We start from the raw sequence: 56113 nt of genomic DNA, 5'->3' as shown, positions 1-56113 counted from the left end.
CTTTCGTTCAGCAGATGTCAATGATCTTCATTTGGCAATGAGTATCATTATGTTACAAGTTAGCTCCCTACCCATTGCCCCGCCGGTGCTGAATGCTTGTTCCATTTCTGATCATGCTGCGCGAAGGGATTGAAGCCGCGCTTATCGTTGGCATCATCGCCAGTTACCTGAAGCAGACCGGCCGTGGCCAGTGGATGCCCGCGGTGTGGATCGGAGTGTTTCTCGCCGCGGCCCTGGCCCTGCTGGTGGGCGGCGGCCTGGAGCTGATGAGCGCCGAATTCCCGCAAAAGCAGCAGGAACTCTTCGAGGGCATCGTCGGCCTGGTGGCCGTAGGCATTCTCAGTTCCATGGTGTTCTGGATGCGCAAGGTGGCGCGCTCGATCAAGCACTCCCTGCACGCCTCCCTGGACCAGGCCCTGGCCGGCTCCCGGCATCAGGTCGCCGCACTGATTGCCATGGTGTTCTTCGCCGTCGCCCGGGAAGGCCTGGAAACCGTGTTCTTCCTGCTGGCGGTGTTCCAGCAGAGCGAAGGCCCGGGCGCGCCGCTCGGCGCCCTGCTGGGGCTGATCGTGGCGATCATCGTCGGTTTCCTGATCTATACCGGCAGCATGCGCTTGAACCTCGGCGCATTTTTCCGCTGGACCGGGCTGTTCATCCTGGTGGTGGCCGCCGGCATCCTCGCCAACTCGGTGCAGGCCCTGCATGAAGCCGGGGTCTGGAACCACCTGCAGAGCGTGCTCTTCGATGTCAGCGCCAGCCTGCCCATGGATGGCCCTTTGGGCTCGGTGCTGGCCGGCATGTTCGGCTACCAGGACGCCCCCACCCTCAGCACCTTAGGCGCCTATGTGCTGTACCTGGGCGTGACCCTGGTGCTGTTCTTCCTGCCCGGTGGCGCCCCGGCCAAGGCGCCCGGCTCAGCATCTTCCGTTTCCAGTCAGTAAGGCTCCCTCAATGACCCAGCAAGCCTCTCCCCAGGCCTCGCCGCCCCGCGCCTTGCGCTGGGCGGTTGCCGGCTCGGTGATCGTCATGATCGCCGCCGGCGGGCTGTTCTATTACGCCTCGCAACGGGCCGCCAGCAAGCGCCAGGCCCACCAGGGCGAAATCACCGTGACCCTCCATCCCCACAGCTGTGAGCCCAACGCGCTGACGGTGCCGGCAGGCCACGCCAGCTTTCGCATCGTCAACCGCTCGGACCGCGCCGTGGAATGGGAAATCCTCGATGGCGTGCTGGTGGTCGAGGAGCGGGAGAACATCGCTCCGGGCCTGAGCCAGGTGATCAACGCCACCCTGCAACCGGGTGATTACGCCATCACGTGCGGGTTGCTGAGCAATCCGCGCGGCACCCTGCACGTGACCCCGACCGCGCAGTCCGAGGCCCAGGCCAAGGCCCGGCCTTCGATGGTGGCCTTTATCGGCCCACTGGCGGAATTCCGGGTTTACCTGAGCACCCAGGGCAATGCCCTGATCAAGGCGGTGAACGCTCTGCAACAGGCCATCGATGCCGGTGACCTGAAGCAGGCACAAGCCCTGTACCTGCCGGCCCGCGCCGCCTACCAGCAACTGGCCCCGGCCGCCCAGCGCCTGGCCGAGCTGGACAACGCGATCAACGCCCGCGCCGACTATTTCGAACAGCGGGAACAGGACCCGGGCTTCAGTGGCTTCCACCGCCTGGAATACGGCCTGTTCCAGAAACGCGACCTGGCCGGCCTGGCTCCGGTCGCGAAGCAGCTGTCCAGCGACGTCTCGCGCCTCAAGGAGCAACTGCTGGCCCAAACCCTGGCGCCGGAACAACTGGTGAGCATCGTCGCACGCAACCTGCGCAGCCTTGCCGACCTGCGGGCCAGCAGCGGCGAGGAAGAACGCTACAGCCACAGCGACCTCAACGGCTTTGCCGCCAACCTGGCAACCACCCGCAAGGTCATCGACCTGCTGCGCCCCTTGCTGGCCAAGTCCGCTGCCCGGTTGTTGCCCCAGGTCGACAACGCCGCCAATGCACTGGACACCCGGCTCGCCAGCCTGCGCGACGACGCCGGCTACCTGGACTACGACAAGGTCAGCGCCGCACAACGCAAAGAGATCGCCGACAAGGCCAAGGCCCTGGCCGACGCTCTCGACGCCATCGATCCCGCACTCGGCCTCTCCGGCCTGTAACCAGACGAGTTTTCAATGAACGATTCCGATCCATCCAACCCGTGCTTTTCCGCCCAGCGCCGGCGCGTGCTGCTGGGCATGGGCGCCGCCGGAGTGGCCCTGGCCGGCAGCAGCCTGAGTGGCCCGGCCATGGCCGCCGGCGCCGCAGCCCAGGTCACCCAGGCCCCCAGCAGCGACAGGACCCAGGACCGCCACGACTACCACGGCCAGCACCAGAGCGGCATCGTCACCCCGCGCCCGACCTCGGGCATGCTGGTGTCCTTCGATGTGCTGGCCAGCGACCGCGACGACCTGGAGCGACTGTTCCGTACCCTCGACGAACGCATCGCCTTTCTCATGAGCGGCGGGCCGGTGGCCCAAGTCGACCCGAAACTGCCGCCCCTGGATTCCGACATCCTCGGCCCGGTAGTGACCCCGGACAACCTGACCATCACCGTGTCGGTGGGCGAATCGTTGTTCGACGAACGTTTTGGCCTGGCCGCCGCCAAACCCAAGCGCCTGATCCGCATGGTGGGTTTTCCCAACGATGCCCTGGAGCCGGCCTGCTGCCATGGCGACCTGAGCCTGCAGTTCTGCTCCAACACCGCCGACACCAATATCCACGCCCTGCGCGACATCGTGAAAAACCTCCCCGACCTCTTGCTGGTGCGCTGGAAGCAGGAAGGCAGCGTGCCGCCCCAGGCGCCGGCCAAGCCCGGGGAGCCAGCGCAGAGCGCGCGCAACTTCCTGGGCTTTCGCGACGGCTCGGCCAACCCCGACTCCAATGACCAGCAAGCCATGCAGCAGATCGTCTGGGTCCAACCCGGCAGCGACGAACCGGCCTGGGCAACCCACGGCAGCTACCAGGCGGTACGGATCATCCGCAATTTTGTCGAGCGCTGGGACCGCACCCCGCTGCAGGAGCAGGAAAGCATCATCGGCCGGATCAAGACCACGGGCGCGCCCATGGATGGCCAGAAAGAAAGCCAGGTCCCCGACTACGCCCGGGACCCCCACGGCAAGCTGACCAAGCTCGATGCCCACATCCGCCTGGCCAACCCGCGCACCCCACAGACCCGGCAAAACCTGATCCTGCGCCGGCCGTTCAACTACTCCAATGGGGTCAACAAGAACGGCCAGCTGGATATGGGCCTGCTGTTCATCTGCTACCAGGCGGACCTGGAAAAAGGCTTTATCGCGGTCCAGACCCGCCTCAACGGCGAGCCTCTGGAGGAGTACCTCAAGCCTACCGGTGGCGGCTACTTCTTCAGCTTGCCGGGGGTCACTGGCGCCGGCGATTTCATCGGTCGCTCGTTGCTCGAAGCCACCCGACCGAACACCAGCGCCTGACCCCCATGACACTTCAACCCCCACGGAAAAGTCCCATGAAAAAGTCGCCCCTCGCTGTGTTGCTGACCCTTGGCTTGCTCCACGCTCCGCTGTCGGCGTTCGCCGCCGCTGCGCCCCTGGAGCTGGTGGGGCCGATCTCCGACTACAAGATCTACGTCACCGAGCAGCTCGATGAACTGGCCAGCCACACCCAGCAATTCACCGATGCGGTGAAACAGGGCGACCTGGCCAGCGCCAGGAAGCTCTACGCACCGACCCGGGTCTACTACGAGTCGATCGAACCCATCGCCGAACTCTTCAGCGACCTGGACGCCGCCATCGACTCCCGGGTCGACGACCACGAGCAAGGCGTCAAGGCCGAAGACTTCACCGGCTTCCACCGCCTGGAATATTCGCTGTTCTCGGAAAACAGCACCGAAGGCCTGGGCGAGCTCGCCGACGGCCTGAACAAGGACGTCAAGGACCTGCAGACCCGCGTCGCCGGCCTGACCTTCCCACCGGAAAAGGTCGTGGGGGGTGCCGCCGCCCTGCTGGAGGAAGTGGCCGCGACCAAGATCTCCGGAGAAGAAGACCGCTACAGCCACACCGACCTCTACGACTTCCAGGGCAACATCGACGGCGCAAAGAAAATCGTCGACCTGTTCCGTGGGCAGATCGCGAAACAGGACCCGGCCTTTGTCGCCAAGGTGGACAAGAACTTCGCCACGGTGAACAAGATCCTCGCCAAGTACAAAACCCCGGACGGCGGCTTCATGACCTACGACAAGGTCAAGGAAAACGACCGCAAGGCCCTGATCGGTCCGGTCAACACCCTGGCCGAAGACCTCTCCACCCTGCGCGGCAAACTGGGCCTGAACTGAGCCCGCCCTCACCAGAGCCAGCTCATGCAGGAGTTGGCTGGTGCAGGAGTTGGCTGGCCAGCCAAAGCGACGCCCAGAACAACACAGGCCGCAATTGCCTCTTCGTCCTGGTCGCCCGCTTCGCCGACAAGCCGGCGCCTGAAGGGTGCTGCCATCACCGACGCAGATAAGGCTGGGCGGTTGCCCGTTATCCCGATAACGTTCACGGCCCAACGGCTTTCATGGAAGACCCACTATGTCTCGCTCCACAGCAGCGGCCACGCCGCTGGCTGCCAAACCCTTCTCGCTGCTGCCGCTGATGGCCGCCTACATGGCCTGCACCATGTCGATGATGGCCTTCGTCTCGCTGATCGGTCCGATCTCCCGGGCCCTGCATCTGGAAACCTGGCATGCGGGCGCCGCCGTGACCGTTTCCGGGGTGATCTGGATGCTCCTGGCGCGCCCCTGGGGCCAGGCCAGTGACCGCTTCGGCCGGCGTCGGGTACTGCTGCTGGGCACGGCCGGCTTCACCCTCGCCTACTGGGCCCTGTGCCTGTTCATCGACCTGTCGCTGCAGTCGCTGCCCAGCGTCGCCATGGCCTTTCTCGGCCTGATGCTTGGCCGCGGGCTGATCGGTGCCTTTTATGCGGCGATCCCGGTGGGCGGCTTCGCCCTGATCGCCGATAACGTCGAACCCCAGCACCGCGCCCGCGCCATGGCCACCCTGGGCGCCGCCAACGCCGTGGGCTTGGTGGTGGGGCCTGCGGTGGCCGCCTTGCTGGCCCGCTACAGCCTCAGCCTGCCGTTCTACGCCATGGCGGTGCTGCCGCTGCTGGCATTTGTGGTGCTGCGCTACCAGTTGCCGCGCCAGGAACTGCACCTGGCCCATGCCCCGACGCGGGTGCGCCTGGGCGACCCACGGCTGCGCCGGCCCATGGTGGTGGCCTTTGTCGCCATGCTCTGTGTGTCGATTGCCCAGATCACCGTCAGCTTCTATGCCCTGGACCGGCTGCGCATGAGCCCCGCCGATGCCGCCCAGACGGCCGGGGTGGCCCTGGCCATGGTCGGCGTGGCACTGATCTGCGCGCAATTGGTGGTGCGCAAGCTGGAATGGCCGCCGCTGCGGATGATCCGCTACGGCGCCCTGCTGTCGGCGCTGGGCTATGCCGGCAGCATGCTGGTGGACAGTGCCTGGGGCCTGTGGCTGGCGTTCTTTGTCTCGGCGGCGGGCATGGGTGGGGTGTTTCCATCGTTCTCGGCCCTGGCGGCCAACGCCGTAGAGGCCTCGGAACAGGGCGCGACGGCTGGCAGCATCGGCGCGGCCCAGGGCCTGGGCGTGGTCATCGGCCCCATGGCCGGCAGCCTGATCTACGCCATCGAACCGCGCCTGCCCTACCTGCTCGCGGCGGTGTTGCTGGTACTGATCGCCATCTGGCCAACCCCCCGATCCCTGTAGCCGCTGCCGCAGGCTGCGAACGGCTCTGCAGGAGGCGTCGTTCTTCGGAACGCTGAAGGTCCTGCGGACCTTTGCGCAGCCTCGCAGGCTCGGCAGCGGCTACAGGTGTTATCGCAGAGCTTTTGTAGCCGCTGCCGCAGGCTGCGAACGGCTCTGCAGGAGGCGTCGTTCCTCGGGGCGCTGAAGGTCCTGCGGACCTTTGCGCAGCCTCGCAGGCTCGGCAGCGGCTACAGGCTACAGCATGCGGTAGAGCAGGCGTTCGATGCGCACCCGGCTGACCCGACGCAGGAACTTGCCCACCGCCTCGGGGTAGTCCACCAGGCTGTCCAGGTACTGGAAGTGCTCGATGCGCCGGGTATGGCGGTAGATCTCGGCCTGTTCGGCACGACGCGCCTCCAGCAACTCGCCCTTGGGATCGTCCAGCAACAGGGCGTTCTCCAGGTCCAGGCGGAAGGCCCGGGGATTGAGGTTGTTGCCGGTAAGCAAGGTGTAGCGCTCATCCACCCACAGGCCCTTGAGGTGGTAGGTGTTGTCGCCGTCACGCCACAGGTGCAGGTTGAGCAGGCCGCTGTCGATGACTTTCTGGTGGCGCTTGGCAAAGCGTCGCAGGCTGATCTCGTACAGGTAAGGCAGGGCCGCGATGACCTTGAACGGCTCGCTGGGCGGGATATAGAAGTCGTTGGCGGTCTTGTCGCCGACAATGATGTCGATCTTCACCCCGCGCTCCAGGGCCCGATTGATTTCCCGGGTCACCACCAAGGGCAGGTTGAAATACGGGGTGCAGATGGTCAGTTGCTGGCGGGCCCCGGCGATCAGTTCGCAGATGATCCGGTTCAGCGGGTTGCCCTTGCCGACGCCTAGCAACGGACTGACCGACAGCCCGCTCTTGTCCAGGCCACCAGCGGTGGTGTCGTAGGTGGCGTGCTTGAGGCGACTGCGCAGGTCACCGATGTCGTTACGCAGACTGCGGGTGGTCGGCAGGTTCGGCAGGTCCAGGCGATGTACCGCCCGCGACGCCACCAGGCCGTGCTGCACCAGATGGTGCATGGAGTCGGCCAGGGCGCGGTTGTGCAGCAGGTGGTAACGGTCGAAGCGGTACTTGTCGAACTTGTGCAGGTACACGTTGTTCAGGCTGGCGCCGCTGTAAAGCACGCAATCGTCGATCACGAAGCCCTTGAGGTGCAGGACCCCGAACAGCTCCCGGGTCTGCACCGGCACGCCGTAGATCGGCACTTCGGTGGCGTGGGTACGGGTCATTTCCTGATACCAGGCCGAGTTGCCCGGCTGCTTGCCGGCGCCGATCAGGCCGCGCTGGGCCCGCAGCCAGTCCACCACCACAAGCACCTCGAGTTCCGGGCGCGCGGCCTTGGCGGCATGCAAGGCATCGAGGATTTCCTGACCGGCCTCATCCTGCTGCAGGTACAGCGCGACGATATAGATGCGCCGCCGGGCCTGGGCAATTTGCTCCAGCAGAGTGCGACGAAATTGCGCAGCGCCAGTCAGAGTGGTGAAGGCTTCGGCAGCCAGGGGGAAGCTACGCAGTTTGGGCAGCAAGGAACGTTTGAAAAGCGACGGCATAGGGCTCGCAGTGGCTCAAATCCAAAGAGCGCAAGAGCTTACACCATGGAACAGGCTGAGTCCCCTGTCAGCCCGTTCTGAAGTAACCGGCTTGCTGGCGCAAAGCATCTTGAGTCTTGCACTGCCCTGGAAATTACCTTGGCCGGCAAGCCAGCACTTGTGAGAAAGACCGCTGAATATAAAAGTTTGAATAACAGGATTGACCAAGGAGAACGATCGTTCTACTCTTTGCGCCATGAACGAAATCACTCCCTCTGAAACACGCGACATCATCCTCGACGTCACCGAGAAGCTGATCTACAAGAGCGGCATTGCCGCCACTGGCATGGATCTGTTGGTGAAGACCGCCGGGGTCTCGAGAAAGAGCGTCTATCGCTATTTCAGCAACAAGGATGAACTGGTGGTGGCCGCCCTGGAACGTCGCGACCAGCGCTGGATGCACTGGTACAGGACTGAAGTGGGCAAGGCCGAAGGCTCTGCACAGCGGCTGCTGGCGCTGTTCAGCGTACTCAGGGACTGGTTCGGGTCCGAAGGTTTCCGCGGCTGCGCCTTTATCAACACCAGCGGCGAGACCGGCGATCCCCAGGACCCGGTGCGCCAGGTGGCCAAACAACATAAACAGAAACTGCTCGATTACGTGACCGAGCTTTGCCAGGAACATGGCGTGCAACATCCAAAGGAACTGGCAGCGCAACTGCTGATCCTGATCGATGGCGCCATTACCGTTGCCCTTGTCATGGGCGATCACAGTGCTGCTGATAATGCGCAATGCATGGCGCGAAAGTTATTGGACCTCTGATTGTTTTAAACAAGAGCAACTGCTTTGTTTGAACAGCAACTTTTATTGGAGACAAGTCATGTCGTCTAACGCTCAAGTGCGCCCGCCCCTTCCACCTTTCACTCGCGAGTCGGCGATTGAAAAGATCCGTCTGGCCGAAGATGGCTGGAACTCCCGGGACCCGGAACGGGTATCCCTGGCGTACACCCTGGACACCCAATGGCGCAACCGCGCCGAGTTTGCCCACAACCGCGAAGAGGCCAAGGCCTTCCTCGCCCGCAAATGGGCCAAGGAACTGGATTACCGCCTGATCAAGGAACTCTGGGCCTTTACCGACAACCGCATCGCCGTGCGCTACGCCTATGAATGGCATGACGACTCGGGCAACTGGTTCCGCTCCTACGGCAACGAGAACTGGGAGTTCGACGAACAAGGGCTGATGGCCCGGCGTTTTGCCTGCGTCAACGACATGCCGATCAAGGCAACCGAGCGCAAATTCCACTGGCCCCTGGGCCGGCGCCCGGATGACCATCCAGGCCTCAGCGACCTAGGCCTGTAACCCACCCGCCCCTGTAGTAGCTGGCTTACCAGCGAAAGCGTCCTCAAGCCTTGCACAAGACCTAGGGGCCCTTTCGCCGGCAAGCCGGCTCCTACAAGCAACCTCGCACAACACCTTCCCGTAGGAGCTGGCTTGCCAGTGAAGGCGTCTTCGAGGGCGATGCAAGGCTTGCGGGCCTCTTCGCCGGCAAGCAACACGCCATTCAAGCTGCGGCTTCTTGCTCCTTGAGCAGGGCCTGGGCTTCCAGTTCGCGCACCAACGGCAGTACGCGCTGGCCGAAATACTCAACCTCCTCCTGAAAATGCAGGAAGCCCGCCAGGACCAGATCCACCCCCACCGCCTTCAAGGCGACAATCCGTTGGGCAATCTGCTGCGGGGTGCCAATCAGGTTGGTCTTGAAGCCGTCGTTGTATTGCACCAGATCCTCGAAACTGGACTTGGCCCAGTTGCCCTCACCGTCCGGTGAGGCCTTGCCGGCCTGCTTGGCCGCATCGCCAAAGGCATTCACCGCCTCCGGATCGGCCTTGTCGATGATTTCCGCCAGCACCGCCCGGGCTTCTTCCTCGGTGTCCCGGGCGATCACAAAGGCATTCACCCCGACTTTCACCGAATGCTGGTTGGCGGCGGCCTTGGCACGAATATCGTCAACCTGGGCCTTGATGCCCTCCACGCTGTTGCCATTGGTGAAGTACCAGTCCGACACCCTCGCGGCCATGTCCCGAGCCGCCCGCGAACTGCCGCCCTGGAAGATTTCCGGTTGCCCCAGGGGCTTGGGTTTGAGGCTGTAATTGTCGAAGCGATAGAAGTCCCCCTTGAAGGTGAAGTGGTCCTGGCTCCAGATCCCGCGCAGGGAACGGATGAACTCCTCGGAACGGCGATAACGCTCATCGTGTTCGAGCCAATGCTCGCCGATGGCCTGGAACTCGCCCTTGAACCAGCCGCTGACAATGTTTACCGCGATGCGGCCGTTGGTCAGTTGATCGATGGTCGCCAGTTGCTTGGCCGCCAGGGCCGGTTGCCAGGGCCCGGGCAGGATCGCCGCGATCACCTTGAGCTTGTCGGTTGCCGCCAACAGCGCATGGCTGAAGGCCACCGACTCATGCTGGTATTCAGCGCCGTAACCGGCGGTGAAGCGGATCTGCGTCAGGGCATATTCAAAGCCCGCCGCTTCGGCGATCTGCGCCAGCTTGCGGTTGTAGTCGATGCCCCAGTGGGTGCGCTGTTCGATCTTGCTCACCACCAGCCCGCCACTGACGTTAGGCACCCAATACGCAAATTTGACGGCTTGCTGACTCATGGTTCGGTCCTCGGACTGATTAAGGTGCAAGGACCAGAGCAGCAAGCGTGCCAGCGCCCGACAGCACCAGCGCAAGCCTTGTTCCGGAGCCCGGGCAAGGCACAGGCCCGCGGCGCAGGACCAGGCCCGCAGCGGCTTGCCAGGGTTGCAGGGGCGACTTCGTTGCCCCTGCAAGCGCCACTTGCAACAGCTGCGACAGGCCATCCAAAAAACCTGCAATCAACCGATTTGTTGATCAACTGTTGCCCGGACAACAGTTGCCGGATGCTCGTCCCCGCCCGCGCCCAGGCAAACCGGCACTGGGGATTCCGGCATGCTGTGTGCAATCAGCTTCGACACCTACTGTTTTTTACTGCCTGCCCCAGGAGCCACACCATGACCGAACATCAGGTAATCAATCCGCTGTCCGTAGGCGTCGACTACGAAGCCCTGGCCGAGCGCTTCCGGCCAATCTTCCAGAAGATCGCCGCCGGTGCCGTGGAGCGCGAGCACAGCCGCACCTTGCCTTATGAACCTATCCAATGGCTCAAGGAGGCCGGCTTCGGCGCGCTGCGGGTGCCGGTGGAATACGGTGGTGGCGGCGCCTCCCTGCCCCAGCTGTTTCAACTGCTGATCGAGCTGGCCGAGGCCGATGCCAATGTACCCCAGGCCCTGCGCGGGCACTTCGCCTTTGCCGAGGATCGCCTCAATGCGCCCCCTGGCCCGGCCCGGGACCTGTGGTTCAAGCGTTTTGTCGAGGGCGATATCGTCGGCTGCGCCTGGACTGAAATCGGCGCGGTGGAGATTGGTCAGGTGATCACCAAGGTGACGCCGGACGGCGAAAAATGGCGCCTCAATGGCGAAAAGTTCTACAGCACCGGCAGCATTTTCTCCGACTGGATCGATGTCTACGCCCAGCGCAGCGATACCGGCGGCGATGTGATTGCCGCCGTAAGGACTCGCCAGAGCGGCATCCAGCAGAGCGATGACTGGGACGGTTTCGGCCAGCGCACCACCGGCAGTGGCACCTCGCGCTTTACCGACGCCGAAGTGGAGGCCGAGAACATCATCGACTTCGCCACCCGCTTCAAATACCAGACCGCCTTCTATCAACTGGTGCTGCTGGCGACCCTGTCCGGGATCGGCCGCGCCGCGCTGCGCGATGTGGCTCACGAAGTGCGGTTGCGCAAACGCATCTACAGCCATGGCAACGCACCGCAGGTCAGCGCAGACGCCCAGGTGCAGCAGGTGGTGGGCGAGATTGCAGCCCTGGTGTATGCCGCCGAGGCGGCGACAGTACGGGCAGCAGCGCCGGCGCAACGGGCGTACCTGGCGCGCTTTGCTGGGGATCAGGTGAAGGAACGTGAAGCCAATGTGGCCGCGGAAATCGAATCGGCCACGGCCCAGGTGGTGGTGAGCGAACTGATCCAGCGCGCCACCAGCGAACTGTTCAATGCCCTGGGGGCTTCGGACATTCGCCAGGGCAAGGCCCTGGATCGGCATTGGCGCAATGCGCGGACCGTGTCGTCCCATAACCCGGTGATCTACAAGGCGCGGATTGTCGGTGACTGGCGTATCAACGGCAGCGAACCGCCTTTTGTCTGGCAGATCGGCAACGGCCCGCAACGCTGACCCTTCCCTGCACCGTCCGTAGGAGCTGGCTTGCCAGCGAAGGCGCCCTCCGGTGGTGCCACAAGGCTCAAGGGCCCATTCGCCGGCAAGCCGGCTCCTACGCTTTCCGGGCCCTGCGCCGTCCGTAGGAGCTGGCTTGCCAGCGAAGGCGCCCTCTGATCGTGCGCAAGACTCAGGGGCTCACTCGCCGGCAAGCCGGCTCCTACGATAGGGGTATCAGACCAAGGTCGAGGCGGTCGCGCAGCGGGCGGGGTTGCAGGTAAGATGGCGATCTTTCGCGCAGCCCCCTTTGCGCTTCCCGCCGAACAATAAGCCGAATCCATGCCCTTCGAACTCAGCGTAGACCTGACCACCCTCGCCATTCTCGCCCTCGTAGCATTCATCGCCGGTTTCATCGACGCCATCGCTGGCGGCGGCGGGCTGCTCACCACGCCGGCCCTGCTGACGGCCGGGCTGCCGCCGCACTTGGTCCTGGGTACCAACAAGCTCAGTTCGACCTTCGGTTCCGCCACCGCCAGCTTCACCTTCTATCGCCGCAAGCTGTTCCACCCCCGCCAATGGACCCACGCCATTGTCGGCACCCTGGTGGGGGCGCTGACCGGGGCCATCGTCGCCCATTACCTGCCGGCCGAGTGGCTGAACAAGATGCTGCCGGTGATCGTCTTCGCCTGTGGCCTGTACCTGCTGTTCGGCGGCACCCCCAAGGCGCCGCTGGACAGCGACGCACCGATCAAGAAGAAGTGGCAATCGAGCCAGGGCTTCAGCCTGGGCTTCTATGACGGCGTGGCCGGGCCCGGCACCGGGGCGTTCTGGACCGTGAGCAGCCTGCTGCTCTACCCCATCGACCTGGTCAAGGCTAGCGGCGTGGCCCGCAGCATGAACTTCGTCAGCAACATCGCAGCGCTGTCGGTGTTCGTGTTCTCCGGGCAGGTGGACTGGATCATCGGCCTGTGCATGGGCCTGTCGGTGATGGTCGGTGCGTTCTTCGGCGCACGCACCGCCATCAGCGGTGGTGCCAAGTTCATTCGCCCGGTGTTCATCACCGTGGTCCTGGGGTTGACCGTACGCCTAGCCTGGCAGCACTGGTTCAGCGTGGCCTAGACGGCGCGCCACATAGAGGTCGATCAGGTAGCGGGCAATCGAGCGCGAGGCCGGCAACGGCGGCAGCGCGTGCACGTTGAACCACTGGGCATCCTCGATCTCGTCTTCCTGGGGGATGATCTCGCCAGCGGCGTATTCGGCATGGAAGCCCAGCATCATCGAATGCGGGAACGGCCAGCACTGACTGCCCACGTACTGGATGTTCCTGACCTCGATGCTCACCTCCTCCCGCACCTCGCGGATCAGGCAATCCTCCGCCGACTCACCGGGCTCGGCAAAGCCGGCCAGGGTGCTGTAGACACCCGTAACGAAACGCGGAGAGCGGGCCAGAAGAATCTCGTCGCCCCGGGTGATCAGCACGATCATGCTCGGTGAAATGCGCGGATAGGCCCGCAGATCGCAGGGCTCGCAATACATTGCCCGCTCCCCCGGCACTTGCCGCGTGGCTCGGCCGCAACTGCCGCAAAAGCGATGCTCCCGGGCCCAGGTGCCGATCTGTGCGGCGTAGCCCAGGACCTTGTACAGGGTGTGATCGCCCTCCAGCATGAAGGCTCGCAGGCTTTTCCAGCGACAGCCCGGCACCTCGGCGCGGCCACTGAGTTCCAGCAGGTACACCGGCTCGCCATCGAGGTGGCCGATGCCGTGTTCCGCCAGCAGCGGCAGGTCCTGGCCCTTGAGCCAGTGCCGCGGAAACAGCGCGCCGTTGTCGTCATGGAGAAAACCTTCCGGGCCGCGGGCCACGGCCCAGCCGCCAGGAAGGTCGGTGTCGAGTACTGCAGTGGTCCAGCGTGCAATCATCGTCAATCAATCCAGAAATTCGGGTTTCTGTTTGCTCATGTGGGCGGCAATGGCCACACGCAAGTCGTTGGACTGCAACATGGCGGCGTTCCAGGTGGCGACATATTCCAGGCCGTCATCGATCCGGTGGTCACGCATGTAGCTGAGCATTTCCTTGGTGCCGCTGACCGCGATCGGCGATTTGGCGGCAATCTCCCGGGCAATCTCCATGACCCCGTCCAGCAGGCTGGCGGCATCGCTGTAGGTGCGGTTGACCAGGCCGATGCTGCGCGCTTCCTCGGCACCGAAGGTGCGCCCAGTGTAGGCCAGCTCGCGCAGCATGCCGTCGCCGATGATACGTGGCAAACGTTGCAATGTGCCGACATCCGCCGCCATGCCGATATCGATTTCCTTGATGGAGAACTGGGCATCGTCAGCGGCATAGCGCATGTCGCAGGCGCTGATCAGGTCGATGGCGCCCCCCAGGCAATAGCCCTGAATCGCCGCCAGCACCGGCTTGCGGCAGTTGTCCACGGCGGTGAAGGAGGATTGCAACTGGAGAATCTTGCGCCTTAGCAGACGGGCGTTGCGGCCCACGTCCTTGCCCAGTTCGTTGGCCACGCCAGCCAGCAGCATCAGGTCTATACCTGAGGAAAAATGCTTGCCGGCGCCACTGAGCACCACCACCCGCACCGCATCGGTGTCATCGATCCAGCGGAAGATCTCGACGATCTCGCTCCAGAACGCGGCGTTCATGGCATTGATCTTTTCCGGCCGATTGATCTGCACATGGGCGATGTTGTCAGCGAGTTCGACGCGAAAGGCTTGGTATTCGGACATGGCAGTGATCCTTTACTGGGCGGAAAATGAGGGCCGAACTATAGCAAGTGGCGGCGCCGCCCCGTAAGGCAGCGCATTGGCCAAAAACGGGACTGGCCGCAGGCTGGCGCGCGCCCTTGAAGGCACGCCGGTTTGTGTAGCCGCTGCCGCAGGCTGCGAACGGGCCCTGAGGGCACGCTGGAGCAGACGCCGCGTTGTTCCAGCTTTGCGCCGACTGCGTCGGCGATCGCAGCCTTGCAGGCTCGGCCGCGGCGACAAGGCCGTGGGCACCGTTCAGCGGGTGGTCGGGGGCGGCAGGCTCAGGCGAAAACGCGCGCCCCCCAGGGGCGAGGCTTCCACGGTCAGGGTGCCGTCCTGGGCTTCCAGGGCGCGGCGGCTGATGGCCAGGCCCAGGCCGAATCCGCCGGTGGCGCGGTCGCGGCTGCGGTCCAGGCGGTAGAAGGGTTCGAATACCCGCTCGCGCTCGTCGTCAGGAATGCCGATGCCGTCGTCGTCGACCCAGATTTCACACCCCTCGTCGCTGACCAGCACGCCCACCTGAATGCGTTTCTCACAGTAACGGGTGGCATTGCGCAGCAGGTTCTGCAGGGCCCGGGCAGTCAGCCGCGGGTCCAGGGTGAAACGCTCCAGGGTGCCGTGCAGCAGGACATCGATGACGATGTCCGATTCCAGTTCATCGTCGACGCTGCCGAGGATGCTGTCGATGAACTCGTCCAGCGACACCTCGACCTGCTCCGGCAGGCAGGCCGGATTCTGCAGGCGGCTGTAGGACAGCAGCTCCAGCACCAGTTCATCCAGTTCACGAATATGCGCCACCAGCCCTTGCAGACGCTCGCGGCTGGCGGCAGGCAGATCGTCGGAGAGCACCAGGGCCAGGCCGAAATCCAGTCGGGTCAAAGGCGTGCGCAACTCGTGGGACACCGCATTGAGCAAGTCCCGCTGCTGGTTCAGGAGTTGCTCGATGTCCCCGGCCATGGTGTCGAAGACATGGGCCAGGCTGCCGATGTTGGAGCTGCCGGGCAGTTGCGTGCGTTCACTCAAGTGGCCCTTGCCGAAGCGCTCGGCGGTGCGCTTCAAGCGCTCCAGATCGCGCCAGTGGGGCCTGACCCAAAGCAGCAGGCAGGCCAGCAGCACCGCGACGATCAGCACGTTGATGCTCCAGTACAGCAGGTTGACGTCCAGAGGGTCCGGCGGCACCACCAGCTTCACCGCCAGCTGGTCATCCAGCGGCGACACTGCCAGTGTGCGCCAGCCCCAGTCTCCCAGGCGCACGACCTTCTCGCCGCGTTCCAGGCGCTCACGTTCGTAAAGGCTGAAGTCCGCATCGTCGATGCGCACAAGAGCCACCTGCAGCGGGTGGAACTCCTCGTCCATTTCCTCGGCCAGGGTCGGCCACTGGGACGCAGGCATGGCGCGAAACTGCTTGACGATCAAGCTCTGCAGCCCGCGGGACTGATCCAGGTTGTAGTCCAGGAAACGCTCGTGGAAGACCTTGATCACCAGGTCGGGGATCAGGTAGATCGCTGCGCTGAAGGCGACGATGGTGATCAGGTACAGCCGGATCAGGATGCGCAGCATGGACTCAGCATTCCCACTCGGAACGGCTGAACAGATAGCCCTTGCCCCAGACGGTCTTGATCTTGCGCGCCTCGCCGGCATGGTCGTCGAACTTGCGTCGCAACTTGGAGATGGCCACGTCCACCGAGCGATCGGTGCCGTTGAACTCGATGCCCCGCAGGCGCTGGAGGATCTGGTCGCGACTGAGCACTTCACCGGCGTGCCGGGCCAGCACCACCAGCAGGTTGTACTCACCGCTGGACAGTTCCACCAACTGCTCGCGCCAGGTCACGGTGCGCTCGGAGAGGTCGATGCACAGGTTGCCCATGAGGATCTGATCGCTGGCGGTCTGCGGCTCACTCAGGCTGCTGCGGCGCAACAAGGTACGCACCCGTGCCAACAGCACTCGCGGTTCGCAAGGTTTTGTCACATAGTCGTCGGCGCCCATTTCCAGCCCCAGGACCTGATCATGGCTATCATCGCGCGCGGTCAGCATCAGGATCGGCAAAGTCGCCGAGTCGGCGCGCAACAAACGGCAGACCTGCAAACCGTCCAGCCCCGGCAACATCAGGTCGAGGATCACCAGGTCCGGCGGATTGGTCTTGGCCCGCTCCCGCACCTGATCGCCACGACTGATCACACTGACCTGATAGCCGTTGCGCTCCAGATAACTGGCAATCAGTTCCGAGAGGGCGGAGTCGTCTTCGACGAGAAGAATATTGGGCATGAGCTGAGGTCTTTATTGAAGAAATACAGAGTACCGGCGTTTCTTATAGAGCACCGGCTACAACCAGCGAGGCGCCAAGGATATACAACAGCGGCAGCCCGGGCGCGCCTGCTTCACACTTTTTCACACAGCACCTACACAGCTTCACAGCGGGCCTTGACTCATGCCCTTAGCATGCCGAGGTCATTATTGGGGTATCAGCATGTCGAATAAACTCTTCGCGCCACTCTGCCTGTTGGTTCTGGCAGGGGCGCTGAGCGCCTGCGGCCAAACCGAGGGCGAACAGACACCACCGACCGCCACGGTGCGGATCGAGACGATCCAGAGCCAGGCCCTGTCCATCACCAGCGAACTGAGCGGGCGCATCGCCGCACCGCGGATCGCCGAAGTCCGTGCCCGGGTGGCCGGGGTGGTGCTGCAACGGACCTTCCGCGAGGGTTCCGACGTCAAGCAGGGTGACGTGCTGTTCCGCATTGACCCGGCGCCCTTCCAGGCCGACCTGGACAGCGCCCGGGCCAACCTGCGCAAGGCCGAGGCCAGTGCCTTCCAGGCGCGCCTGCAGGAACAACGCTTTGCCAAGCTGATCGCCGACCAGGCCATCAGCGGCCAGGAATACGACAACGCCCGGGCGACCCGGCGCCAGGCCGATGCCGAAGTCGCGGCCAATCAGGCCGCAGTCAAACGTGCCAGGCTCAATCTGGACTTCGCCACCGTTACCGCGCCGATTTCCGGTCGCGTCGGCCGCGCCCTGGTGACCGAAGGCGCCCTGGTGGGCCAGAACGAAACCACGCCTCTGGCGCTGATCCAGCAACTGGACCCGATCCACGCCGACCTGACCCAATCCACCCGTGAGCTCAATGAACTGCGCCGGGCCTTGCGGGCCGGGCAGTTGCAACAGGTGGGCAAGGACCAGGCCAAGGCCACCCTGATCCAGGACGACGGCAGCCTCTATCCGTTGCCCGGCAAACTGCTGTTCGCCGACATCAGCGTCGACCCGAGCACCGGGCAGATCATCCTGCGTAGCGAGTTCCCCAACCCGGACCTCGATCTGTTGCCCGGCAGCTTCGTGCGCGTGCGCCTGGAGCAGGCCGTCAACCAGCAGGGCATCAGCGTGCCGCAACGGGCCATCCAGCGTGACAGCGCCGGCGTCGCCCAGGTGTTGCTGGTGAATGCCGAAAACCGTGTGGTGCAACACCCGGTGCAACTGGGCGGGGTACAGAAAGACCGCTGGATCGTCACCGAAGGGCTCAAGCCCGGTGACCGCATCATCGTCGAAGGCTTGCAGCACGCCCGTCCCGGCGAGCTGGTGCAGATCGACGACACGCCCCTTCCGCTCGCTCAGAATCCTGGCCAGTAGGTAGTACGACATGCCGCAATTCTTTATTGACCGCCCGGTGTTCGCCTGGGTGGTCGCCTTCTTCATCCTGTTGGGTGGCGCCCTGGCGATTCCCCAACTGCCGGTGGCGCAGTACCCCACCGTGGCACCGCCGCAGATCGAGATATACGCGGCCTATCCGGGTGCCTCGGCGCAGACCCTGGACGAGTCGGTGGTCAGCCTGATCGAGCAGGAGCTCAACGGTGCCGACCACCTGCTGTACTTCTCCTCCCAGAGCAGCCTGGGCAGCGCCACCATCACTGCCACCTTCCAGCCCGGCACCAACCCGGAGCTGGCCCAGGTGGACGTGCAGAACCGCCTCAAGGCGGTGGAGCCGCGCCTGCCCCAGGCCGTGACCCAGCAAGGCCTGCAGGTGGAGAAAGTCTCCGCCGGCTTCCTGTTGCTGATCACCCTGACCTCCAATGACGGGCGCCTCAACGATGTGGCCCTCAGCGACTACCTGGCGCGCAACGTGATGAACGAGATCCGCCGCGTGGACGGGGTTGGCAAGGCCCAGCTGTACGGCGCCGAGCGAGCCATGCGCATCTGGCTCGACCCGCAGAAGCTGATCGGTTTCAACCTGACCCCGGCGGACGTCAATGCCGCCATCAGCGCGCAAAACGCCCAGGTGCCGGCAGGCAGCATCGGCGATCTGCCCAACCCGTCGAGCCAGGAAATCACCGCCACCATCCTGGTCAAGGGCCAGCTGAGCACGCCGGAAGAGTTCGCCGACATTGTCCTGCGGGCCAATCCCGACGGCTCCACGGTGCGCATCGGCGATGTGGCGCGGGTGGAAGTCGGCAGCCAGGAATACCAGTTCGGCACACGCCTGAACGGCAAGCCCTCCACCGCTGTTGGCGTGCAGCTGTCCCCCGGGGCCAACGCGCTGAATACCGCGACCCTGATCCGCGCCAAGATGGACGAACTGTCGCGCTACTTCCCCACCGGCGTGGAATACAAGATCCCCTATGACACCTCACCCTTCGTCAAGGTCTCGATCACCAAAGTGATCTACACCCTGATGGAAGCCATGGCCCTGGTGTTCCTGGTGATGTTCCTGTTCCTGCAGAACATCCGCTACACCCTGATCCCGACCCTGGTGGTGCCGGTGGCGCTGATGGGCACCTTCGCCACCATGCTGGCCCTGGGGTTCTCCATCAACGTGCTGACCATGTTCGGCATGGTGCTGGCCATCGGCATCCTGGTGGACGATGCCATCGTGGTGGTGGAGAACGTCGAGCGGATCATGGCCACCGAGGGCCTGTCGCCCAAGGAAGCCACGCGCAAGGCCATGAAGCAGATCACCGGGGCCATCATCGGCATCACCCTGGTGCTGGTCGCCGTGTTCATTCCCATGGCCTTCATGCCGGGTTCGGTGGGGGTGATCTACCAGCAGTTCTCCCTGTCCATGGCCACCTCGATCCTGTTCTCGGCCTTCCTCGCCCTGACCCTGACCCCGGCCCTGTGCGCCACCCTGCTCAAGCCTATTGCCAAGGGCGAACACCATGAACGCAGCGGTTTCTTCGGCTGGTTCAACCGGCGTTTCGAAAGCCTGAGCAACCGCTACGAGGGCGGCGTGAGCTATGCCCTCAAGCGCACCGGTCGCTACTTGCTGATCTACGTCGCGCTGCTGGCGATCATGGCGCTGCTGTTCAGCCGCCTGCCCTCCTCGTTCCTCCCGGTGGAAGACCAGGGCTACACCATCACCGACATCCAGCTGCCGCCCGGGGCCAGCCAGAACCGCACGATCAAGGTGGTGGAACAGATCGAGGCGCATAACGCCGGCGAACCGGGGGTGGGCGACAGCACCATCATCCTCGGCTTCAGCTTCTCCGGGAGCGGACAGAACGCGGCCCTGGCCTTCACCACCCTCAAGGACTGGTCGCAACGGGGCAGCGACGACTCGGCCATGGCCATTGCCGACCGCGCCAACGGCGCCCTGAGTGCGATCAAGGACGCCGTGGTGTACGCCGTACTGCCGCCGCCGATCGACGGCCTGGGCACCTCCAGTGGCTTCGAATTCCGTCTGCAGGACCGTGGCGGCGTCGGCCACGCCGCGCTGATGCAGGCCCGGACCGAGCTGCTGGCTGCCACGGAAAAGAGCCCGATCCTGGCCAACGTCCGCGAGAGCGCCCTGGCCGAAGCGCCCCAGGTGCAACTGGAAGTCGACCGCAAGCAGGCCAACGCCCTGGGCGTGTCCTTCGCCGATATCGGCAACCTGCTGTCCACGGCCCTGGGCTCGGCCTATATCAACGACTTCCCCAACCAGGGACGCATGCAGCGGGTGGTGGTCCAGGCCGAAGGCGATCAACGCAGCCAGGTCGAGGACCTGCTGCGGATGAACGTGCGCAACAGCGCCGGCAAGATGGTGCCGCTGTCTGCTTTCGTCCGCGCCACCTGGACCCTGGGGCCGGCCCAGCTGACCCGCTACAACGGCTACCCGGCGATTGCCATTTCCGGCGAACCGGCTCCGGGCCACAGCACCGGTGAAGCCATGCAGGAAGTCGAGCGACTGGTGAGCCAGTTGCCCGCCGGCCTGGGCCTGGAGTGGACCGGTCTGTCGCTGCAGGAACGCCTCTCGGGCAGTCAGGCGCCGCTGTTGCTGGGCCTGTCGCTGCTGATCGTGTTCCTGTGCCTGGCGGCGCTCTACGAGAGCTGGTCGATTCCGACCTCGGTGCTGCTGGTGGTGCCCCTGGGGGTGCTGGGTGCGGTGCTGGCGGTGAGCTTGCGCGGGATGCCCAACGACGTGTTCTTCAAGGTCGGCCTGATCACCATCATTGGCCTGTCGGCGAAGAACGCGATCCTGATCATCGAGTTCGCCAAGAGCCTGTACGACGAAGGCCACGACCTGATCGACGCCACGGTGCAGGCAGCACGCCTGCGTCTGCGGCCGATCGTCATGACGTCCCTGGCCTTCATCCTCGGCGTGGTGCCCCTGGCCATTGCCACCGGCGCCAGTTCCGCCAGCCAGCAGGCCATCGGCACCGGGGTGATCGGCGGCATGATCACCGCGACCCTGGCGGTGATCTTCGTCCCGGTGTTCTTCGTGGTGGTCATGAAACTGGTAAAACGCGGTTCGTCCAAGGACTGAACCCAGACAAACGGGTCCCGATTCCGGGACCCGTTCCTTCCTTGATTGCCACGCTCAATCCAGCCTCGAACGTCAGTCCTGCAACAGGCTGGTCAAACGCTCGCGAGAGGTCTCTGGCTCGCCTTCCACAGGCTGGGCAGAAGACAGGATGGGGGTGGAATAGAGCAACAGCAGAACCACAGCCAGACGCGTCAGCATGCTTTCGATCCTTGCTCGGGAAAGAGTCAATAATTCAGCGTCAAATTTAAACACATGGCTATGTGCCACTGCCAAGCATAATTTGTGCTGAGCCGCGTTTACATTCGAGGCTTTCACCTAAGTCGCGGATCATCTCCAGCAATGCCTTCACCCGCAGCGGCAAATTTCCGGCCGGGTACACCGCGTGCATCTGTGGGCTCTCACCGCTGCTGGAGGTGAGCTTGTACTCAGGACAAACCCGGAGCAGGCGCCCCGCTGCCACTTCGGGCTCCGCCATCCAATCCGCCAAGCGGGCGATCCCGACGCCCGCCAGGGCTGCCTGGAATACCGCCAGACCGGAGCTGAAACGAAATTTGGGGTGAACCCGAAAGCTGATGGCCTGCTCCTCACTGCGAAAATTCCACTCCTTGAGAATCCGTGGCGCCGTATGCAGGATCAGCGAATGCGACTCCAGTGCCTCGATGGACTCGGGCATGCCGTTGCGCTCCAGGTAGCCGGGGCTGGCGTACAGATAACGTGAGTAACTCCAGAGCGCAAAGCCGATCAAGTCGCTGGATTGTGGAAACGCGCCGCGAATCGAGAAGTCCAGCTTGCTCTTGGCCGGGTCGATGATCTCATCGGTGAAAATCACATCGACATTAACGTCTGGATAACGCTCGCAGTATTGCGCGATCAACCGGGGCAATACCCCTTGTCCGAGAAACTCGGGGGCGGAAAAACGGATCCAGCCGGAGGCCAGGCCGCTGAGACCGGACAGGTCTTCATCGACCTCACGTTGCAGGTCGAGCATTTTGTACGCGTGGGGCAATAAGCATTCACCCGCTTCGGTCAAGCTCACGGCATTGGAGGAGCGATTGAACAACTTGAGCCCCACACTTTCCTCCAGGGCTTGAACGGCACGGGTCAGTGCGCTGGGGGAGCGCCCCAGCGTCCGTGCCGCGGCGACGAAGCTGCGCTTGCGAGCCACGGTCGCGAAGGCTTCAAGTTCCCCCAACATATTCAATGCCACTGTCCACCTCATTGCATTTTTCACAACGCGGCATTGCAACACAAAAAAAGGCCCTTCCGTTAACCTTCCCGCTCAACCCACAAGGATGGGGCAAACAGGAGCGCAAGGACGTGTCAAAGCTGGATGAAGTAATCGGGAAAGCCGCAGCTTGTGTTGATGAAGTCACTCATGAATGGCTGGAAAAAAAATCAGTGACTTCGATCCGACGGGAGATACCGCAAATTCATCTGTCGCTCGAAGAACAACGCACACTTCAGGCCGGTCTGGCAGCGCTGGACGTGACCGATAGTGCCTCGGGTATCCGCCACATGCCGGCCCTGGGGCGACTGCTGGAAAGTGCCCTGTGCCCGGAGAAAATCCAGCAGCTACGCAATTTTCCACAGGCCCGTGACGTGGCGATGATCGTCAGGGGGCTGCCGCTGGACCCGCAACTGCCGGCCACGCCCTATGACCTGGAGCCGGGTATCGAGAACGTATCAACGCTGGCCGGGGCTATCTTGTCCGTGCTGCAAACCCTGCAAACCCGTCCACTGGCCTACGAGGGTGAAAGCAACGACACCGTGTTCCGTCACGTATCGCCCAAGCACAAGCGAGAGACCGAAAAGAGCTCCTATGGCTCGCGCGCGGACCTGGGCATGCACGTCGACAACCCTCACCTGCCTTTGACCTGCGAACCCGTCTCGCAGTTGTCGGCCTGTCCGGAGTACCTGTCCCTGACCGGCCTGCGCTGCGAGCTCGATGTGCCGACGCGCATCGTCGCCATTGACGAGGTGCTGGCCATTCTGCCGGCCTGTGTCGAAGAGGAATTGTTACGACCGAACTTCACCGTTCGCCGACCGGCCTCCTTCGGCAAACAGGGGAATGTGCTGGAAAACGTCCCCTTGCTGTACAGAAGCGCAACCGGTGACCTGTATTGCCGCTACAACAAAGCGAGTGTCGAAGCGACCTGCGCCAATGCGCAGTTTGCCCTCCAACTGTTCGCCGCCGCCGCCGATCATCCCGATGTCGTGCACCACATACTGCTGCAACCAGGGGACATGCTGATCTTCAAGAACCAGCAAACCCTGCATGCCCGGGATGGTTTTACACCCCGCTACGACGGCCGTGATCGCTGGATGTTGCGGGTCTTCGGGGTCAATGATCCGGCACGCGTGGTGCCGCTGGCCCCTCATCAACCCTACATAGGCAGAGCCTGATTTCATGGTCGATATTGTCATCCTTTGCGTGTTCGCCTTCGCCGCCGGCCTGATCGATGCGGCGGTGGGTGGCGGCGGACTGATCCAGATTCCCGCGCTATTCAACGTGCTCCCCACCGCTCAACCGGCGGCGCTGCTGGGTACCAACAAAGTCGCGGCCGCCTGCGGCACCGCATTCGCGGCCCGATCCTTCGTGCGCAAGGTGGTGATCAACTGGGGGCTTGTGATCCCCGCCGCCTGCGCGGCCTTTGTCATGGCCTTCTTCGGCGCCGCCACGGTGTCGTTCGTACCTCAGTCGATGATCCGGCCGGCGGTGCTGGTGTTGATTGTACTGATGGCGATCTACACCTTCTGGAAGAAAGATTTCGGCGCCCTGCACAAACCCATGCGCATCGGTACCAAGGAAAAACTGCTGGCGATCGTCATCGGCGGCGCCATCGGTTTCTACGATGGCCTGTTCGGTCCCGGCACTGGCAGCTTCCTGATCTTCCTGTTCATCCGCTGCTTCGCCTTCGACTTTCTGCATGCCTCGGCGTCGGCCAAGCTGGTGAACATCGCGACCAACGTAGCGGCACTCATGTTCTTCATCCCAACGGGCAACGTGCTCTACCTGATCGCAATTCCCATGGCGGCATTCAACATCCTGGGCGCGCTCACTGGCACCTGGCTGGCCGTTCATAAGGGCGTGCCCTTTGTCCGGGCTCTATTCCTGGTGTTGCTGGTGATTCTGATCAGCAAACTGTCCTACGACATGCTCCTGTAAACCAGAGGAAAACTACATGCATCCGATGTTCGATCGCCTCGTGGCACTGCTCGATGCCCGCTCAGCCTCCTACCGGGTGTTGATGCACGATGCCGAGGGCCAGTCGGCGCGCGTCGCCGAAATCCGTGGCACCGAGCCCGGCCAAGGCGCGAAGGCCATGCTTTGCTCCCTCAAGGGGCAGCCCGGACCCTATGCCCTGGTGATACTGCCGGGCGACCAGAAGCTGGACATGAAGAAAGTCGGAGCGGCCCTGGGCGGGAAAAAAGCCGAGCTGGTGAAGGCCGAAACCGCCATGGAGCTGACCGGGTGCCGGATCGGCGCCATCCCTCCTTTTGTTTTCGATGAGCGGATTCAATTGATCGTCGATCCGGCCTTGACCACAGGCTACGCAGAAATAGCCTTCAACGCGGGGCGGCTGGATGCGTCGATGGTGCTCGATACGCAGGATTATCTGGCGATTGCCATGCCTCGATTGCTGGACATCAGCCAGGCCTGAGCAAACCTTCCCCTTGCGCCCTCCCCTATGACATGAAGCAGAGCTTGTCGATCGCAAGGTCGGCAAGCCATGCCGGCTTGGGCGCAAATCGTGTGAGGAACTCAGAGGCTACGGGGCAACGTAGATATCGCGCAGGACATGCCAGGTGGCTAGCCAGCACAGGCGTAACGCTAGCCGATCAGCCGTGGCTCTTGTGATCCAGGGCGGCGTAGAAGTTGGCGCTTTGTTGCAGGTACTTCTGGGTGTAGGTGTTGGTGGAGGATGTCTTGCGGCTGATTTCCACGTTGGCGCTGGCTGGCAGGGCCACGCTGGCGGAAATGGCGGAGGCTGCGATCACGGAGAAGAGATTGAAGTTCATCGGTATAACCCTCGGATTCAGTTGGCTTGCTTGCCCGTGTGGGCTGTTGAGCAAACTTACTCCCGAGGGTTGGCGGGAAAAAATGCTTTGCGGCAGTAGCTATTATCAGCGTGATTGATAGAAGCAGTCAGGCCCCGGATACCGGGGCCTGCGGTCTATTGACGCACCAGGAACTTGATGTCGCTGGGGGCTTCGAAGGGCAGTTTCTGCACCGTCTTGCCGAGGAAACCGGTCTTGGCGTCACGTTCGATCACCACGATTTCATTGCTTTTCTGGTTGCCGATCAGCACGTAGCGGTTGCTCGGATCGAGGCTGAACTCCCGCGGGTGATCGCCTTCCACGGAACGGCGCTGGATCTCCTTGAGCTGGCCGTTGCTCGGGTCGATGGCGAACACCAGCAACTGGTTGGCCGTGCCACGGTTACTGACATACAGGTACTGGCCGTCCTTGGAGGCATGCAGGGCCGCGGCGGCCTTTTTCTCCTTGGAGCCATTGGCCGCCAGATCCAGCAACTGACGCTGGGTCAGCTTGCCGTCCTGATAGTCAAAGACCGCCACCTGGGCGCTCATCTCCAGGGTCAGGTAGGCACGCTTGCCATCGGCACTGAACAGCAAGTGGCGCGGACCACTGCCTGGGGGCAGTTGGACAAAGGCCGGTTCGGCGGGCGTCAGCGGGTGTTCCGGATTGGCCTTGGGGTCGTAGCGGTAGACAAAGATCTTGTCTGCCCCCAGGTCGTTGGCGAACACGAACTGGCCGTCCGGGGACGACACCGACGAATGCACGTGGGCCGACTGCTGGCGCTCGGGATCGACCCGGCTGCCCGGATGGCTGGTGAGCTGCACCACCGGCGACAGATGGCCGTCGGCGCTGACCGGCACCACCGCCAGGCTGCCACCCGGGTCCACGTCCACCGAATAGTTGCTGACGAACAGGTAGTTGCCGTCGGCGCTCAGGCTGGAGTGAGTAGGCTCGTTGCCCTGGCTCTGCACCTGGTTGATCAGGTTCAGTTGATGGGTCTTGGGCGCCAGGCTGTAGCTGCTGACACGACCGATGGGGTCAACCTGCCCCGGGCTGTTTTCATTCACCACAAAGACGAATTTCTGGTCCTTGGAGAGGGTCAGCCAGGACGGGTTGGAGCTCTTCACCACTTGCAACGGCTTGGCATCGATCCGCCCGGTCCCCTCGTTGAAACGCAGGCGATACAGGCCCTGGCTCTGCCCTTGGGTGTAGGAACCCACCAGCAGTTCCTGGGTCTCTGCCGGCGCGGCCTGGACCGCCATGGCACCGACACTGCCGGCCATCAATAGCGGCCAGAAATTACGCATCTTCATGCTCACTCTCCTCTTCGTCGCGGGCACTGAACGCGCTCATGCACACCAGGCGGTGCTCGCCGGAATCAGCGACCAGGGTCCAGCTCTGCAGCGCCTGATCAAAAGTCGCGGCCTGCACCTGGGCCAGGGTAAAGCTCCAGCGCTTGGCGGCACGGCCATCCATGCACTCGATCAGCAGGCGCTGCTCGTCGAGGGTGAAATCGAAGGCGTGCAGGCCGTCGATTTCCAGCATGTCGCAGGCTTCAAGGGCGGTGAGCAAGGTGTCGGTAGCAGCGGTCATAGCAATCAATCATCAATTGGAAAGGCGCAATCATAGCTGATCGGCGCCCAAGGATCGGGCCCGTATTGCGTCCAGTCATCACTCGCCGCCGGTGCGGCCTGCGGGCACTGTCGAAGGGGTCTGGCCATGCCCTGCGGCGCCAGCCTGTTCATGCCCTGGGAGCAGGCATGAAAAAGCCGCGCCCGAGGGCGCGGCTGAGTGTTCAAAACGCCTGGATCAGTGAGCGAACAGCGAGTTGCCCTTCTGCCCCGCCAGCTTCTCCGGCTTGATCAGGAACCGCGCCAGGGCCGGCAGCAGCCACAGGGCGCCGAACATGTTCCACAGCAGCATGAATGTCAGCATCAGGCCCATGTCGGCCTGGAACTTGATCGCCGAGAAGATCCAGGTGCACACGCCGATGGCCAGGCACAGGCCGGTGAACAGCACCGCCTTGCCGGTGGAACGCAGGGTCTGGTAGTAAGCCTCCTGCAACGGCAGTCCGGCACGCAGGAAGCTTTCCAGACGGCTGTAGATATAGATGCCGTAGTCGACCCCGATGCCCACCCCCAGCGCCACCACCGGCAAGGTCGCGACCTTGACGCCGATGCCCATGAAGGCCATCAACGCGTTGCCCAGCACCGAGGTCAGCACCAGCGGCAGGACGATGCACAGGGTCGCCGCCCAGGAGCGGAAGGTGATCATGCACATGCCGGCCACACAGATGTACACCAGGATCAGGATGGTCAGCTCGGACTCCTTGATCACTTCGTTGGTAGCCGCCTCGATCCCGGCGTTGCCGGCGGCGAGGATGAACTCCAGGCCATCCTTGTTGTGCTGCGCGGCGAATTCCTGCACCGCATGCACCGCGCGGTCCAAGGTCGCGGCCTTGTGGTCATTGAGGAACACCAGCACCGGCGCCAGGGAGCAGTTGTTGTTGTACAGGCCGTCGGCCCGGGCAATGGAGTTGTTGAGCACATCGGGGTTGCGCGACAGGGTTTCCCATTTCAGGTTGCCCTCGTTCATGCCCTTGATCATCTGCTTGGACACAGTCACCAGGGAGATCGCCGACTGCACGCCCTCGGTGTTCTGCATCTTCCACATCAGCTCGTCGATGGGGGCCATGGCCTCATAGCGCGAGCAACCTTCGGATGCGGTCTTGACCATCACCACCAAAACGTCGGAGCTGGTGGAGTAGTTGCTGATGATGAAGTTGTTGTCCTTGTTGTAGCGCGAGTCGGGACGCAGCTCCGGCGCGCCCTGGTCGAGGTCGCCGATCTTCAGGTTCTGGCTGTACCAGAGGCCGCCGCCAAAGGCCACTAGGGCCAGGGCGATGGAGATCGGTGCCACTTTGGGGCTGGCAAAATTCGACAGCAGGCGCCAGAACGGATGCTCGCGGGAGGCATCCTTCTTGCTGCGTTCGATGGCGCGCTTGCTGATGCCGACGTAGGAAATCGCCACTGGCAGCAGGATCAGGTTGGTGAACACGATCACCGCCACACCGATGGAGGCACCGATGGCCAGCTCGCGGATCACCCCGATGTCGATGATCAGCAAAGTGATGAAGCCCACGGCGTCGGCGAGAATGGCGATCATCCCCGGCAGGAACAGTTGGCGGAAGGTCCGCCGCGCCGCGGTCAGGGCGTTGTCGGCGTCACTGGACTGCAGGGCGATGCCGTTGATCTTCTGCACCCCGTGGGAGATGCCGATGGCGAAGATCAGGAACGGCACCAGCATCGAGTACGGGTCCAGGCCAAAGCCGAAGGCATGCATCAGCCCCAGCTGCCAGACCACCGCCACCAGGGTGGTGATCAGCACCGCGATGGTGCTGCGGATGCACCAGGTGAACCAGTACAGCAGCACCAAGGTGATGATGAAGGCCACGCCGAAGAACATCACCACCATGATCAGGCCATCGATCAGGTCGCCGACCTTCTTGGCGAAACCGACAATGTGGATCTTCACATTGGGGTTCTGCGCTTCGAACTTGTCGCGGATCTTTTCTTCCAGCTGGTGGGAGAACTTCTGGTAGTCCAGGGCCAGCAGCTTGCCCTGGTCCTGAGGGTCCGGGTAGGACTCCAGCAACGGGATGTCGACGATGCTGGATTTGAAATCGTTGGCCACCAGGCGCCCGACCTGGCCGGACTTGAGGACGTTGTTGCGCAACTGGTCGAGGCTTTCGGGCGAGCCGTTATAGCTCTGGGGAATCACCTCGCCACCGGCGAAACCTTCTTCGGTCACCTCGGTCCAGCGCACGCTGGGGCTCCACAGCGACTTGAGCCCGGAGCGATCGACGCCAGAGATGTAGAACACCTCGTCGTTGATCTGCCGCAGGGTCTCCATGTACTCCTGGGTGAAGATGTCGCCGTCGCGGGCCGCCACCGAGATACGCACGGTGTTGCCCAGGTTGGCCAGGTCATTGCGGTGCTCCATCATCCGCTCGATGAACGGGTGCTTGAGCGGGATCATCTTTTCGAAACTGGTGGAAGGCCGAATCAGGGTCGCCTGCCAGAACAGAAAAGCGCTGACCAAGAGGCAAATGAAGATCACTGCCGGGCGGTTGTTGAAAATCAGGCGTTCGAGAAAGTTCGCCTTGTCCTGGTGATGACTGCTCATGGAATTCCCCACCTTCTTATTATGTGCCCGGCTTATTTGCCGACGTCAGCGCCGGTTGCCGCAGAGATCCGCACCCCGCCCTGCCCGGCCAGGATCAGCTTGCCATTGCCGGCAGCGGTCACCGCCGACAGCGAGAGGCGGTCAGCGCGGTTGAATACGCTGAAGGTCTGGCCGTGGTCGGTACTGCGGATCACGCTGCCACCGTTGCCGACGATCACCAGCGAGCCGTCGTCCAGCAAGGTAGCACCCGACAGGCCGAACTCCAGGGCGCCACGGGCAGCGTTCAACTCCACCTGCTCCCAAGTGTTGCCGAAATCCGTGGAACGATAGAGATTGCCCCGCAGGCCGAACACCAGCAGGGTCGCCGGCTGGCCGGTAGCGATCACGCCGAACAGCGAGCCTTCATAGGGGCCTTCGAGGCGTTCCCAGGTCTGCCCGTCATCGGCGGAGCGGAACAGGCTGCCCTGCTCGCCGACGATGAACAGTCCGGAATCCTTGACCTGGGCAATGGCGTTGAGGTGGAACTGGTCTTCGTTGTCCAGGCGATCGCTGACGTCTTCCCAGTGCTGGCCACCGTCGGTGGTTTCCAGCAAGGCGCCATAGGCACCGACGGCGTAGCCGTTGCGGGTGTCCTTGAACCAGACATCGAGCAAGGGCGCTTCACGCTTGAGGTCCTGGAACTGCCGACTCCAGGTGACACCGCCATCGGTGCTGGCCAGGACCTGGGCATCGTGGCCCACCGCCCAGCCGTGCTGGTCATCGACAAAATACACCGCGGTCAGCAGTTGCCGGGTGGGCACCTTGGCCTGCACCCAGGACGCTCCCTGATCGTCGGAATAGAGAATGTGCCCGCGGTCGCCCACTGCCACCAGGCGCGTGCCGGCGTGGACCACATCGAGCATCAGGCTTTTCGCCGCCTTGGGCGATTCGATGGAATAGACAGTATCCGCTGCGGTGGCAGCGGCCAGGACCGGTGTCGACAGCGTCACGACACCCAACAGCGAGAGCGCTGTAGCCAGCAATGCGAACGTGCGCAGCGCCGGCGGGCGGCCAACAACTACACCCATGACAGGCTCACTCATAGACCATTCCCCCATTATTATTGTCAGGTCATTTGACCTCTCAGGGCGCCTTCAGGGGTTTTCGATGCCTGGACCGACCGTGAAGATCGTCCTGAAACCTGCACTCTAGAGCCCCTTCGGCTGCGGGCTATCCTATCGGGCTTTGGAAAGGTCTGACAATCAACGCCACGTTATCTTTTGTTAATCACCGCGTCTGGCCAGGCCCCTGAATGCTCGGGCATTCGCTGGGCTGATCGATGCTCCTCTGCAGCAGGCGAGGAAGCGTTGATGGCGGTACGAAAAGCTTGTCAATTTAGCTGAGGTTTGCGCGGCCTGTCGGCGTGTAGCACCGGTACACGACCAAAGGCTGATCCAGGGCATAAGCCGCCGCTACCCAGTGTTGACTATGATGAGCTGCGTGGGTGGCGAGCCCGATGACCTTCAGGAGTGACGCATGATTGCCATACGCGAGGCGTGGAAGGCTGGCTTGCTCGGCCCCCGGCACTGGGCTCGCAACCTGGTGGCTGGGGTGATTGTCGGCGTGGTGGCGCTGCCCCTGGCCATGGCGTTTGCCATCGCCTCCGGGGTCAAGCCGGAACAGGGCATCTACACCGCCATCGTCGGCGGCCTGCTGGTGTCGCTGTTCGGCGGTAGCCGCTTGCAGATCGCCGGCCCCACCGGGGCCTTTATCGTGATTCTCGCCGGGGTCACTGCCAAATACGGGGTCGACGGCCTGCAGCTGGCGACCATGATGGCCGGCATCATCCTGTTCCTGCTGGGCATCAGCCGCCTGGGCGCCCTGATCAAATTCATCCCCGACCCGGTAATTCTCGGCTTCACCGCCGGGATCGGGGTGATCATCTGGGTCAGCCAGTGGAAAGACTTTTTCGGCCTGCCCGCCGTCCAGGGCGAACACTTCCACCAGAAGCTCTGGCACCTGCTGCAAGCCCTGCCCGAACTGCACCTGGCCACCACCCTGCTGGCCTTGCTCAGCCTGGCGCTGCTGTTGTGGGTACCCAAGATCCCCGCGCTCAAGCGCCTGCCGGCGCCGCTGGTTGCCATGGTCCTGGCCACCGCCTTGCAGTCACTGTTCCAGTTCCAGGGCGTGGCCACCATCGGCAGTGCCTTTGGCGGCATTCCCCAGGGCTTGCCGACCCTGCAACTGCCCGAGATCAGCCTGCCACGGATACTCGACCTGATAGGACCGGCCTTCGCCATCGCCATGCTCGGAGCCATCGAATCGCTGTTGTCGGCGGTGGTGGCCGACGGCATGGCCGGCACCCGCCACGACTCCAACCAGGAACTGATCGGCCAGGGCATCGCCAACCTGGCCACGCCGCTGTTTGGCGGGTTCGCCGCCACCGGCGCCATTGCCCGCACCGCCACCAACATCCGCAACGGCGGCAGCAGCCCGCTGGCCGGCATCACCCACGCCGTGGTGCTGGTGCTGATCATCCTGTTTCTCGCGCCGCTGGCGGCCAATATCCCGTTGTGCGCCCTGGCGGCGATCCTGTTCGTGGTGGCCTACAACATGAGTGAGCTGCACCACTTCAAGCGCATGGTGCAACGCGCGCCCCGGGCGGATGTGGCGATCCTGCTGTGTACCTTTGTGCTGACGGTGTTCAGTGATCTGGTGATTGCGGTGAACATCGGAGTGATCCTGGCGATGCTGCATTTTCTGCGGCGCATGGCCTCCTCGGTGGAGGTGCAGCAGGTGGTGGGAGAGGATCTGGAGAACGAATTGCGCGGCAAAGGACGCGGGCACCTGCCTGCTGGGGTGCTGATCTATACCATCGAAGGCCCCCTGTTCTTTGGCGCTGCCGAAACCTTTGAACGGGCCCTGGCCCAGACCCATAGCGATCCCAGGCTGCTGATCATCCGCCTCAAGCATGTGCCGTTCATGGATATCACTGGGCTGCAGACCCTGGAGGAAGTGATAGGTCAGCTGCACAAGCGCGGGATCGTGGTGAAACTGTGCGAAGCCAACCTGAAGGTTCATGCCAAGCTTGAGCGAGTGGGCATCCTGCACGCCATTGGCGCGCAGAACTATCACCGCGACTTGAGCAGCGCACTGCCTCCCCTGTAGCCGCTGCCGCAGGCTGCGAACGGTCTGGGCGGCACTGCGTCGCAGGGACGCATCGATCTCAAGACCGACAGAGGTATGACGGGCGATCGCCAAGCAAGGTCCTGCGGACCTTGGCGCAGCTTCGCAGGCTCAGCAGCGGCTACAGGCGTAGCCGCTGCCGCCGTCAGGCGAGGCTTTTGCTCACCACTTCGAACACGTCGCTGGAGAGATCGCCGGAAGCACGGATGCGCTCCAGTTCGCCCTTCATCAGCGCCTGACGGGCGCTGTCGTATTTGCGCCAGCGAGTCAGTGGCGCCAGTTGCCGCGAGGCAATCTGCGGGTTGAAGCCGTTGAGCTGGATCACCAGATCCGCCAGGAAGCGATAACCCGAACCATCCGCCGCATGGAAGTTGATCAGGTTCTGCCCGGCAAAAGCCCCCACCAACGCCCGCACCTTGTTCGGGTTCTTGAGGTTGAACGCCGGGTGCTGCATCAGCGCCTTGACCCGCTCCAGGCCGCCCGGCAACGGGCTGCCTGCCTGGACGCTGAACCACTGGTCCATGACCAGGGCGTTGTCCTTGAAGTTCTCGGCGAACACTGCCAGAGCCTGGGCCTTCTCGGCCTCGAACGGCGAGTTGACCAGCACCGCCAGGGCGGTGAGGCGCTCGGTCATGTTGTCGGCGCTGTCGAACTGCTCGATGGCCGCCGCCAGCACTTCGGGGTTGCGGGTCAACATCAGGTAGGACAACGCAATGTTCTGCAGCGCGCGACGGGCAAAGTGCTCGGACTCGGCCACATAGGCCGTGGCCTTGGACACAGCCCGGTTGGCCTGATAACGCTTCCACAGCGCATCAAACAGGCTGTCAGCCAGTTGCTGGCGGGCAAACTCGCGAGCCGCATGGATCGCCTCGACATCCGCCACTTCGCTGATCTCGGTCAGATAGGCCTCGCCCGGCAGGGAGAGCATTTCCGCGACCATGGCCTGGTCCAGGCTGTCATCCGCCAGCACAGTGCCCAGGGCAGTCACCAGACGTTCGTCCATCACCAGCGCCTGACCCTGCTGATGCTGGGCAATCAGTTCTTGCAGCACTTGCACGGCCAACTGCTGGCCGGCGTCCCAACGGTTGAAACCGTCGCTGTCGTGCTGCATGAGGAACATCAGCTGGTCGCGGTTGTAGGGGAAGCTGAGCTTCACCGGCGCCGAGAAGCCCCGCAGCAGCGATGGCAACGGATGTTCGGCGATATCGACGAAGGTGAAGGTCTGCTCCGCCTCGGTCACCGAGATCACCCGGGAAGTCCCCTGGGCGGCGTTTTCGCCGGACAGGCGCAGGGCCATACCCGCCCCTTTCGAGTCCAGCAGGCCAAGCTCCACCGGGATCACGAACGGCAGTTTCTCCACTTTGTCCGGGGTCTGCGGGCAGCTCTGGCGGAAGGTCAGGCTGTAGGTCTTGGCCGCCGCGTCGTAGGACTCGCTGACCGCCAGCCGTGGCGTACCGGCCTGGCTGTACCAGCGTTTGAACTGGGTCAGATCGACGCCGTTGGCATCTTCCATGGCCTTGACGAAATCGTCACAGGTCACGGCCTGACCGTCATGGCGCTCGAAGTACAGGTCACTGCCCTTACGGAAACCTTCAGCTCCGAGCAAGGTGTGGATCATGCCGACGACTTCCGAGCCCTTCTCGTACACGGTCAGGGTGTAGAAGTTGGAGATCTCGATAAAGCTTTCCGGGCGCACGGCATGGGCCATGGGGCCGGCGTCTTCGGCGAACTGGTGGGTGCGCAGGTAGGCCACGTCCTGAATGCGCTTGACGGTGCGCGAGTTCATGTCCGCGGAGAAACCGGCATCGCGGAACACCGTGAAGCCTTCCTTGAGCGACAGCTGGAACCAGTCGCGGCAGGTCACGCGGTTGCCCGACCAGTTGTGGAAGTACTCGTGGGCGACAATCGCCTCGACCCGCTGGTGGGCGGCGTCGGTGGCAGTTTCGGCACGGGCCAGCACGGCGCTGGAGTTGAAGATGTTCAGGCCCTTGTTTTCCATGGCGCCCATGTTGAAGTCGTTCACCGCGACGATCATGAAGATGTCCAGGTCGTATTCACGGCCGTAGGTCTCTTCGTCCCAGCGCATGGACTTTTTCAGGCTGTTCATGGCGTGCTGGCACTTGTCGATGTTTTCCGGCTCGACATAGATGCGCAGCGCCACATCGCGGCCGCTCTGGGTGCGGAAGCTGTCTTCCACGCACCACAGGTCACCGGCCACCAGGGCAAACAGGTAGGCGGGCTTCATGAACGGGTCTTCCCAGGTCGCCCAGTGCCGGCCGTCTTCACCGGGGCCGCTGGCAATCGGGTTACCGTTGGAGAGCAGCACCGGGTAGCTGTGCTGCTCGGCCACCACGGTGGTGGTGAACTTGCTCATCACATCCGGGCGGTCGAGGTAATAGGTGATCTTGCGAAAGCCCTCGGCTTCGCACTGGGTGCAGAACATGCCACTGGACTTGTACAGGCCTTCCAGGGCGGTGTTGCTTTCCGGGTGGATCTTCACGCTGGTGTCCAGGGTGAAGCTGGCGCTGGTGGGGTGCAGGGTCAGGTGGCTGTCGTCCAGCTGGTAGTCGCCAGCACTCAGCGGCTGATCGGCGAGGCTCACCGATAGCAGCTCCAGCTGCTGGCCATCCAGCACCAGCGGCGGCAGCCCGGCGCCACGGGCCGGGTTGCGACGCATCACCAGCTGCGCATGGACCAGGCTGTGGTCCTCGAACAACTCGAAGGTCAGGTGGGTCTCGTCGATCAGGTACTCGGGGGCCTGATAGTCCTTCAGGTAGATCATCTTCGGTTGATCGGTGCGCATGGCGAATTCCTTCTACTGATGCACGGCGAGCTGGTAGGCCGTGTACTTACGAATGTTGATCACGCCGGTGTCGAAGATCAGGTACTGGCCCTTGATCCCCAGCAGCGTGCCTTCGGCAATCGGGTTCTTGTCCAGGTTGAAGCTGACGATCTTGGCCGGGTACTGCTCGACCGGATAACGAATCTCCAGGGGCTCGATATCGGTCACCGGCTGAATCGCCTGCAGGCCGAAACGCTCCTGCAGGGCCAACAGGCCCTCGGCGCAGGATTCAAACAGTTGCTCGCGCACCGCCACCAGGTCCACCGCCTGGGCATCGCCCTTGAGCAAGGCACGCCAGTTGGTCTTGTCCGCCACCTGGGAGCGGAACAGATCCTCGACGAAGCCCGATTGCTGGCGGGTCGCCACGCGCATGATCGGCAGCGCCTGGCTGGCGCCCTGGTCGAGCCAGCGGGTCGGCAACTGGGTGGCGCGGGTGATGCCGACCTTGATCCCCGAGGAGTTGGCCAAATAGACCACGTGATCGGTCATGCAGAACTGCTCGCCCCAGGACGGCTCGCGGCAGGTGCCGGCGTCGTAGTGGCAACGTTCCGGACTCATGATGCAGATATCGCACTGGGCCAGCTTGGTCATGCACGGATAGCAGTAACCCTGGCTGAAACTGGTCTTGGTCTTGCGCCCGCAGTGAGTGCAGTGGATCGCCCCCAGGTATTCCAGGCGCACCTGAGTACCGATCAGGGGGTTGACCGGCACCTCGCTGTCACCCAGGCGAAAAGCGTACTGAACATTCGGCCCGTCCAGGCGTGCCGACATTTTGCTGATGGAACCGCGGCCAATCTCGATCAATGGATGGCATCCGACTTGAACAGGATGTTCGGCACCGGCGCCGACTTCGAGGCGCATTCCTGCGGGCCCATGTAGCCGGTGCGCTGGTCCTCGGGCAGGTTCTGCATTTCCCAGGCAATCATCGCCTGCAGCGACAGTTCACGCTGCTCGGCGGTGAGCTTGCGGCCATCGGACCATTTGCCGATCTCTACCGCCAGCTTCAGGCTCTGGTAGATCTCGGGGGTGATGTTTTCGATCATTTCGACAAAGGACGACATACAAGACTCCAGCATTCAAAGGGCCAGTTTACGGCGACTGTACAAGCCGCCCAACAAACCAGTAAGGCAACCGACGAGCAGCCCGCCGACGTGGGCGGCGTTGGCGATTTCGCCGAACCCGATCATCGACACCAGCCCGGACAGGCACAGCAGCAGCCACACCAGCATCATCACCAGCACGCCCCGGGGCAGGCGGTAGATGGGGTTGGGGGACAGTAATTGGTAGATCCAGCAATGCCCGAGCAGACCGTAGAGCACCCCGGACAGGCCGCCGAACAGGGTCGGGCCACTGAAATAGTATTGGGCGTAGTTGGACACCAGGCTGAACAGCAGGGTCAAGCCCAGCAGGTTGATGCTGCCCTGGCGCAACTCGATACGCCGCCCCAGTTCCCAGTACCACATGCCGTTCATGGCGATATGCAGGATGCCGAAGTGGATCAGCATCGGCGTCACCAGGCGCCACCACTGCCCCGCCGCCAGGCTGTCGGCCAGGGAACTGAACTGGATGTAGTCGCCGACCACGCGAAACTCGAGGAAGGTAAACCAGCCGAGGGTTTGCAGGTTGTCCCCCAGCAAGGTGATGCCGCAAACCGCCAGGCTCAGCAGCAGGATCAGCGCGGTAATCGGGCTGCGGCGCAACTGCTCCCCCAGGCCGACGCGGGCCGGGGTGGCCGCCTGCGGGATATCCAGTTGCTGCTCGGGATCGCCCTGGGGAAAGCGCTGGTACAGGCCCCGCACATCCTCACTGATGGATTCCGGCACCCAGAGCACCTGCTCGCCGGCCTCCTCACTGACCCGGTGCGGCACCTGCATGCGCTGCAGCAGTTTGACGAAACCACTCAGATCCGTGGCCAGGGGCAGACGCAAAACCGCTACCGCGCTCATCGCAACACCTCGGGCCGCTCGACGTCGACCCAGACAAATTTATTCGGGTCCAGGCGGGTTTCCTGGTCCAGCCGATACGCGGCGAGCTTGCCGTAGAGCACCGCGCTGTAATCCAGGCACGCCAGGTTGGGCCGGATCGGCGCCGGCTTGCCGCTGCGCCAGTAGTGGCCGACGAACAGCATCGGCTCGTCGGCGCCGTAGCGCAGCAGGCTGTTTTTCTCGGCCGGGGACAACGGTGTGCGAGCCACCGGATCGGGCAAGGCATCGGGCTGGAAGACGATGTCGCCGTAGGTCTGTGGGTCGTCTTCCCAGAACTTGGTGCGAAAGAACGCCCGGGTCAGGCCGTCACCGCTGGTCATGGTCAGGCCGTGGGGCAGGCGCATGTCGGTGCCGCGCAGCAGGCGATCGAAGGCGGTGCTGGCAAAACTGTCGGGCAGCGCCGAGGCCTGGAGGAAGGTTCGATCGATGCAACCGTCCGGATACTGCTGGCGCAGGGGCGCGATCAGGCCGGCATCCCAGCAAGCGTGCACCACGCGGAAACGGCCGGCGTCGACGAACAGCGGCAGTTCATAGAACCACTCGAGGAAGTCGTGCCAGTCGCCAGGGTGGTGTTCGAACTGGGTCAGGGTTTCGTGGATCAGTCGGGCATGGCGCGGGGTGTGTTCGCGCACGAACTGCTTGCCGCTGCCGGCCGCCGCCGGGGTGCTCCAGCCCAGGGCGTTGAATTCATGGTTGCCCATGATGCACAGCGCCTGACCGGCCACCACCATGTCGTGGACGATATGCAGCGATTCACGGATTCGCGGGCCGCGGTCGATGATATCGCCGAGGAACACCGCCATGCGCGACGGGTGCCGCCAGACGCCGCCCTGCTTGTGATACCCGAGCCGATCCAGCAAGTGCTCCAGGGTCAGGGCGCAACCGTGCACGTCACCGATCAGGTCGTAGCTACGCGCGGGATCGAGCATCAGTCGCCTCCACCGCCCAGTCGGCTGCCCCAGCCGAGTTTGGTCCGACAGACCTCGTAGTAGTTGTGGTCCAGCGGATGGATCAGGCGCAGCTTCTGCGCCTTCTTGCTGACCGTGATGGTGTCGCCCGGGGCACAGGTGAAGTGGTTCTGCCCGTCACAGGAGACTTGCGGATAGATCTGCATATCTTTGGACACGACGATTTTCAGCTCACTGTTGCCATCGACCACGATCGGCCTTCCAGACAAGGTATGGGGGTACATCGGCACAATCACAATGGCATCCAGCTTGGGATGCATGATCGGGCCGCCGGCGGACAGCGCATAGGCCGTGGAACCGGTAGGCGTGGCGACGATCAGGCCGTCGGCCTTCTGGCTGCAGACGAACTGGCCGTCGATGTAGATCTCGAACTCGATCATCCGCGTCGACTTGCCCGGGTGCAGCACCACGTCGTTGAGCGCATCGCCCTGGCCGATGGCCTCGGCATGGCGACGGACTTCGGCCTGCAGCAGGAAGCGGTTTTCCACCAGATAGTGGCCGTCGAGCACTTCGGCAACCTTGACTTCCAGCTCATCGGGGCGGATGTCGGTGAGAAAGCCCAGGCTGCCGCGGTTGATCCCCAGCACCGGAATATTGTGCCGGGCCAGGGCCCGAGCGGCGCCCAGCAGGCTGCCGTCGCCGCCGACCACGATGACCATGTCGCAGACCTCGCCCAACAGCTTGCGCGAGGAGGTCTGCAGACCGTGGCCCGGCAGCACTTCGGCGATGGTGTCTTCAAGGATCACGTGCAGGTGGCGCGCCAGCAGAAACTTCTTCAGTCGGCGAACTGTGTCCAGCACCTGGGAACTGCCCAGGCGACCGATAATGCCGATATTGCGAAACTGCTCCATGGGGCTCCTGCGGAATTCGGGTACGGGCGAAACGGAGGATTATGGGCGAAACCCGGCGTTAGACAAAATCCTTTCAGCCACGGGCGCTTGGGAGCAGCCGACGCAACTGCGAGTGGCACGCATTTATCGCGAACGGCACAGGTTTGCGTCTATGCTCGCAAGATGCTCCTGTTCCCGGATTTGCTCAGCCTCCCCCGCCAGTTGCGTCAACCTGAAGTCCGCGACCTCGCCTGGGTCATCCTCGCGCCGCCGATGCTCAGCCATACGCCCTGGCCACAGCGCCACCCCCTGGCCGGCAGCGACTGGGTGCTGGCGCCACAACTGCTGGCCCACTGGCTGCGATGCCAGGATCTGGACAGCCGCGCCTTGCGCCATTGGCTGAATCAGGGTCGGACCCGGCGCCTGGGCCTGTACTACGAACGCCTCTGGCAATTTGCCGTGCAGCATGCGCCGGGGGTGGAACTGCTGGCGGCCAACCTGCCGATCCGCCGTGAGGGGCACACCCTCGGTGAACTGGACATGCTGCTGCGCGACCGCGAAGGCGTGCATCACCTGGAGCTGGCGATCAAGCTCTACCTGGGCCCGCAGCACGGCAACGGCTGCGACAGTGCGCAATGGCTTGGCCCGGGCTGTCACGACCGCCTGGACCGCAAGCTGGCGCACCTGGACGAGCACCAACTGCCGATTTCCGCCCGCGCCGAAAGCCGCGAAGCCTTGGCGGCGCTGGATATCCAGCAGTTCAACGCCCACCTGTGGCTGGGGGGCTACCTGCTCTATCCCTGGCCGGGCCACGCCGAACCGCCTCAAGGCGCTCACCCGCAGCACCTGCGAGGGCGCTGGCTGCACCAGCGGGACTGGCCCGCCTTCATCGCCCAGAGCGCACCCGGGCGTTGGCAGCCCCTGCCCCGCCACGCCTGGCTGGCTCCGGCTCACTATCCGGCCGAACAGGCCTGGACGGCCGGGCAACTGCAGCAATGGCTTGCAGAACTGGACGCCCAGGCCCCGGCGCAACTGCTGGTACGACTGGTGGAAACAGCCGAAGGGGGCTGGGAAGAAGCCGAACGCCTGTTCCTGGTGGCCGACCTCTGGCCCAACGTCCCCGCGACCCAGCCCCTTGCGCCCAGAGATCAACCTGCGTAGGCGCTGGCGTGCCAGCGAAAGTCCTCCCCCCGCCGGGCACACATCTCGCCGCCCCCTTCGCCGGCAAGCCGGCTCGGTGGGGTTTCGCTATACCAGGGAAAGCCGCAACGCCAGGGCCGCCAGGGTCACCAGCAGCACCGGCAGTGTCAGCACGATGCCGACCCGGAAGTAATAACCCCAGCCAATATGGATGCCCTTGCGTTCAAGCACATGCAGCCAAAGCAATGTGGCCAGGCTGCCGATGGGGGTGATTTTCGGTCCCAGGTCGCTGCCAATGACATTGGCGTAGATCATCGCTTCCTTGACCACCCCGGTGGCCTGACTGGCATCGATGGACAAGGCAGCGATCAGCACCGTGGGCAAATTGTTCATCACCGATGACAGCCCCGCCGTCAGCAATCCGGTGCCCAGCGCCGCCCCCCAGACGCCACCAGCGGCAAAGCCGTCGAGCCAGCCCGCCAGATACCCGGTCAGCCCGGCATTGCGCAAGCCATAAACCACCAGATACATGCCCAAGGAGAAAATCACGATCTGCCATGGCGCTTCCTTGAGCACTTTGCGGGTGGAGATCTTGTGCCCACGTGCCGCGATCACCAGCAGCAAAGTGGCGCAGACCGCGGAAATGGCGCTGATGGGAATCCCCAGCGGCTCCAGGGCAAAACAGCCCAGCAGCAGGATCAGCAGCACCCACCAGCCGGCGATGAAGGTCGCCCGGTCATGAATGGCACTGGCCGGCTCGGCCAGTTGCCGCGGATCGTACTGCTCAGGGATGTCCCGGCGGAAAAACCACAGCAGCACCGCCAGGGTCGCCGCGACGCTCACCAGGTTGACCGGCAGCATCACCGCCGCATAACGGTTGAAACCGATCTGAAAGAAGTCCGCGGAGACGATGTTCACCAGGTTCGACACCACCAGCGGCAAGCTTGCGGTGTCGGCGATGAAGCCGGCCCCCATGACGAAAGCCAGGGTCGTGGCGGCAGAAAAGCGCAAGGCCAGCAGCATGGAAATGACGATGGGCGTGAGGATCAGCGCCGCGCCGTCGTTGGCGAACAGTGCTGACACCAGGGCTCCCAACAGCACCATGAAGGCGAACAGCCGTCGCCCCCTGCCCCGCCCCCAGCGCGCCACATGCAGGGCCGCCCAGGCGAAGAACCCGGCCTCGTCCAGCAGCAGGCTGATGATGATCAGCGCAACGAAGGTGCCGGTGGCGTTCCAGATGATCTGCCACACCACCGGGATGTCGGCCAGTTGCACCACGCCGCAGAACAGGGCCAGGAGCGCGCCGAACACCGCGCTCCAACCGACGCCCAGGCCTTTGGGCTGCCAGATCACCAGGGTAATGGTCAGCAAGAAAATCGATACTGCAATCAACATGACTAAGAAATCTTGAATAAAGAGGGGGCTAGCGCAGGAGCTGGCTTGCCAGCGACCGTGCACCTGAGGCTGATACAAGCCCCAGGAGCCCGTTCGCCGGCAAGCCGGTGCCTACCAGAGCAGGAGAATGTGGGTGACAGACAGCACTCAAGCCTTCTTGTGCTGCTCGACCCATTGGCCGTAGGCGGTGATGAAGTTCTGCAGGAACGGCCGGGTCGCTTCCGACAGCTTGCCCGCTTCGTCGAACGCCGAGCCGGCGCCGCCCAGGTAGGCTTCGGGCTGCTGCATGCACGGCACATTGAGGAATACCAGGGATTGGCGCAGGTGGTGGTTGGCACCGAAGCCGCCGATGGCCCCGGGGGAAACGCTGATCACCGCTCCGGGCTTGCCGCTCCAGGCACTTTTGCCATAGGGACGCGAACCGACGTCGATGGCGTTCTTCAGGGCTGCCGGTACCGAGCGGTTGTACTCCGGGGTGACGAACAGTACCGCATCGGCAGCGCCGATCTGTTCGCGAAAGCGGGTGTAGGCCGCGGGAGGCGTCACGTCGATGTCTTCGTTGTACAGCGCCAGATCGCCAATCTCGACGATGCTCAACTGCAGGTTCGCCGGCGCCAGCTCGGCCAACGCCAGGGCCACCTTGCGATTCAGGGATTGTTTTCTCAGACTGCCGACCAGCACTGCGACTTTGTAGACATTGCTCATTGCATTCCAACCCTTGGCTTGAAGAAGGTGTTAGTTATAGATGAGCCTGGGGGTCGCCTGCTACCCCACACAAACCATTTCCCTGCATAAGTTCCAAGACCTGGGAGGCCGCCTGCTGCGACGGCGGATTATTTTTTCCGGCCGGCAAAACTTACCTTGCACACGTCGGGTCTACAGCACCGAATTTGCGTGTTTTATCTCCAGAGGCTCTAAAGATGGCAGCAGTACTTGTCGGACAATTCCATGCAAGAGATGCCGAGGGACGGGTGTATTCAGTGCACGAGTTCCAGGAATCCATGCCCGCAGAGGGCGACCAGGCCAGCTCGGAGCCCGTTACCACCTACCGCCTGGCCATTGGCGACCGGGTCAAGAAGCTCGATGACAATCAATTCCTGCTGGTGCAATCGGACGTCACCATCGTGCGGGAGCCGGAAACCTATGTCAGTGAGTGATCATGCCCGCCGGCCCGGACTTGGGGTAGGATTCAACGCCTGACTCCCTAACCGGCTGGACATGGACTTCAAGCATGCGTTTACGTCATATCGAAGTGATTCAGGCGCTCCTGCAAACCGCCCACCTGGGCACCGCCGCCGAGCTGCTGCAACTCTCGGTGGCTGAAGTCGAAGCCCTGCTACGCGATGCCGAAAGCCAATTGGGGTTCATGCTGTTCGCCAGCGTGCGCGGGCGCTTGCAGGCCACTCGCGAAGCCCGGGAATTGCAACCGGCAATCAACCGGGTGTACGACGCTTTCGAGCCGGTACAACGCCTGGCTGACAGCCTGAGGTTTCATCAGGCGCCGCCTTTGCGCATCGTCGGCACGCCGCCGCTGGTCCAGCAACTGCTGCCTCAATGCATCGCGGCCCTGCGCCGGCGCTTCACCGATACGCCCTGCAGCCTCCTCAGCCAGAGCACCCGCGACATGGTCCACAGCCTGCTGCTGCACGACTGTGACCTGGGCCTGAGCCTGCATGACCCCGAACACCCGGACATCCACAGTCAGGCCCTGGCTCAGGGCAAGCTGTTTTTGCTGGCGCCCCATGGCTGGCTGCAACCCAAGCAGAAATACGTGGCCCTGCAGGAGCTGGCGGGCCAGGCCATGGTGGGCCTGGAGGGCCAGGACCCGCTGAGCGTGATACTCACCAGCAAGCTGCAGAATCTGCGCCCAAGCCCGGTAATCCAGACCCGGGTACAGACCTACCAGATGATGCGCAGCCTGGTGGAGGCCGGTGAGGGCCTGGCCATCGTCGACCCGTTCACCGCCGTGGGTGCCCGTGGCGCCGGGCTCGATGCCTGCCCCTTGTCACCCCCCATCAGTGTCACGCTGTACGCCTTGCGCCGCAGTTCCGGCGAGGACTCGCCCCTGCTCGGCGCCCTGCTGGAACTGCTGACCGAGCAGGCCGAAACGCTGCTGGCCGGCTAGGACCGTTACGCCTGAGGCTCATCGGTAAACAGCCGGTACCAGAAAATCGCCACCTCGCTGGTATTCGGATCGATGCCGCGATAACGCAGGTGATCCACCCCGCCCACCACGTAGCCGCAGCGCTCATACAGGCGACAGGCGCCGAGGTTGTTGTTCTGGGTTTCCAGCATCACCCCCGGCAACTGCTTCTTGCGACTCCAGAACTGCGCCACCTCCAGCAGCCCCTTGGCGACGCCGTGCCGCCGGGCCGGCGCATGCACCGCCAACTCGTCGATATGCCCGTAACCGTTCCAATTGGTGCTGACCACCACGTGCCCCACGGGCTGGTCGTCCAGGTAGGCCATGAAGATCTCGCTGTCCGCGGCGTTGCGGTAACTGCTGAATTCCTCGGGATCGATGCCATAGCACTTGCGGTAAGGCATGATCCTGCGCAGCGGCCAGTCCGCCACCGGCATGCCCCGCTCTGCCTCGGCGTAGGCACTGACTTCGAAGCTGAAGTCGCTGCCCCAGACGTAGGCGGCGAAGCCCTCGTCGGCCACACGGATCGCCAGTCCCGGATACTTGGGATTCACCACAGGTTGCATAGCAGGAAAACTCCTCATGCTTTGACGCAATCGACGGTGTACTGCCGGCCATGGCCCTGGTCGTCATGCTGCAGGCCATGCACATCGGCGACGAACCCCGGGAAACTGCTGTCGAAAGCTCGGGCAAAGGCCAGGTAGTCGATGATCGAGCGGGTCGCTTCGGTAAATCGCTCACCGGGCATGATCAGCGGAATACCCGGTGGGTATGGCACCAGCATCACCGCCGCGATACGCCCCTGCAGTTGATCGATGGACACCGCCTCCACTTCGCCGCGTACCAGATGGTCATAGGCATCGGCCGGCTTCATCGCCACCTCCGGCAGCACCGTGTACATGCGCTTGAGGTGCTTGGCCGTGGCGTTGCTGCGGTAGCAGGCGTGCAACTGGTCGCACAGATCCTGCAAGCCCATGCCCTGATAGCGCTGAGGGTCCTGCCCGGCGACGCTGGGCAGGCAACTGGCCAGGCTGACATTGGCGTCGTAGTTGCGCTTGAACTCCAGCAGCTCGGTGAGCAGCGTGCTCCACTTGCCCTTGGTGATGCCCATGGAGAACAGCACCAGGAACGAATAGAGCCCGGTCTTTTCCACCACCAGCCCGCGTTCCCAGAGGAACTTGCTGACCACGGCCGCGGGAATTCCGTGTTCACTCAAGGCCCCGCCAGCGGTAAGGCCAGGCATCACCAGGGTCACCTTGATCGGATCGAGCAGCACATAGTCGTCGGTGACGCCGGCAAAACCGTGCCACTCGCCTTCGGGCTCCAGCAACCAGTCGCCGGTGCGCACCTGATCGATGCCTTCGACCCGCTCCGGCTGCCAGATCGAGAACCACCAGTCATCGGCGGCGATGTTCTGCCGCAGATTGGCCAAGGCCCGGCGGAAGCTCAGGGCTTCATCGAACATTTCCTGTAGCAGCGAGCGCCCCGCCGGCCCTTCCATCATCGCCGAGGCCACATCCAGCGAGGCAATGATGCTGTACTGCGGCGACGTCGAGATGTGCATCATGAAGGCTTCGTTGAAGCGGTCCCGATCCAGTTGTCGGGCGCCGCCATCCTGCACATGGATCATCGACGCCTGACTGAAAGCCGCCAGCAGCTTGTGGGTGGAATGGGTGGTGAACACCAGGGGGCTGTCAGCGGAGCGCGAGGTGCCCATGCCGTAACGCCCGGCGAAGAATTCGTGGAAGGCCGCGTAGGCATACCAGGCCTCGTCGAAATGCAGCACCTCGACACTGTTGCCCAGGCTTTGCTTGATCAGCTCGGCGTTGTAGCACAGGCCGTCATAGGTGGAGTTGGTGACCACCGCCAGCTTGACCTTGGGCGGCCGGCCACGGGTCAGCGGACTGGCATCGATCTTGGCCTGGATCGACTCGGGGCTGAACTCGCTCAAGGGAATCGGCCCGATGATCCCCAGTTCATTACGTTCAGGACACAGGTACAGGGGGATGGCCCCGGTCATGATGATCGAGTGCAACACCGACTTGTGGCAGTTGCGATCCACCAGCACCAGGTCATCGCGCCCCACCATGGAATGCCAGACGATCTTGTTGGCGGTGGAGGTGCCATTGATCACGAAGAAGGTATGGTCGGCACCGAAATTGCGCGCCGCCCGCGCCTCGGCTTCCGCCAGGGGCCCGGTGTGGTCCAGCAGCGAACCCAGCTCCGGCACTGACACCGACAGGTCCGAACGCAGGGTGTTCTCCCCGAAGAACTGGTGAAACGCCTGGCCCACCGGGCTCTTGCGATAGGCCACGCCACCGCCGTGCCCCGGGGTGTGCCAGGAATAGTTGGAATCGGCGGTGTGCTGCACCAGGGCCTTGAAGAACGGCGGCAGCAGGCCGTCGAGATAATTGCGCGCGGCCCGGGCCACTTGCCGGGCCAGGAACGGCACCGTGTCCTCGAACAGGTAGAGAATGCCCCGCAGCTGGTTGAGCTCGCTCATGGCATCGGCGGGGGCGTTTTCCAGGGTCATCTGCTCCCCGAGGGCGAAGATCGGCAACAAGGGTGCGCGTACCCGGGCCAGGCGGATCAGCTCCACCATGTTTTGCAGAAGATGGGTGTTTTCCCCGGCGCCCTCGGCAGCGATCAACATGCAGGCCAGGCCGTGATGGGTAGAAGCCACCAGTCGCCCTTCGGCGTAGTTGACCGCGGAAAAGATGCTGAACCCGTCCTTCTCCAGCTCCCGGGCGATGCCCCGCACCCGGTCTCCCGCCACCGTGTCGGACTTGATATCGCGGTGCACGATCAGGATCGGAAACTGCAGGTCTTTATACATGGGGCAGGCTGTCCTGAGGCGGCGGGTAGGTCCCGCCAATGGACTCAGGGTAGAAGCTCCTGGCGTCGCCTGTCACCCCGAGCACAGACTCGATGTAACAAAAGGTCGCACAGGCACAATTGCCGGCCCACGCCCCACACACCTGTAGCCGCTGCTGAGCCATGGCGAAGCTGCGTGAAGGCCCACAGGGCCTTGCTTGGCGATCTCCCGACAAACCTCTGTCGCCTAAGGAGCCGTTCGCAGCCTGCGGCAGCGGCTACAACACTCTCGGCTCGGCATTACCCTGTAGCCGCTGCCGAGCCACGGCGAGGCTGCGAAAAGGTCCGCAGGACCTTGCTTGACGATCTCCCGCCAAATCTCCAGCGCCCTCAAGAGCGCCGCATCTCCTAAGGAGCCGTTCGCAGCCTGCGGCAGCGGCTACAGGGCCACGGACGACAAAGGCTTAGTGTTGGTTTTCGAGCAACTGGGTCCACAGGGCCGGGGCGCCGGCAGACTTGGCGATGATCTCCAGGCGCGTCTGATGCTCGGCCAACTCGGCTTCGCTGGCGCGGATGATCCGCCCCCGCGGCCGCTCGGCCGGCAACCGGCGGATCTCCGAGGCCCGGCCCGCACCTTCGCCAGAGCCGTTGCCATCCGAGGCATTGCCCGCCAGGGACAGGCTGGTCTGGCCACCGGTCATGGTCAGGTAGACGTCGGCCAGGATCTCCGAGTCGAGCAAGGCGCCGTGCAATTCACGGCCGGAGTTGTCGACACCGTAGCGCTTGCACAGGGCGTCGAGGCTGTTGCGCTGCCCCGGGTGCCGCTCACGGGCCATCATCAGGGTGTCGAGGATGGTGCAGTGCTGGGTGATGTCCGCCCGCTCGTGCTGCCCCATCAAGGCGAATTCGTTGTTGATGAAACCAACGTCGAACGCCGCGTTGTGGATGATCAGCTGCGCGCCCTTGATAAAGTCGAAGAATTCATCGGCGACTTCGGCGAAACGCGGCTTGCCCACCAGGAACTCGTTGGTGATGCCGTGAACGCCAATGGCGCCCTCATCACTCTCGCGATCCGGTTGCAGGTAAACGTGGAAATGCCGCCCGGTCAGGCGCCGACCGATCAACTCGACGCAACCGATTTCAATGATCCGGTGACCGTCGGTCACCGGCATACCGGTGGTTTCGGTATCGAGTACAACAGATCTGTTGGCCATCAGTGGTCCGTTCTCAATCTGGCAAAGGGTGGGATTTTAGCATGCCCAACCCATGGACTGTGCGCGCACCGGTCACGCCGCTGCCGCGCACTTTTTAACAGTTATTAGCAAAGCTGCTGAGGTGGGCCGAAGGCTCGCCTGCTAGGGTGCCGCCGATCTTCCCCACGGACTTTTCCAGCCATGACGACACTCCGGCGCCACCTGCCAATCCTGCTGCTGGCCGGTCTGTTCAACAACTCCGGCCAGGCCACCAGCCTGGTGATCAGCACCGACCTGAGCATGAGCGGGCTGCTGACCAGCAGCGAAGGCACCGCCGGGATCAGCAGCTCGTTCAAGGACGACAAGATCGTCCTGCAAGCCCGCAGCGATGCTGCGGCCTTTATCGCCAGCAACGGGGCGATTCGCGGCGTACAGCTGGAGTCGGCGCTGCAGAGGATTCGCCAAGTGCTGCACAACCCGCCCTACAGCGACACCCAACTGGCTGCCGCGATCCTCACCCTGTAACGCCATCAGCCCTTGTAGCCGCGAACCTCATCCACACCACGGTTGGCCAACTGGTCGGCACGCTCGTTACCGTGATGGCCGGTGTGGCCACGCACCCATTTCCAGGTGACGTTGTGGCGGTTGACCTGCTCATCCAGTTGCTGCCACAGGTCGGCGTTCTTCACCGGCTCCTTGGCTGCGGTCTTCCAGCCGCGCTTCTTCCAGTTGGCCATCCACTCGTTGATGCCCTTCATCACGTACTGCGAGTCGGTGACCAGCAACACGTCGCACTGGCGCTTGAGCTCTTCCAGGCCGCGAATCGCCGCCATCAGTTCCATGCGATTGTTGGTGGTGTTGGCTTCGCCGCCCCAGAGTTCCTTCTCGACCCCCTTGCACACCAACAAAGCGCCCCAGCCACCGGGGCCGGGATTGCCCTTGCAGGCACCGTCGGTAAAGATTTCTACGCTATCGCTCATCCACGCCTTCCATCAGAAAATTGCCAGTGGCCTGCCGATTGCGGTCGACAGCGCCCAGGGCCGAGGTCACTCGGCCGGTCTATATAAAAAGAAGGTTGCTGCAGGTCGTCAGGGTTCGCTGTTACGGCGATTGACCTTGGCCATGGGCAGTGGCAACAGCTTGCCCATGGGTTCGCGTCGCACCTGGCGCACCGGGCGCAGGCCGACGGCGATCTTGCGTGCCACCAGCAGGTAAAAGCCGCCACCGGCCAGCTGCCACTGCCCGGCCTTGCGCTCCCAGCCCGCCAATCGTGCCTGCCATGCCTGCGAGGCAAGCGGCGGACGATAGCACCCGAAGCGGCGTTTCTCCAGCGCGAACCCCAGCAGGTTGAGCCAGTCGCCCACCCGCGACGACGAGATGCAGCGGGCCTGGCGCAAGGCATCATGGGCGAAGACGTGGCGCAGGCCCCAGGTGCTCCAGGGGTTGATACCGATAATCAGCAAGTGGCCGCCGGGCCTTACGCTGCTGGCCGCCTCGCGCAGCAGGCCGTGGGGCGACAGGCAGAAATCCAGGCCGTGTTGCAGCACCACCACATCGGCGGCATGTTCGCTCAGGGGCCAGGCCTGTTCCTCACAGACAATCTCGACCCCGGGCAACGGCGCGCCCAGGCGTACGTTGCGCTGCACCTGGGGCGCCGCCGGCGGGGTCTGCGCCGAGGGCCCGTAATGCACCAGGTAACCGCCGAAGAAACGCCCCAGCTCTTCTTCAAGCATGCGTCGCTCTTCATCCAGCAGAAACTGCCCCAGAGGGCCGGACAACCAGTCCCGGGCCGCACTGATCAGGGCCAGCCAGTCGGGATCTGCCTGAGCGAAGGCTTTATCGGTCATTGCATTCTCCAACACGCCAAGAAGTTCTAAGATGCGCCATTGTTTTCCGCTTGGCGAATCCAAAGATGATACAGATCAGTGCCCTGCCCGCCTTCACCGACAACTACATCTGGTTGTTACAAGATCATCGCAGCCAGCGCTGCGCCGTCGTCGATCCCGGCGATGCGGCGCCGGTACTGGCCTGGCTGGAACAGCACCCGGGCTGGAGCCTGAGCGACATCCTGGTGACCCACCATCACCACGATCATGTCGGCGGTGTCGAGCACCTGAAACAGCACAGTGGCGCCACGGTCTACGGCCCGGCACAGGAAAAGATCCCCGGACGCGACGTGGCCCTGAACGACAACGACCACGCCAACATCCTCGGCTGGGACTTCGAAGTGTTCGCCGTACCGGGCCATACCCTGGGGCATATCGCCTACTACCATCACGGCCTGCTGTTCTGTGGCGACACCCTGTTCGCCGCCGGTTGCGGCCGCCTGTTCGAAGGCACCCCAGAGCAGATGCACCATTCCCTCAGCCGCCTCGCCGCGCTGCCGGACGACACCCTGATCTACTGCACCCACGAATACACCCTGAGCAACCTGCGCTTCGCCCAGGCAGTGGAACCCGCCAACCCGGACATTGCCCAGCGTCTGGAAAAGGTCGCGCAGATGCGCGAGCAAGGGCGCATGACCCTGCCATCAACCCTGGCCCTGGAGAAACTGACCAACCCGTTTTTGCGTACCGGTGAAACATCCGTTAAACAAAAAGCGGACGAACGGAATGGCCAGGATAACCCGTCCCAGAGTGCGGTCTTTGCGGCCCTGAGGGCCTGGAAAGATAAGTTCTAAGCCGGCCAACTGTTGGCACAAAAATTCTGAATGGTTGACCGCACCCCGGGTGCTTTCTAGAATCGCCCGACATTTTTGCCCGGAACTTACTTCCAGCCAATGTCGTCATCTATTCGTTATTCCATCAGTTCAGACGCATTGACGCGCTTGGCCCAGGCCATCGCGGTAGCTGTGTCAGCGACTCTTGCGGGCTGCCAAAGCACCGGTCATGCCCCGCAGAGCGACGCGACACACACTCAGAATTTCAACGCCCGCATCAAGCAGAAACCCATCTGGCTGAGCAACCAGCCAAGCCCGCAAGTCCCCCAGGATGTCTGGGAACGCATGCGCCAGGGGTTCCAACTGCAAGAAGGCCAGGGCGTCAACCCGCGTATTGAACAACAGCGCCTGTGGTTCGCCAGTAACCCTTCCTTTCTGGAAAACGCCGGCGAGCGCGGCAGCCTCTATATCCACTACATCGTCGAACGTCTCGAAGAGCGCAACATGCCGCTGGAACTGGCGCTGCTGCCAGTCATCGAAAGCGCCTACAACCCGCTGGCCTATTCCCGGGCCGATGCGGTGGGACTCTGGCAGTTCGTCCCGGCCACCGGTCGCTACTTCAACCTGCGCCAGACCCGCTTCTACGATGGCCGACGCGACATCACCGCGTCGACCACCGCGGCGCTGGACTACCTGACCCGCCTGCACGACATGTTCAACGGCGACTGGCTGCTGGCACTGGCCGCCTACAACGCCGGCGAAGGCACGGTCAGCCGGGCCATTGAGCGTAACGAGAAGCTCGGCCTGCCCACCGACTACTGGAACCTGCCGCTGCCGACGGAAACCCAGGCCTATGTGCCCAAGCTGCTGGCCCTGTCCCAGGTGGTGCTGGCCCCGCAAGCCTACGGCGTCAATCTCAACCCGATCGCCAACGAACCCTACTTCCAGGTGGTGGAAATCAACCAGCGCATGGACCTGTCCAAGGTCGCGGCGGTGGCCAACATCGACGAGGACGAGCTGTTCCAGCTCAATCCGGCGTTCAAGCAGCGCACCACCGTCGATGGCCCGCAACACCTGCTGGTGCCAACGTCCAAGGCACAGCTGCTGACCACCAGCCTGTCCACCATGAAACCCGAAGAGCTGATCAGCAAACGCTCCCTCAAGCCGGTCTTCGACCGCGACGAAGGCCGCGACTCGCTGCGGCCCAAGCGCATCTATCGGGTCAAGAACGGCGACAACCTGACCCTGATCGCCAAGGCCAACAAGGTGGATGTGCAGGACCTGCAACGCTGGAACAAGCTCAGCGGCAAGAACCTCAAGGTCGGCCAGACCCTGGTGATGCAGGACACCCGCAAGACCGCCGGCAAGAAAACCACCGTCGCCAGCAGCGGCAAGCAGAAATCGACCCAATACAAGGTCAAGCAAGGCGACTCGCTGTACATCGTGGCCAAGCGTTTCAATGTGGAAATGCAGCACCTCAAGCGCTGGAACCCGCGCGCAGCCCAGGCCCTCAAGCCGGGCCAGATGCTCACGGTCTACCTGCCGCACTGAAATCCGCCCTGTAGGAGCCGGCTTGCCGGCGAACAGCCTTCACCGGCAAGCCGGCTCCTACAGGAAATTTCAATTGCACGAAGCTCGGGCCAGCGAGCTTTTTCCTGCTGATACAAGCTGTTACTGTACGGAGCACAAAGCCCAAGCCGCCTGGATCGGATCTCTGACTCGATGCGTCCCCTCCTTCTGTTCTTCATCAGTCTGGCCTTGAGCTTTCCCGCAAGCGCAACGATCACTGAAAGTCATGGTTATGCGCAGTTTGGCACGCTCAAGTACCCGGCCAAGTTCACCCACTTCGACTGGGTCAATCCCGTGGCGCCCAAAGGCGGCACCTTGCGGGTCATGGCCTTTGGCACCTTCGACACCCTCAATCCCTATACCTTCAAGGGCATCAGCCCGGTCGCCACACCGAACTTCCTGCAATACGGCGTCAACGAGCTCAACGAGCCGTTGATGGTGGGCACCGGCCTCTATGCGCCCTCCGGCGATGAACCCACTTCCAGCTACGGCCTGATCGCCCGCTCCGTGGAATACAGCGAGGACCGCAGCTGGGTGGTGTTCAACCTGCGCCCCGAGGCACGCTTTCACGACGGCAAGCCGATCACCGCCTATGACGTGGCGTTTTCCTACCGCCTGCTGCTCAAGGAAGGTCACCCGCAGTACCGCACCAACCTGCAGGAGGTGCAGCGGGTGGATATCCTCGGCCCGCAGCGCATCCGCTTCGTCTTCAAGCGCGCCGGCAACCCGCTGCTGATCCTGCGTCTGGGGGAGTTGCCAGTCCTGCCCCAGCACTACTGGAAAGACCGCGACTTCAAGGCCACCACCTTCACCCCGCCCCTGGGCAGCGGCCCCTATCGCATCACCCAGGTCCAGCCCGGACGCCAACTGGTGTTCGAACGGGTCAAGGACTATTGGGGCAAGGACTTGCCGGTCAAGCGCGGCTTCAACAACTTCGACCGGGTCGAGGTGGAGTTCTACCGCGACAGCGACGTCGCCTTCGAAGCCTTCAAGGCCGGCGAGTTCGACATCTACATCGAGCACCAGGCCAAGAACTGGGCCAACGGCTACAACTTCCCGGCGCTCAATCGCGGCGAGGTGATCAAGGCCCAGGTGGCGCACCAGATCCCCACCCAGACCCAGGGCCTGTTCATGAACACCCGCCGCGGGACTTTCGCCGATGTGCGGGTGCGTGAGGCCCTGGGCCTGATGTTCGACTTCCAATGGACCAACCGCACCCTGTTCAGCGGCGCCTACCAGCGCGCCCTGAGCTACTACCCCAACAGCGAATTCTCCGCCACGGGCCTGCCGGTGGGGCACGAATGGCTGCTGCTCTCGCCCTACCGCGAGCAACTGCCCCCCAATCTCTTCACCCAGGCCTTCAGCCTGCCCCGTACCGAGGGCCGCGGCATCCCCCGGGATACCCTGCGCCGCGCCCTGGGGCTGTTGGCCGAAGCCGGCTGGAAGCTCAATGGCCAGCGCCTGCAGAACAGCGCCGGGCAGCCGCTGCGCTTCGAGCTGATGCTGGTCAATCCCAACCTGGAGCGCATTCTCCAGCCTTATGTGGAGAACCTGGCCAGCATCGGCATCGACGCGCGCCTGCGTACCGTGGACCGGGCGCAATACAAGCAGCGCCTGGACCAGTTCGACTACGACATGATCCTCATGACCCTCAACCAGACCCTGAGCCCGGGCCTGGAGCAATGGCAGTACTTCCACTCCAGCCAGGTCTCGGTCAAGGGCAGCAAGAACTATGCAGGCATCAACAACCCCATAGTCGATCACCTGCTGGAGCAACTGCTGGCCGCCCAGAGCCGCGACGAGCAACTGGCCGCCGGCCGCGCCCTGGACCGGGTGCTGCTGTGGCAGCACTACATGATTCCCAACTGGTACCTCAACTATCACCGACTGGCCTACCGTAACCGGTTCGCCTTGGTCACCACGCCGCCCTACAACCTGGGCTTGAACGCCTGGTGGCTGAAGTCCCTGGAGAGTCCCCAATGATGCCTCTGCGTGCCCTGCTCCTGCGCACCAGCGGCCTGTTGTTCGGCGTCATCGCCTGCTGTGCCCAGGCTGCGCCGCAACATGCCCTGACCCTGTACAACGAAGCGCCGAAATACCCGGCGAACTTCCAGCACTTCGACTTCGTCAACCCCGATGCGCCCAAGGGTGGCACCTTCCGCATGGCCGGTTTCGGCAGCTTCGACAGCCTCAATCCATTCATCAGCAAAGGCGTGCCCGAGCAGAACATCGGCCTGATCTACGACACCCTGATGGCCCAGAGCCTGGACGAGCCCTTCACCGAGTACGGGCTGGTGGCGGGCAAGATCGAGAAAGCCCCGGACAACAGCTGGGTGCGTTTCTACCTGCGCCCGGAAGCGCGTTTCAATGACGGCCAGCCGATTCGTGCCGAGGACGTGGTGTTCAGCTTCCAGACCCTGATGAGCGCCGGCTCGCCGCTGTACCGCGGCTACTACGCCGACGTCGACCAGGTGATCGCCGAAGACCCGCTGCGGGTGCTGTTCAAGTTCAAGCACAGCAACAACCGCGAACTGCCGCTGATCCTCGGCCAACTGACGGTCCTGCCCAAGCACTGGTGGGAAAGCCGCGACTTTGCCAAGAGCAACCTGGAAGTGCCCCTGGGCAGCGGCCCCTACCGGGTGACCGCGGTCAAGGCCGGACGCTCGATCCGCTACGAGCGGGTCAAGGACTACTGGGGCCGCGACCTGCCGGTCAACCGCGGCTTCTACAACTTCGACGTGATCACCAGCGATTACTACCGCGACAACACCGTGGCCCTGGAAGCCCTCAAGGCCGGGCAGTTCGACTACTGGCTGGAGATGAGCGCGAAGAACTGGGCCAACGCCTACAACACCCCGGCCGTGGCCCAGGGCCGCTTGATCAAGGAACAGATCGCCAACGGCAACCCCACCGGCATGCAGGGTTTTGTCTTCAACACCCGCCGGCCGCTGTTCCAGGACGTGCGGGTACGCCACGCCCTGAGCCTGCTGCTGGATTTTGAATGGAGCAACAAGCAGCTGTTCAACGGCGCCTACACCCGCACCCGCAGTTACTTCGAGAACTCGGAAATGGCCGCCACCGGCCTGCCGGGCCCTGACGAGTTGGCCATCCTCGAACCCTTGCGCGGCAAGATTCCCGAGCAGGTGTTCAACGAAGCCTTTGCGCCGTCACAGTGCGACGGCAGCGGCATGATCCGTGCCCAGCAGCGCCAGGCCTACCAACTGCTGCAGGAAGCCGGCTGGCGCATCGTCGACGACAAGATGGTGGACGCCCAAGGCAAACCGGTGGTGATCGAGTTCCTCCTGGCCCAGACCGAGTTCGAGCGGGTGCTGCTACCGTTCAAGCGCAACCTGGCCGACCTGGGCATCGACCTGGTGATCCGCCGGGTCGACGTGTCCCAGTACATCACCCGGGTGCGCTCGCGGGACTTCGACATGATCGTCGGCAGCTTTCCCCAGTCCAATTCTCCGGGTAACGAGCAACGCGAGTTCTGGATGTCCTCCAGCGCCGACAAGCCCGGCAGCCGCAACTACATCGGCCTCAAGGACCCGGCCATCGACACCCTGGTGGAAAGCCTGATCAACGCCGATTCGCGCGCCAGCCTGGTGGCCCACGCCCGGGCCCTGGACCGGGTCCTGCAATGGGGCTACTACGTGATCCCCAACTGGCACATCAAGACCTGGCGCGTGGCCTACTGGGATCACATCGGCCACCCGCAAGTCGCGCCCAAGTACGACATCGGCATCAACACCTGGTGGATCAAGCCCGATGCCAAGCCCGCCGTAGAACCGGCCCCGGACCAGGCGGCCACAGCCGACAGGGAGCAATGACATGCTGGCCTATATCGTTCGCCGACTGCTGCTGATCATCCCCACCCTGCTGGGCATCCTGCTGATCAACTTCGTGATCATCCAGGCCGCCCCCGGCGGGCCGGTGGAGCAGATGATCGCCAAGCTCGAAGGCTTCGACGGCGCCACCAGCCGCATCGCCGGCGGCGGCGCCGAAGTCTCGGTGGCCGGCTCCAGCTACCGTGGCGCCCAGGGCCTGGACCCGGCGCTGATCAAGGAAATCGAGCACATGTACGGCTTCGACAAGTCGGCGCCGGAACGCCTGTGGATCAT

Annotated in this window: 50 protein-coding genes (1 of these 50 only partly in view); 24 read left to right on the top strand and 26 right to left on the bottom strand. The window is 63.4% G+C overall.

The window, feature by feature from the left end; genetic code table 11:
- Positions 1–92: 92 nt before the first annotated feature.
- From efeU to PFZ56_RS19800, 5 genes are all read left to right on the top strand, one after another.
- Positions 93–941 (top strand): iron uptake transporter permease EfeU, encoded by an 849-nt coding sequence (gene efeU, locus PFZ56_RS19820; RefSeq protein WP_170002434.1) that lies wholly within the window; start codon positions 93–95, stop codon positions 939–941.
- Positions 942–951: 10 nt separating this feature from the next.
- Positions 952–2151 (top strand): iron uptake system protein EfeO, encoded by a 1200-nt coding sequence (gene efeO, locus PFZ56_RS19815; protein WP_170002437.1) that lies wholly within the window; start codon positions 952–954, stop codon positions 2149–2151.
- A 15-nt stretch (positions 2152–2166) separates the two neighbouring features.
- Positions 2167–3480: an iron uptake transporter deferrochelatase/peroxidase subunit gene (gene efeB, locus PFZ56_RS19810; protein WP_170002439.1), complete on the top strand. Its 1314-nt coding sequence runs from the start codon at positions 2167–2169 to the stop codon at positions 3478–3480.
- Between the two features lie 35 nt (positions 3481–3515).
- Positions 3516–4340 (top strand): iron uptake system protein EfeO, encoded by an 825-nt coding sequence (gene efeO, locus PFZ56_RS19805; RefSeq protein WP_110595578.1) that lies wholly within the window; start codon positions 3516–3518, stop codon positions 4338–4340.
- A gap of 235 nt (positions 4341–4575) precedes the next feature.
- Positions 4576–5775: an MFS transporter gene (locus PFZ56_RS19800; RefSeq protein ID WP_102879606.1), complete on the top strand. Its 1200-nt coding sequence runs from the start codon at positions 4576–4578 to the stop codon at positions 5773–5775.
- 234 nt (positions 5776–6009) lie between these two features.
- Here the strand turns inward: PFZ56_RS19800 and pssA are convergent, their stop codons facing one another.
- Positions 6010–7353, bottom strand: coding sequence for a CDP-diacylglycerol--serine O-phosphatidyltransferase (gene pssA / locus PFZ56_RS19795; RefSeq protein ID WP_102865196.1), 1344 nt, complete (start codon positions 7351–7353; stop codon positions 6010–6012).
- A gap of 235 nt (positions 7354–7588) precedes the next feature.
- On the opposite strand from pssA, the gene PFZ56_RS19790 reads away from it, so the two are divergent.
- Together PFZ56_RS19790 and PFZ56_RS19785 are read left to right on the top strand one after the other, a co-directional pair.
- Positions 7589–8152 (top strand): TetR/AcrR family transcriptional regulator, encoded by a 564-nt coding sequence (locus PFZ56_RS19790; protein ID WP_102865197.1) that lies wholly within the window; start codon positions 7589–7591, stop codon positions 8150–8152.
- A 58-nt stretch (positions 8153–8210) separates the two neighbouring features.
- The gene (locus tag PFZ56_RS19785) at positions 8211–8690 is read left to right on the top strand and encodes a nuclear transport factor 2 family protein (protein ID WP_016965720.1); all 480 of its coding nucleotides are present in this window, start codon (positions 8211–8213) and stop codon (positions 8688–8690) included.
- A 202-nt stretch (positions 8691–8892) separates the two neighbouring features.
- On the opposite strand, the gene sfnG is transcribed toward PFZ56_RS19785, so the two are convergent.
- Positions 8893–9987, bottom strand: coding sequence for a dimethylsulfone monooxygenase SfnG (gene sfnG / locus PFZ56_RS19780; RefSeq protein ID WP_170002441.1), 1095 nt, complete (start codon positions 9985–9987; stop codon positions 8893–8895).
- Between the two features lie 375 nt (positions 9988–10362).
- On the opposite strand from sfnG, the gene PFZ56_RS19775 reads away from it, so the two are divergent.
- Together PFZ56_RS19775 and PFZ56_RS19770 are read left to right on the top strand one after the other, a co-directional pair.
- Entirely contained in the window at positions 10363–11598 is a 1236-nt protein-coding gene (locus PFZ56_RS19775) for an acyl-CoA dehydrogenase family protein (RefSeq protein WP_170002443.1), read from the top strand.
- 321 nt (positions 11599–11919) lie between these two features.
- Positions 11920–12699 (top strand): TSUP family transporter, encoded by a 780-nt coding sequence (locus PFZ56_RS19770; protein ID WP_011061548.1) that lies wholly within the window; start codon positions 11920–11922, stop codon positions 12697–12699.
- On the opposite strand, the gene nudC is transcribed toward PFZ56_RS19770, so the two are convergent.
- The 4 genes from nudC to PFZ56_RS19750 all read right to left on the bottom strand — a co-directional run bounded on the left by nudC (position 12667) and on the right by PFZ56_RS19750 (position 16600).
- Positions 12667–13497, bottom strand: a complete 831-nt coding sequence (nudC, locus tag PFZ56_RS19765) for an NAD(+) diphosphatase (protein WP_102865201.1) — start codon at positions 13495–13497, stop codon at positions 12667–12669. The two genes, PFZ56_RS19770 and nudC, sit on opposite strands and share 33 nt — an antisense overlap.
- A gap of 6 nt (positions 13498–13503) precedes the next feature.
- Positions 13504–14316 carry a crotonase/enoyl-CoA hydratase family protein gene (locus PFZ56_RS19760; protein ID WP_102865202.1) on the bottom strand — a complete coding sequence of 271 codons (813 nt, stop codon included), beginning with the start codon at positions 14314–14316 and terminating at the stop codon, positions 13504–13506.
- Positions 14317–14589: 273 nt separating this feature from the next.
- Entirely contained in the window at positions 14590–15894 is a 1305-nt protein-coding gene (locus PFZ56_RS19755) for an ATP-binding protein (protein ID WP_102879609.1), read from the bottom strand.
- A gap of 4 nt (positions 15895–15898) precedes the next feature.
- Positions 15899–16600, bottom strand: a complete 702-nt coding sequence (locus PFZ56_RS19750) for a response regulator transcription factor (RefSeq protein ID WP_102865204.1) — start codon at positions 16598–16600, stop codon at positions 15899–15901.
- A 202-nt stretch (positions 16601–16802) separates the two neighbouring features.
- Here PFZ56_RS19750 and PFZ56_RS19745 point away from each other — a divergent pair, with 202 nt between their 5' ends.
- Together PFZ56_RS19745 and PFZ56_RS19740 are read left to right on the top strand one after the other, a co-directional pair.
- Positions 16803–17957: an efflux RND transporter periplasmic adaptor subunit gene (locus PFZ56_RS19745; protein ID WP_102879611.1), complete on the top strand. Its 1155-nt coding sequence runs from the start codon at positions 16803–16805 to the stop codon at positions 17955–17957.
- Positions 17958–17967: 10 nt separating this feature from the next.
- Positions 17968–21066 (top strand): efflux RND transporter permease subunit, encoded by a 3099-nt coding sequence (locus PFZ56_RS19740; RefSeq protein ID WP_102879612.1) that lies wholly within the window; start codon positions 17968–17970, stop codon positions 21064–21066.
- A gap of 72 nt (positions 21067–21138) precedes the next feature.
- Here PFZ56_RS19740 and PFZ56_RS19735 read toward each other — a convergent pair whose 3' ends face one another.
- A complete protein-coding gene (locus PFZ56_RS19735; RefSeq protein ID WP_016965043.1) occupies positions 21139–21264 on the bottom strand; it encodes a hypothetical protein in 126 nt (41 codons plus the stop codon).
- A 58-nt stretch (positions 21265–21322) separates the two neighbouring features.
- Positions 21323–22273 (bottom strand): LysR family transcriptional regulator, encoded by a 951-nt coding sequence (locus PFZ56_RS19730; RefSeq protein WP_170002445.1) that lies wholly within the window; start codon positions 22271–22273, stop codon positions 21323–21325.
- On the opposite strand from PFZ56_RS19730, the gene PFZ56_RS19725 reads away from it, so the two are divergent.
- The 3 genes from PFZ56_RS19725 to PFZ56_RS19715 are packed head-to-tail and all read left to right on the top strand — an operon-like array spanning position 22267 to position 24728.
- A complete protein-coding gene (locus PFZ56_RS19725; protein WP_222933700.1) occupies positions 22267–23469 on the top strand; it encodes a TauD/TfdA family dioxygenase in 1203 nt (400 codons plus the stop codon). The genes PFZ56_RS19730 and PFZ56_RS19725 overlap by 7 nt on opposite strands.
- Before the next feature lie 4 nt (positions 23470–23473).
- Positions 23474–24232 carry a TSUP family transporter gene (locus PFZ56_RS19720; RefSeq protein WP_102865209.1) on the top strand — a complete coding sequence of 253 codons (759 nt, stop codon included), beginning with the start codon at positions 23474–23476 and terminating at the stop codon, positions 24230–24232.
- A gap of 16 nt (positions 24233–24248) precedes the next feature.
- Positions 24249–24728 carry a YbaK/prolyl-tRNA synthetase associated domain-containing protein gene (locus PFZ56_RS19715; RefSeq protein WP_080963096.1) on the top strand — a complete coding sequence of 160 codons (480 nt, stop codon included), beginning with the start codon at positions 24249–24251 and terminating at the stop codon, positions 24726–24728.
- 178 nt (positions 24729–24906) lie between these two features.
- Here the strand turns inward: PFZ56_RS19715 and PFZ56_RS19710 are convergent, their stop codons facing one another.
- From PFZ56_RS19710 to PFZ56_RS19690, 5 genes are all read right to left on the bottom strand, one after another.
- Positions 24907–25086 (bottom strand): hypothetical protein, encoded by a 180-nt coding sequence (locus tag PFZ56_RS19710; protein WP_102865210.1) that lies wholly within the window; start codon positions 25084–25086, stop codon positions 24907–24909.
- A 155-nt stretch (positions 25087–25241) separates the two neighbouring features.
- Positions 25242–26417 (bottom strand): lactonase family protein, encoded by a 1176-nt coding sequence (locus PFZ56_RS19705; protein WP_102879615.1) that lies wholly within the window; start codon positions 26415–26417, stop codon positions 25242–25244.
- The gene (locus tag PFZ56_RS19700; RefSeq protein ID WP_102865212.1) at positions 26404–26697 is read right to left on the bottom strand and encodes a DUF5629 family protein; all 294 of its coding nucleotides are present in this window, start codon (positions 26695–26697) and stop codon (positions 26404–26406) included. The genes PFZ56_RS19705 and PFZ56_RS19700 overlap by 14 nt, the downstream gene beginning before the upstream one ends.
- 216 nt (positions 26698–26913) lie before the next feature.
- Positions 26914–29289, bottom strand: coding sequence for an RND family transporter (locus tag PFZ56_RS19695; protein WP_110595573.1), 2376 nt, complete (start codon positions 29287–29289; stop codon positions 26914–26916).
- Between the two features lie 32 nt (positions 29290–29321).
- The gene (locus PFZ56_RS19690; protein WP_170002447.1) at positions 29322–30371 is read right to left on the bottom strand and encodes a YCF48-related protein; all 1050 of its coding nucleotides are present in this window, start codon (positions 30369–30371) and stop codon (positions 29322–29324) included.
- A 433-nt stretch (positions 30372–30804) separates the two neighbouring features.
- On the opposite strand from PFZ56_RS19690, the gene PFZ56_RS19685 reads away from it, so the two are divergent.
- Positions 30805–32436, top strand: coding sequence for a SulP family inorganic anion transporter (locus PFZ56_RS19685; protein WP_123391046.1), 1632 nt, complete (start codon positions 30805–30807; stop codon positions 32434–32436).
- A gap of 163 nt (positions 32437–32599) precedes the next feature.
- On the opposite strand, the gene pepN is transcribed toward PFZ56_RS19685, so the two are convergent.
- From pepN to PFZ56_RS19655, 6 genes are read right to left on the bottom strand one after another with little or no spacing between them, the layout of a single operon-like run.
- Positions 32600–35257 (bottom strand): aminopeptidase N, encoded by a 2658-nt coding sequence (gene pepN, locus PFZ56_RS19680; RefSeq protein WP_170002449.1) that lies wholly within the window; start codon positions 35255–35257, stop codon positions 32600–32602.
- Positions 35258–35269: 12 nt separating this feature from the next.
- The gene (locus PFZ56_RS19675) at positions 35270–36100 is read right to left on the bottom strand and encodes a DUF2797 domain-containing protein (protein ID WP_102879619.1); all 831 of its coding nucleotides are present in this window, start codon (positions 36098–36100) and stop codon (positions 35270–35272) included.
- Complete coding sequence (locus PFZ56_RS19670) at positions 36097–36357, bottom strand: YeaC family protein (protein WP_011061566.1); 261 nt, start codon at positions 36355–36357, stop codon at positions 36097–36099. The genes PFZ56_RS19675 and PFZ56_RS19670 overlap by 4 nt, the downstream gene beginning before the upstream one ends.
- Before the next feature lie 15 nt (positions 36358–36372).
- Positions 36373–37242, bottom strand: a complete 870-nt coding sequence (locus PFZ56_RS19665) for a rhomboid family intramembrane serine protease (RefSeq protein WP_102879620.1) — start codon at positions 37240–37242, stop codon at positions 36373–36375.
- A complete protein-coding gene (locus PFZ56_RS19660; protein WP_170002491.1) occupies positions 37239–38213 on the bottom strand; it encodes a metallophosphoesterase in 975 nt (324 codons plus the stop codon). Before PFZ56_RS19660 ends, PFZ56_RS19665 begins: the two co-directional genes overlap by 4 nt.
- The gene (locus PFZ56_RS19655; RefSeq protein ID WP_007920913.1) at positions 38210–39100 is read right to left on the bottom strand and encodes an NAD(+) kinase; all 891 of its coding nucleotides are present in this window, start codon (positions 39098–39100) and stop codon (positions 38210–38212) included. Before PFZ56_RS19655 ends, PFZ56_RS19660 begins: the two co-directional genes overlap by 4 nt.
- 162 nt (positions 39101–39262) lie before the next feature.
- Here PFZ56_RS19655 and PFZ56_RS19650 point away from each other — a divergent pair, with 162 nt between their 5' ends.
- The gene (locus PFZ56_RS19650) at positions 39263–40240 is read left to right on the top strand and encodes a DUF1853 family protein (protein ID WP_170002451.1); all 978 of its coding nucleotides are present in this window, start codon (positions 39263–39265) and stop codon (positions 40238–40240) included.
- Between the two features lie 87 nt (positions 40241–40327).
- Here the strand turns inward: PFZ56_RS19650 and PFZ56_RS19645 are convergent, their stop codons facing one another.
- Together PFZ56_RS19645 and PFZ56_RS19640 are read right to left on the bottom strand one after the other, a co-directional pair.
- Positions 40328–41614: an arsenic transporter gene (locus tag PFZ56_RS19645; protein WP_170002453.1), complete on the bottom strand. Its 1287-nt coding sequence runs from the start codon at positions 41612–41614 to the stop codon at positions 40328–40330.
- A 147-nt stretch (positions 41615–41761) separates the two neighbouring features.
- The gene (locus PFZ56_RS19640; RefSeq protein ID WP_102865221.1) at positions 41762–42319 is read right to left on the bottom strand and encodes an NADPH-dependent FMN reductase; all 558 of its coding nucleotides are present in this window, start codon (positions 42317–42319) and stop codon (positions 41762–41764) included.
- Between the two features lie 215 nt (positions 42320–42534).
- Between PFZ56_RS19640 and PFZ56_RS19635 the strand changes: the two genes are divergently transcribed.
- Both PFZ56_RS19635 and PFZ56_RS19630 read left to right on the top strand, forming a co-directional pair.
- Entirely contained in the window at positions 42535–42771 is a 237-nt protein-coding gene (locus tag PFZ56_RS19635; RefSeq protein WP_102865222.1) for a hypothetical protein, read from the top strand.
- Between the two features lie 74 nt (positions 42772–42845).
- On the top strand, positions 42846–43739 hold the full coding sequence (locus PFZ56_RS19630) for a LysR family transcriptional regulator (protein ID WP_170002455.1): 894 nt from the start codon (positions 42846–42848) through the stop codon (positions 43737–43739).
- A 5-nt stretch (positions 43740–43744) separates the two neighbouring features.
- Here PFZ56_RS19630 and PFZ56_RS19625 read toward each other — a convergent pair whose 3' ends face one another.
- The 3 genes from PFZ56_RS19625 to dnaQ form a co-directional block, all read right to left on the bottom strand.
- Complete coding sequence (locus PFZ56_RS19625) at positions 43745–44323, bottom strand: GNAT family N-acetyltransferase (RefSeq protein ID WP_170002457.1); 579 nt, start codon at positions 44321–44323, stop codon at positions 43745–43747.
- Positions 44324–44337: 14 nt separating this feature from the next.
- Positions 44338–46593: an arginine/lysine/ornithine decarboxylase gene (locus PFZ56_RS19620; RefSeq protein ID WP_102879623.1), complete on the bottom strand. Its 2256-nt coding sequence runs from the start codon at positions 46591–46593 to the stop codon at positions 44338–44340.
- A gap of 442 nt (positions 46594–47035) precedes the next feature.
- A complete protein-coding gene (gene dnaQ / locus PFZ56_RS19615) occupies positions 47036–47785 on the bottom strand; it encodes a DNA polymerase III subunit epsilon (RefSeq protein ID WP_102865226.1) in 750 nt (249 codons plus the stop codon).
- Positions 47786–47965: 180 nt separating this feature from the next.
- Here dnaQ and PFZ56_RS19610 point away from each other — a divergent pair, with 180 nt between their 5' ends.
- Entirely contained in the window at positions 47966–48289 is a 324-nt protein-coding gene (locus PFZ56_RS19610; protein ID WP_123391050.1) for a DUF2388 domain-containing protein, read from the top strand.
- A 5-nt stretch (positions 48290–48294) separates the two neighbouring features.
- Here the strand turns inward: PFZ56_RS19610 and rnhA are convergent, their stop codons facing one another.
- Both rnhA and PFZ56_RS19600 read right to left on the bottom strand, forming a co-directional pair.
- A complete protein-coding gene (rnhA, locus tag PFZ56_RS19605; RefSeq protein WP_102865228.1) occupies positions 48295–48744 on the bottom strand; it encodes a ribonuclease HI in 450 nt (149 codons plus the stop codon).
- A gap of 108 nt (positions 48745–48852) precedes the next feature.
- A complete protein-coding gene (locus PFZ56_RS19600; RefSeq protein WP_102865229.1) occupies positions 48853–49611 on the bottom strand; it encodes a methyltransferase domain-containing protein in 759 nt (252 codons plus the stop codon).
- A gap of 65 nt (positions 49612–49676) precedes the next feature.
- Here PFZ56_RS19600 and gloB point away from each other — a divergent pair, with 65 nt between their 5' ends.
- The 5 genes from gloB to PFZ56_RS19575 all read left to right on the top strand — a co-directional run.
- Positions 49677–50444, top strand: coding sequence for a hydroxyacylglutathione hydrolase (gene gloB / locus PFZ56_RS19595; RefSeq protein WP_123391052.1), 768 nt, complete (start codon positions 49677–49679; stop codon positions 50442–50444).
- A gap of 99 nt (positions 50445–50543) precedes the next feature.
- Positions 50544–51974: a transglycosylase SLT domain-containing protein gene (locus tag PFZ56_RS19590; RefSeq protein ID WP_170002459.1), complete on the top strand. Its 1431-nt coding sequence runs from the start codon at positions 50544–50546 to the stop codon at positions 51972–51974.
- Between the two features lie 171 nt (positions 51975–52145).
- Complete coding sequence (locus tag PFZ56_RS19585) at positions 52146–53975, top strand: extracellular solute-binding protein (protein ID WP_102879627.1); 1830 nt, start codon at positions 52146–52148, stop codon at positions 53973–53975.
- On the top strand, positions 53972–55822 hold the full coding sequence (locus PFZ56_RS19580) for an extracellular solute-binding protein (protein ID WP_123391058.1): 1851 nt from the start codon (positions 53972–53974) through the stop codon (positions 55820–55822). Before PFZ56_RS19585 ends, PFZ56_RS19580 begins: the two co-directional genes overlap by 4 nt.
- A gap of 1 nt (position 55823) precedes the next feature.
- Positions 55824–56113: the start of a microcin C ABC transporter permease YejB gene (locus PFZ56_RS19575; protein WP_016964272.1), read on the top strand. The gene runs 784 nt beyond the window's last position; only the first 290 of its 1074 coding nucleotides appear in the window; its start codon is at positions 55824–55826; its stop codon lies off the right edge, out of view.

The sequence above is a fragment of the Pseudomonas danubii genome (assembly GCF_042980055.1).
GTDB lineage: Bacteria > Pseudomonadota > Gammaproteobacteria > Pseudomonadales > Pseudomonadaceae > Aquipseudomonas > Aquipseudomonas danubii.
The sequence above is the reverse complement of the archived record's forward strand: the minus strand, read 5'-3'. Positions and strand labels throughout refer to the sequence as shown.

What these genes read in the sequence shown, in the direction of transcription:
- PFZ56_RS19685 (WP_123391046.1), top strand. Translation starts at nt 30,805, where the DNA reads ATGATTGCCATACGCGAGGCGTGGAAGGCTGGCTTGCTCGGCCCCCGG.
- PFZ56_RS19590 (WP_170002459.1), top strand. Translation starts at nt 50,544, where the DNA reads ATGTCGTCATCTATTCGTTATTCCATCAGTTCAGACGCATTGACGCGC.
- PFZ56_RS19705 (WP_102879615.1), bottom strand. Translation starts at nt 26,417, where the DNA reads ATGAAGATGCGTAATTTCTGGCCGCTATTGATGGCCGGCAGTGTCGGT.
- dnaQ (WP_102865226.1), bottom strand. Translation starts at nt 47,785, where the DNA reads ATGGCCAACAGATCTGTTGTACTCGATACCGAAACCACCGGTATGCCG.
- PFZ56_RS19755 (WP_102879609.1), bottom strand. Translation starts at nt 15,894, where the DNA reads ATGCTGCGCATCCTGATCCGGCTGTACCTGATCACCATCGTCGCCTTC.
- PFZ56_RS19745 (WP_102879611.1), top strand. Translation starts at nt 16,803, where the DNA reads ATGTCGAATAAACTCTTCGCGCCACTCTGCCTGTTGGTTCTGGCAGGG.
- PFZ56_RS19725 (WP_222933700.1), top strand. Translation starts at nt 22,267, where the DNA reads ATGCCACTGTCCACCTCATTGCATTTTTCACAACGCGGCATTGCAACA.
- rnhA (WP_102865228.1), bottom strand. Translation starts at nt 48,744, where the DNA reads ATGAGCGATAGCGTAGAAATCTTTACCGACGGTGCCTGCAAGGGCAAT.
- PFZ56_RS19665 (WP_102879620.1), bottom strand. Translation starts at nt 37,242, where the DNA reads ATGAGCGCGGTAGCGGTTTTGCGTCTGCCCCTGGCCACGGATCTGAGT.
- efeO (WP_170002437.1), top strand. Translation starts at nt 952, where the DNA reads ATGACCCAGCAAGCCTCTCCCCAGGCCTCGCCGCCCCGCGCCTTGCGC.
- PFZ56_RS19775 (WP_170002443.1), top strand. Translation starts at nt 10,363, where the DNA reads ATGACCGAACATCAGGTAATCAATCCGCTGTCCGTAGGCGTCGACTAC.
- pepN (WP_170002449.1), bottom strand. Translation starts at nt 35,257, where the DNA reads ATGCGCACCGATCAACCGAAGATGATCTACCTGAAGGACTATCAGGCC.
- PFZ56_RS19770 (WP_011061548.1), top strand. Translation starts at nt 11,920, where the DNA reads ATGCCCTTCGAACTCAGCGTAGACCTGACCACCCTCGCCATTCTCGCC.
- PFZ56_RS19585 (WP_102879627.1), top strand. Translation starts at nt 52,146, where the DNA reads ATGCGTCCCCTCCTTCTGTTCTTCATCAGTCTGGCCTTGAGCTTTCCC.
- efeO (WP_110595578.1), top strand. Translation starts at nt 3,516, where the DNA reads ATGAAAAAGTCGCCCCTCGCTGTGTTGCTGACCCTTGGCTTGCTCCAC.
- PFZ56_RS19580 (WP_123391058.1), top strand. Translation starts at nt 53,972, where the DNA reads ATGATGCCTCTGCGTGCCCTGCTCCTGCGCACCAGCGGCCTGTTGTTC.
- PFZ56_RS19610 (WP_123391050.1), top strand. Translation starts at nt 47,966, where the DNA reads ATGACGACACTCCGGCGCCACCTGCCAATCCTGCTGCTGGCCGGTCTG.
- PFZ56_RS19600 (WP_102865229.1), bottom strand. Translation starts at nt 49,611, where the DNA reads ATGACCGATAAAGCCTTCGCTCAGGCAGATCCCGACTGGCTGGCCCTG.
- PFZ56_RS19760 (WP_102865202.1), bottom strand. Translation starts at nt 14,316, where the DNA reads ATGTCCGAATACCAAGCCTTTCGCGTCGAACTCGCTGACAACATCGCC.
- PFZ56_RS19635 (WP_102865222.1), top strand. Translation starts at nt 42,535, where the DNA reads ATGGCAGCAGTACTTGTCGGACAATTCCATGCAAGAGATGCCGAGGGA.
- PFZ56_RS19735 (WP_016965043.1), bottom strand. Translation starts at nt 21,264, where the DNA reads ATGCTGACGCGTCTGGCTGTGGTTCTGCTGTTGCTCTATTCCACCCCC.
- PFZ56_RS19715 (WP_080963096.1), top strand. Translation starts at nt 24,249, where the DNA reads ATGCATCCGATGTTCGATCGCCTCGTGGCACTGCTCGATGCCCGCTCA.
- efeU (WP_170002434.1), top strand. Translation starts at nt 93, where the DNA reads ATGCTTGTTCCATTTCTGATCATGCTGCGCGAAGGGATTGAAGCCGCG.
- PFZ56_RS19670 (WP_011061566.1), bottom strand. Translation starts at nt 36,357, where the DNA reads ATGTCGTCCTTTGTCGAAATGATCGAAAACATCACCCCCGAGATCTAC.
- PFZ56_RS19695 (WP_110595573.1), bottom strand. Translation starts at nt 29,289, where the DNA reads ATGAGCAGTCATCACCAGGACAAGGCGAACTTTCTCGAACGCCTGATT.
- PFZ56_RS19645 (WP_170002453.1), bottom strand. Translation starts at nt 41,614, where the DNA reads ATGTTGATTGCAGTATCGATTTTCTTGCTGACCATTACCCTGGTGATC.
- nudC (WP_102865201.1), bottom strand. Translation starts at nt 13,497, where the DNA reads ATGATTGCACGCTGGACCACTGCAGTACTCGACACCGACCTTCCTGGC.
- PFZ56_RS19790 (WP_102865197.1), top strand. Translation starts at nt 7,589, where the DNA reads ATGAACGAAATCACTCCCTCTGAAACACGCGACATCATCCTCGACGTC.
- pssA (WP_102865196.1), bottom strand. Translation starts at nt 7,353, where the DNA reads ATGCCGTCGCTTTTCAAACGTTCCTTGCTGCCCAAACTGCGTAGCTTC.
- PFZ56_RS19750 (WP_102865204.1), bottom strand. Translation starts at nt 16,600, where the DNA reads ATGCCCAATATTCTTCTCGTCGAAGACGACTCCGCCCTCTCGGAACTG.
- gloB (WP_123391052.1), top strand. Translation starts at nt 49,677, where the DNA reads ATGATACAGATCAGTGCCCTGCCCGCCTTCACCGACAACTACATCTGG.
- PFZ56_RS19740 (WP_102879612.1), top strand. Translation starts at nt 17,968, where the DNA reads ATGCCGCAATTCTTTATTGACCGCCCGGTGTTCGCCTGGGTGGTCGCC.
- PFZ56_RS19785 (WP_016965720.1), top strand. Translation starts at nt 8,211, where the DNA reads ATGTCGTCTAACGCTCAAGTGCGCCCGCCCCTTCCACCTTTCACTCGC.
- PFZ56_RS19650 (WP_170002451.1), top strand. Translation starts at nt 39,263, where the DNA reads ATGCTCCTGTTCCCGGATTTGCTCAGCCTCCCCCGCCAGTTGCGTCAA.
- PFZ56_RS19655 (WP_007920913.1), bottom strand. Translation starts at nt 39,100, where the DNA reads ATGGAGCAGTTTCGCAATATCGGCATTATCGGTCGCCTGGGCAGTTCC.
- PFZ56_RS19710 (WP_102865210.1), bottom strand. Translation starts at nt 25,086, where the DNA reads ATGAACTTCAATCTCTTCTCCGTGATCGCAGCCTCCGCCATTTCCGCC.
- PFZ56_RS19690 (WP_170002447.1), bottom strand. Translation starts at nt 30,371, where the DNA reads ATGAGTGAGCCTGTCATGGGTGTAGTTGTTGGCCGCCCGCCGGCGCTG.
- sfnG (WP_170002441.1), bottom strand. Translation starts at nt 9,987, where the DNA reads ATGAGTCAGCAAGCCGTCAAATTTGCGTATTGGGTGCCTAACGTCAGT.
- PFZ56_RS19630 (WP_170002455.1), top strand. Translation starts at nt 42,846, where the DNA reads ATGCGTTTACGTCATATCGAAGTGATTCAGGCGCTCCTGCAAACCGCC.
- PFZ56_RS19625 (WP_170002457.1), bottom strand. Translation starts at nt 44,323, where the DNA reads ATGCAACCTGTGGTGAATCCCAAGTATCCGGGACTGGCGATCCGTGTG.
- PFZ56_RS19700 (WP_102865212.1), bottom strand. Translation starts at nt 26,697, where the DNA reads ATGACCGCTGCTACCGACACCTTGCTCACCGCCCTTGAAGCCTGCGAC.
- efeB (WP_170002439.1), top strand. Translation starts at nt 2,167, where the DNA reads ATGAACGATTCCGATCCATCCAACCCGTGCTTTTCCGCCCAGCGCCGG.
- PFZ56_RS19720 (WP_102865209.1), top strand. Translation starts at nt 23,474, where the DNA reads ATGGTCGATATTGTCATCCTTTGCGTGTTCGCCTTCGCCGCCGGCCTG.
- PFZ56_RS19620 (WP_102879623.1), bottom strand. Translation starts at nt 46,593, where the DNA reads ATGTATAAAGACCTGCAGTTTCCGATCCTGATCGTGCACCGCGATATC.
- PFZ56_RS19800 (WP_102879606.1), top strand. Translation starts at nt 4,576, where the DNA reads ATGTCTCGCTCCACAGCAGCGGCCACGCCGCTGGCTGCCAAACCCTTC.
- PFZ56_RS19640 (WP_102865221.1), bottom strand. Translation starts at nt 42,319, where the DNA reads ATGAGCAATGTCTACAAAGTCGCAGTGCTGGTCGGCAGTCTGAGAAAA.